Source organism: Streptomyces tagetis (assembly GCF_018069565.1).
GTDB lineage: Bacteria > Actinomycetota > Actinomycetes > Streptomycetales > Streptomycetaceae > Streptomyces > Streptomyces tagetis.
Map to the genome: position 1 here is coordinate 229,813 of NZ_JAGPNL010000001.1, position 56,271 is coordinate 286,083.

50 protein-coding genes, 2 pseudogenes and 1 riboswitch (2 of these 53 cut by a window edge) are annotated in these 56,271 nt (G+C 72.3%); of the genes and pseudogenes, 27 read left to right on the top strand and 25 right to left on the bottom strand.

The features are described from left to right. The 4 genes from J5Y05_RS00975 to sfnG form a co-directional block, all read right to left on the bottom strand. Positions 1-1,062 carry the 5' portion of an SfnB family sulfur acquisition oxidoreductase gene (locus J5Y05_RS00975; protein ID WP_210867797.1) on the bottom strand. It extends 123 nt beyond the left edge of the window, so only the first 1,062 of its 1,185 coding nucleotides appear in the window; it begins with the start codon at positions 1,060-1,062; its stop codon lies beyond the left edge, outside the window. 3 nt (positions 1,063-1,065) lie between these two features. Beyond that, complete coding sequence (gene ssuE, locus J5Y05_RS00980; protein ID WP_210867798.1) at positions 1,066-1,620, bottom strand: NADPH-dependent FMN reductase; 555 nt, start codon at positions 1,618-1,620, stop codon at positions 1,066-1,068. Positions 1,621-1,675: 55 nt separating this feature from the next. Next, positions 1,676-2,893: an acyl-CoA dehydrogenase family protein gene (locus J5Y05_RS00985; RefSeq protein ID WP_210867799.1), complete on the bottom strand. Its 1,218-nt coding sequence runs from the start codon at positions 2,891-2,893 to the stop codon at positions 1,676-1,678. Between the two features lie 163 nt (positions 2,894-3,056). Then, the gene (gene sfnG, locus J5Y05_RS00990) at positions 3,057-4,187 is read right to left on the bottom strand and encodes a dimethylsulfone monooxygenase SfnG (protein WP_210867800.1); all 1,131 of its coding nucleotides are present in this window, start codon (positions 4,185-4,187) and stop codon (positions 3,057-3,059) included. Between the two features lie 452 nt (positions 4,188-4,639). On the opposite strand from sfnG, the gene J5Y05_RS00995 reads away from it, so the two are divergent. After that, positions 4,640-5,647, top strand: a complete 1,008-nt coding sequence (locus J5Y05_RS00995; protein WP_307853628.1) for a LysR family transcriptional regulator — start codon at positions 4,640-4,642, stop codon at positions 5,645-5,647. A gap of 227 nt (positions 5,648-5,874) precedes the next feature. Here J5Y05_RS00995 and J5Y05_RS01000 read toward each other — a convergent pair whose 3' ends face one another. From J5Y05_RS01000 to J5Y05_RS01010, 3 genes are all read right to left on the bottom strand, one after another. After that, positions 5,875-7,371 carry a DEAD/DEAH box helicase gene (locus tag J5Y05_RS01000; protein ID WP_210867801.1) on the bottom strand — a complete coding sequence of 499 codons (1,497 nt, stop codon included), beginning with the start codon at positions 7,369-7,371 and terminating at the stop codon, positions 5,875-5,877. A gap of 355 nt (positions 7,372-7,726) precedes the next feature. Beyond that, positions 7,727-7,930, bottom strand: coding sequence for a cold-shock protein (locus J5Y05_RS01005; protein WP_210867802.1), 204 nt, complete (start codon positions 7,928-7,930; stop codon positions 7,727-7,729). 472 nt (positions 7,931-8,402) lie between these two features. Continuing rightward, a complete protein-coding gene (locus J5Y05_RS01010; RefSeq protein WP_210867803.1) occupies positions 8,403-9,254 on the bottom strand; it encodes an aldo/keto reductase in 852 nt (283 codons plus the stop codon). 762 nt (positions 9,255-10,016) lie between these two features. On the opposite strand from J5Y05_RS01010, the gene J5Y05_RS01015 reads away from it, so the two are divergent. Further along, positions 10,017-10,349 (top strand): MerR family transcriptional regulator, encoded by a 333-nt coding sequence (locus J5Y05_RS01015; RefSeq protein WP_210867804.1) that lies wholly within the window; start codon positions 10,017-10,019, stop codon positions 10,347-10,349. Between the two features lie 256 nt (positions 10,350-10,605). Here the strand turns inward: J5Y05_RS01015 and J5Y05_RS01020 are convergent, their stop codons facing one another. Then, on the bottom strand, positions 10,606-11,301 hold the full coding sequence (locus tag J5Y05_RS01020) for a TetR/AcrR family transcriptional regulator (RefSeq protein ID WP_210867805.1): 696 nt from the start codon (positions 11,299-11,301) through the stop codon (positions 10,606-10,608). 116 nt (positions 11,302-11,417) lie between these two features. Between J5Y05_RS01020 and J5Y05_RS01025 the strand changes: the two genes are divergently transcribed. The 3 genes from J5Y05_RS01025 (at position 11,418) to J5Y05_RS01035 (ending at position 15,499) form a co-directional block, all read left to right on the top strand. Continuing rightward, entirely contained in the window at positions 11,418-12,611 is a 1,194-nt protein-coding gene (locus tag J5Y05_RS01025; protein ID WP_210867806.1) for an FAD-dependent oxidoreductase, read from the top strand. After that, complete coding sequence (locus J5Y05_RS01030; RefSeq protein ID WP_210867807.1) at positions 12,608-12,844, top strand: VOC family protein; 237 nt, start codon at positions 12,608-12,610, stop codon at positions 12,842-12,844. The genes J5Y05_RS01025 and J5Y05_RS01030 overlap by 4 nt, the downstream gene beginning before the upstream one ends. A 294-nt stretch (positions 12,845-13,138) precedes the next feature. Further along, positions 13,139-15,499 (top strand): MMPL family transporter, encoded by a 2,361-nt coding sequence (locus J5Y05_RS01035; protein WP_210867808.1) that lies wholly within the window; start codon positions 13,139-13,141, stop codon positions 15,497-15,499. 122 nt (positions 15,500-15,621) lie between these two features. Here J5Y05_RS01035 and J5Y05_RS01040 read toward each other — a convergent pair whose 3' ends face one another. After that, positions 15,622-17,136, bottom strand: a complete 1,515-nt coding sequence (locus J5Y05_RS01040) for a glycoside hydrolase family 76 protein (RefSeq protein WP_210867809.1) — start codon at positions 17,134-17,136, stop codon at positions 15,622-15,624. 290 nt (positions 17,137-17,426) lie between these two features. Here J5Y05_RS01040 and J5Y05_RS01045 point away from each other — a divergent pair, with 290 nt between their 5' ends. Continuing rightward, the gene (locus J5Y05_RS01045) at positions 17,427-17,990 is read left to right on the top strand and encodes a dihydrofolate reductase family protein (protein ID WP_210867810.1); all 564 of its coding nucleotides are present in this window, start codon (positions 17,427-17,429) and stop codon (positions 17,988-17,990) included. A 21-nt stretch (positions 17,991-18,011) separates the two neighbouring features. Here the strand turns inward: J5Y05_RS01045 and J5Y05_RS01050 are convergent, their stop codons facing one another. The 5 genes from J5Y05_RS01050 to J5Y05_RS01070 are packed head-to-tail and all read right to left on the bottom strand — an operon-like array spanning position 18,012 to position 23,683. Next, positions 18,012-19,784 carry an acetyl/propionyl/methylcrotonyl-CoA carboxylase subunit alpha gene (locus tag J5Y05_RS01050; RefSeq protein ID WP_210869593.1) on the bottom strand — a complete coding sequence of 591 codons (1,773 nt, stop codon included), beginning with the start codon at positions 19,782-19,784 and terminating at the stop codon, positions 18,012-18,014. Then, entirely contained in the window at positions 19,781-20,209 is a 429-nt protein-coding gene (locus J5Y05_RS01055; protein ID WP_372450472.1) for a cobalamin B12-binding domain-containing protein, read from the bottom strand. The genes J5Y05_RS01050 and J5Y05_RS01055 overlap by 4 nt, the downstream gene beginning before the upstream one ends. A 56-nt stretch (positions 20,210-20,265) precedes the next feature. Next, positions 20,266-20,460 carry an acyl-CoA carboxylase subunit epsilon gene (locus J5Y05_RS01060; protein ID WP_210867812.1) on the bottom strand — a complete coding sequence of 65 codons (195 nt, stop codon included), beginning with the start codon at positions 20,458-20,460 and terminating at the stop codon, positions 20,266-20,268. Between the two features lie 27 nt (positions 20,461-20,487). Beyond that, a complete protein-coding gene (locus J5Y05_RS01065) occupies positions 20,488-22,053 on the bottom strand; it encodes an acyl-CoA carboxylase subunit beta (RefSeq protein WP_210869596.1) in 1,566 nt (521 codons plus the stop codon). A 43-nt stretch (positions 22,054-22,096) separates the two neighbouring features. Beyond that, positions 22,097-23,683 carry an acyl-CoA mutase large subunit family protein gene (locus tag J5Y05_RS01070; RefSeq protein WP_210867813.1) on the bottom strand — a complete coding sequence of 529 codons (1,587 nt, stop codon included), beginning with the start codon at positions 23,681-23,683 and terminating at the stop codon, positions 22,097-22,099. 100 nt (positions 23,684-23,783) lie between these two features. On the opposite strand from J5Y05_RS01070, the gene J5Y05_RS01075 reads away from it, so the two are divergent. Beyond that, entirely contained in the window at positions 23,784-24,458 is a 675-nt protein-coding gene (locus J5Y05_RS01075; RefSeq protein WP_210867814.1) for a TetR/AcrR family transcriptional regulator, read from the top strand. 72 nt (positions 24,459-24,530) lie between these two features. Here J5Y05_RS01075 and J5Y05_RS01080 read toward each other — a convergent pair whose 3' ends face one another. Both J5Y05_RS01080 and J5Y05_RS01085 read right to left on the bottom strand, forming a co-directional pair. Next, on the bottom strand, positions 24,531-25,562 hold the full coding sequence (locus J5Y05_RS01080; protein WP_247613987.1) for a hydroxyquinol 1,2-dioxygenase: 1,032 nt from the start codon (positions 25,560-25,562) through the stop codon (positions 24,531-24,533). 2 nt (positions 25,563-25,564) lie between these two features. Beyond that, on the bottom strand, positions 25,565-26,215 hold the full coding sequence (locus J5Y05_RS01085; RefSeq protein ID WP_210867815.1) for a GntR family transcriptional regulator: 651 nt from the start codon (positions 26,213-26,215) through the stop codon (positions 25,565-25,567). Between the two features lie 342 nt (positions 26,216-26,557). Here J5Y05_RS01085 and J5Y05_RS01090 point away from each other — a divergent pair, with 342 nt between their 5' ends. Genes J5Y05_RS01090 through J5Y05_RS01130 form a run of 9 tightly spaced genes read left to right on the top strand, consistent with a single transcriptional unit; the run spans position 26,558 to position 35,013 of the window. Continuing rightward, positions 26,558-27,541, top strand: coding sequence for an ABC transporter substrate-binding protein (locus J5Y05_RS01090; protein WP_210867816.1), 984 nt, complete (start codon positions 26,558-26,560; stop codon positions 27,539-27,541). Then, positions 27,538-28,392: an ABC transporter permease gene (locus tag J5Y05_RS01095; protein ID WP_210867817.1), complete on the top strand. Its 855-nt coding sequence runs from the start codon at positions 27,538-27,540 to the stop codon at positions 28,390-28,392. Before J5Y05_RS01090 ends, J5Y05_RS01095 begins: the two co-directional genes overlap by 4 nt. Beyond that, positions 28,389-29,153: an ABC transporter permease gene (locus J5Y05_RS01100; RefSeq protein WP_210867818.1), complete on the top strand. Its 765-nt coding sequence runs from the start codon at positions 28,389-28,391 to the stop codon at positions 29,151-29,153. The genes J5Y05_RS01095 and J5Y05_RS01100 overlap by 4 nt, the downstream gene beginning before the upstream one ends. After that, positions 29,146-29,970, top strand: a complete 825-nt coding sequence (locus J5Y05_RS01105) for an ABC transporter ATP-binding protein (protein WP_210867819.1) — start codon at positions 29,146-29,148, stop codon at positions 29,968-29,970. The genes J5Y05_RS01100 and J5Y05_RS01105 overlap by 8 nt, the downstream gene beginning before the upstream one ends. After that, on the top strand, positions 29,967-30,950 hold the full coding sequence (locus J5Y05_RS01110) for an ABC transporter substrate-binding protein (RefSeq protein ID WP_210867820.1): 984 nt from the start codon (positions 29,967-29,969) through the stop codon (positions 30,948-30,950). Before J5Y05_RS01105 ends, J5Y05_RS01110 begins: the two co-directional genes overlap by 4 nt. A gap of 18 nt (positions 30,951-30,968) precedes the next feature. Continuing rightward, positions 30,969-32,219, top strand: a complete 1,251-nt coding sequence (locus tag J5Y05_RS01115; RefSeq protein ID WP_210867821.1) for an FAD-dependent monooxygenase — start codon at positions 30,969-30,971, stop codon at positions 32,217-32,219. 8 nt (positions 32,220-32,227) lie between these two features. Continuing rightward, the gene (locus J5Y05_RS01120) at positions 32,228-33,037 is read left to right on the top strand and encodes an SDR family NAD(P)-dependent oxidoreductase (RefSeq protein ID WP_210867822.1); all 810 of its coding nucleotides are present in this window, start codon (positions 32,228-32,230) and stop codon (positions 33,035-33,037) included. A 31-nt stretch (positions 33,038-33,068) separates the two neighbouring features. After that, positions 33,069-33,962 (top strand): fumarylacetoacetate hydrolase family protein, encoded by an 894-nt coding sequence (locus tag J5Y05_RS01125; RefSeq protein ID WP_210867823.1) that lies wholly within the window; start codon positions 33,069-33,071, stop codon positions 33,960-33,962. Next, positions 33,952-35,013 carry a maleylacetate reductase gene (locus J5Y05_RS01130; RefSeq protein ID WP_210867824.1) on the top strand — a complete coding sequence of 354 codons (1,062 nt, stop codon included), beginning with the start codon at positions 33,952-33,954 and terminating at the stop codon, positions 35,011-35,013. The genes J5Y05_RS01125 and J5Y05_RS01130 overlap by 11 nt, the downstream gene beginning before the upstream one ends. Positions 35,014-35,120: 107 nt before the next feature. Here J5Y05_RS01130 and J5Y05_RS01135 read toward each other — a convergent pair whose 3' ends face one another. Next, positions 35,121-35,801, bottom strand: coding sequence for a 3-oxoacid CoA-transferase subunit B (locus J5Y05_RS01135; protein ID WP_210867825.1), 681 nt, complete (start codon positions 35,799-35,801; stop codon positions 35,121-35,123). Then, a complete protein-coding gene (locus J5Y05_RS01140; RefSeq protein ID WP_210867826.1) occupies positions 35,798-36,469 on the bottom strand; it encodes a 3-oxoacid CoA-transferase subunit A in 672 nt (223 codons plus the stop codon). Before J5Y05_RS01140 ends, J5Y05_RS01135 begins: the two co-directional genes overlap by 4 nt. 185 nt (positions 36,470-36,654) lie before the next feature. Here J5Y05_RS01140 and J5Y05_RS01145 point away from each other — a divergent pair, with 185 nt between their 5' ends. The 7 genes from J5Y05_RS01145 to J5Y05_RS01175 all read left to right on the top strand — a co-directional run bounded on the left by J5Y05_RS01145 (position 36,655) and on the right by J5Y05_RS01175 (position 45,643). Continuing rightward, entirely contained in the window at positions 36,655-37,542 is an 888-nt protein-coding gene (locus J5Y05_RS01145; protein ID WP_210867827.1) for a LysR substrate-binding domain-containing protein, read from the top strand. Positions 37,543-37,787: 245 nt separating this feature from the next. Continuing rightward, complete coding sequence (locus J5Y05_RS01150; RefSeq protein ID WP_210867828.1) at positions 37,788-38,405, top strand: hypothetical protein; 618 nt, start codon at positions 37,788-37,790, stop codon at positions 38,403-38,405. Between the two features lie 123 nt (positions 38,406-38,528). Continuing rightward, positions 38,529-42,149 carry a hydantoinase B/oxoprolinase family protein gene (locus tag J5Y05_RS01155; protein WP_210869600.1) on the top strand — a complete coding sequence of 1,207 codons (3,621 nt, stop codon included), beginning with the start codon at positions 38,529-38,531 and terminating at the stop codon, positions 42,147-42,149. 261 nt (positions 42,150-42,410) lie between these two features. Then, on the top strand, positions 42,411-43,802 hold the full coding sequence (locus tag J5Y05_RS01160; RefSeq protein ID WP_307853631.1) for a nicotinate phosphoribosyltransferase: 1,392 nt from the start codon (positions 42,411-42,413) through the stop codon (positions 43,800-43,802). Positions 43,803-43,812: 10 nt separating this feature from the next. After that, positions 43,813-44,097, top strand: a complete 285-nt coding sequence (locus tag J5Y05_RS01165; protein ID WP_210867830.1) for a DUF1876 domain-containing protein — start codon at positions 43,813-43,815, stop codon at positions 44,095-44,097. 88 nt (positions 44,098-44,185) lie between these two features. Continuing rightward, positions 44,186-44,656 carry an Hsp20/alpha crystallin family protein gene (locus J5Y05_RS01170; RefSeq protein ID WP_210867831.1) on the top strand — a complete coding sequence of 157 codons (471 nt, stop codon included), beginning with the start codon at positions 44,186-44,188 and terminating at the stop codon, positions 44,654-44,656. A gap of 378 nt (positions 44,657-45,034) precedes the next feature. Next, positions 45,035-45,643 carry a YdcF family protein gene (locus tag J5Y05_RS01175; protein WP_210867832.1) on the top strand — a complete coding sequence of 203 codons (609 nt, stop codon included), beginning with the start codon at positions 45,035-45,037 and terminating at the stop codon, positions 45,641-45,643. Between the two features lie 54 nt (positions 45,644-45,697). Here the strand turns inward: J5Y05_RS01175 and J5Y05_RS01180 are convergent, their stop codons facing one another. From J5Y05_RS01180 to J5Y05_RS01200, 5 genes are read right to left on the bottom strand one after another with little or no spacing between them, the layout of a single operon-like run. Beyond that, complete coding sequence (locus J5Y05_RS01180) at positions 45,698-46,447, bottom strand: class I SAM-dependent methyltransferase (RefSeq protein WP_210867833.1); 750 nt, start codon at positions 46,445-46,447, stop codon at positions 45,698-45,700. Continuing rightward, positions 46,416-47,690 carry an MFS transporter gene (locus J5Y05_RS01185; RefSeq protein ID WP_210867834.1) on the bottom strand — a complete coding sequence of 425 codons (1,275 nt, stop codon included), beginning with the start codon at positions 47,688-47,690 and terminating at the stop codon, positions 46,416-46,418. The genes J5Y05_RS01180 and J5Y05_RS01185 overlap by 32 nt, the downstream gene beginning before the upstream one ends. Further along, the gene (locus J5Y05_RS01190; RefSeq protein ID WP_210867835.1) at positions 47,683-48,996 is read right to left on the bottom strand and encodes an ATP-grasp domain-containing protein; all 1,314 of its coding nucleotides are present in this window, start codon (positions 48,994-48,996) and stop codon (positions 47,683-47,685) included. Before J5Y05_RS01190 ends, J5Y05_RS01185 begins: the two co-directional genes overlap by 8 nt. Further along, positions 48,993-50,015 carry a cysteine synthase family protein gene (locus tag J5Y05_RS01195; RefSeq protein WP_210867836.1) on the bottom strand — a complete coding sequence of 341 codons (1,023 nt, stop codon included), beginning with the start codon at positions 50,013-50,015 and terminating at the stop codon, positions 48,993-48,995. The genes J5Y05_RS01190 and J5Y05_RS01195 overlap by 4 nt, the downstream gene beginning before the upstream one ends. Continuing rightward, positions 50,012-50,914 carry a GHMP family kinase ATP-binding protein gene (locus J5Y05_RS01200; protein ID WP_307853632.1) on the bottom strand — a complete coding sequence of 301 codons (903 nt, stop codon included), beginning with the start codon at positions 50,912-50,914 and terminating at the stop codon, positions 50,012-50,014. Before J5Y05_RS01200 ends, J5Y05_RS01195 begins: the two co-directional genes overlap by 4 nt. A 185-nt stretch (positions 50,915-51,099) precedes the next feature. Beyond that, a riboswitch (cobalamin riboswitch) is annotated at positions 51,100-51,324 on the bottom strand. Between the two features lie 217 nt (positions 51,325-51,541). Here J5Y05_RS01200 and J5Y05_RS01205 point away from each other — a divergent pair. The 4 genes and pseudogenes from J5Y05_RS01205 to J5Y05_RS31470 all read left to right on the top strand — a co-directional run. Then, complete coding sequence (locus J5Y05_RS01205) at positions 51,542-52,528, top strand: ferric reductase-like transmembrane domain-containing protein (RefSeq protein ID WP_210867837.1); 987 nt, start codon at positions 51,542-51,544, stop codon at positions 52,526-52,528. Between the two features lie 121 nt (positions 52,529-52,649). Beyond that, on the top strand, positions 52,650-53,354 hold the full coding sequence (locus tag J5Y05_RS01210; RefSeq protein ID WP_210867838.1) for a GNAT family N-acetyltransferase: 705 nt from the start codon (positions 52,650-52,652) through the stop codon (positions 53,352-53,354). 158 nt (positions 53,355-53,512) lie between these two features. Continuing rightward, positions 53,513-54,889 (top strand): annotated as a pseudogene (locus tag J5Y05_RS01215) (Clp protease N-terminal domain-containing protein); the annotation flags it as partial. 165 nt (positions 54,890-55,054) lie between these two features. Beyond that, positions 55,055-55,492 (top strand): annotated as a pseudogene (locus tag J5Y05_RS31470) (GreA/GreB family elongation factor); the annotation flags it as partial. A gap of 32 nt (positions 55,493-55,524) precedes the next feature. Here J5Y05_RS31470 and J5Y05_RS01220 read toward each other — a convergent pair. Next, the gene (locus J5Y05_RS01220; protein ID WP_210867840.1) at positions 55,525-56,133 is read right to left on the bottom strand and encodes a CE1759 family FMN reductase; all 609 of its coding nucleotides are present in this window, start codon (positions 56,131-56,133) and stop codon (positions 55,525-55,527) included. Between the two features lie 7 nt (positions 56,134-56,140). Further along, positions 56,141-56,271, bottom strand: the 3' end of a protein-coding gene (locus tag J5Y05_RS01225) for an LLM class flavin-dependent oxidoreductase (RefSeq protein WP_210869603.1). The gene runs 988 nt beyond the window's last position; 131 of the gene's 1,119 nt are visible here — the last part of the coding sequence; its start codon lies beyond the right edge, outside the window; it ends in the stop codon at positions 56,141-56,143.

Consider the following 56,271-nt stretch of genomic DNA (forward strand, 5'->3'; position numbering starts at 1 on the left):
GTTGAGGGAGGCGAGCGCCGAGCGGGTGCCCGAGACCTCGAAGAGGGCGTTCGCGACCTCCACCGCGCTCTGCGCGGCCTGTACCTTGGCGGCGGCCACGGCGATCGACGCGTCCGCCGCCGTGTCGTCGGTCAGGTCGGCGCGGGCGGTGTCCACGGTGCGCGCTGCCTCCCGCAGCAGCGCCTCGGACGCCCGTACCCGGATGGCGAGTTCACCGAAGCGCTGGATCAGCAGGGGGTCCTCGGCGGCCGTCTCCAGACCGCTCTCGAACCAGGGGCGGCTCTTCGTACGGACGAAGCCCACCGCCTCGGCGAGCGCTCCCCGGGCGATGCCGGTGTCGATCGCCGCGTGCAGCAACTGGGCGACAGCGCCGTGCAGTTGTGGTCCGGTGAAGGTGAGATGGTGGGGCAGGACCCGGTCGGCCGGCACGATGACGTCATCCAGCCGTACGGTGCCGCCGGCGGTCGTCCGCTGGCCGAGGCCGTCCCAGTCGTCCACCACCGTGACACCCGGCGCGTCGCTCGGCACGTAGGCCACGTGCAGCCGGTCGTCCTCGGCGAGGGCCAGGACGGGAATCCAGTGGGCGAACAGGGCGCCGGTGCAGTAGTTCTTGACCCCGTTCAGGAGGAAGGAGCCGTCCGGCCGGGGGGTCAGGCGGGTACGGAAGTCCTGGACGTGCCGGGTGCCCGCCTCCGACTGGGCGTTGCCCAGCCGCCGCCCGGCGAGGAGTTCGGCGAAGAAGAACGCCCGCTGTTCCGGGGTGCCTTGGCGGCGGATGACGTTGACGTAGGCGAAGTGGCTCTGCGGTATCTGCGCGATGCTGGCGTCGGCGGTGGCCAGCAGCCGGAAGATCTCGGCGCAGGTGGCGGCGGAGACGTCGGCGCCGCCGTGCTCGGCGGGGACGGTGACGGCGAGCAGACCCGAGCGGGACAGCCTGTCGAGTTCGGCGTGCGGCAGCCGGCGCTCGGCGTCGCGCTCGGCGGCGCCCGACCGGAACTCCTCGGCCAGTGCGGCGGCGGTTTCGAGGGCCTCGGCGTCGTCGGCGATGACGTGTGCGGTCACTGCTCAGCCCGCCGGGGCGAGCAGGGGTGTGCGGCGCAGGGCCGCGGAGAACTGGTCGACGACGCGGGTCAGCGCCGCCGCGCCGGCCGGGGCCACGGTCACGGAGCCGTCCTCGTCCACGGTGATGTCCGTGTCGAGGGTGAACCAGCCCTGCACGACGTGCGCGGCGCCCATCGAACTGAGCACCGGCCGCAGCGCGTAGTCGACGGCGAGGACGTGCGCGGTGGAACCGCCGGTGGCCAGCGGCAGCACGGTCTTGCCGGTCAGCGCGTACTGCGGGAGCAGGTCCAGGAGCGCCTTGAGCACCCCGGAGTAGGAGGCTTTGTAGACGGGGGTGGCGACGACCACCCCGTCCGCCGCGGCGAACAGCTCGGTGGCCTCGACGATCGCGGGATGCCGGAAGTCCGCGCCGAGCAGGGCCTCGCCGGGGATCGTACGGACGTCGAGCGGGATCACCTCGTGGCCCTGGGCGGTCAGCCGCTCATCGAGGTGGCGCAGCAGGCGGTTGGTGCGGGAGGAGGCGGAGGGGCTGCCGGAGACGGACACGACGGTGGCCATGGGTTTCTCGATTCGGGAGGGGGGCGCCGCACTTGGGTGCGGCGCCCCGCGGCGGTCAGGAGTACCAGGTGGGTTCGGGCAGCGTGCCTTCGAGGACCCAACGGCCGACCTCGCGCCGCTTGTAGGCGACGGGGTCGTGCAGGGTGTGGGTGCGGACGTTGCGCCAGAACCGGTCCAGGCCCTCGGCGGTGGTCGTGGCGCGGGCACCGGTGACCTCGAAGATCCGGCTGGAGATCTCCAGGGCGACATCGGTGGCGCGGGCCTTGACCGCGGCCACCCGGACCTCGAACTCGCCGCGCGCCTGCTCGGTGACCGCGTCGGGGTCGTCGTGCAGACGCCGGCCCTCGGCGGCGACGGCGTCGGCGAGGGCTTCCACGGCCCACAGTTTCGAGGTGAGGTCGCCGTAGGTGTCGATGACGTACGGCTCGTCGACGGCGCGGTCGTAGCCGCCGTGCAGCCAGGACCGGGACTTCTCCCGGGTGTAGGTGGCCGCGGTCTCCAGGGCGCCGCCCGCGATGCCGAGGTAGAAGCTGACGAAGACGAGCTGGATGGTGGGGACGTTGAGGGTGTTGTAGACGCGGGGTGTGAACTCGCCGTCGACGTAGCCGGCCGCCGACGACCAGGGGGTACGGACCCCGTCGAGGGTGACCCCGCCGCTCTCGGTGAGCCGCTGGCCGATGTTGTCCCAGTCGTCGTGGAAGGTCAGGCCCGGAGTGTCGGAGGGCACGATCGTGAAGACGTGCCGGTCGGTGCCCTCGAAGACGCCTTCCAGGACGGTGACGTCGGAGACCTTGCCGCCCGTGGAGAACGTCTTGCGGCCGGTGAAGACCAGCTCGTCGCCGTCCTCGGTGACGACGACGTCCGTGTCCCGCGGGTTGACGGCCCCGCCGAAGAACCAGCGGTTGCGGGCGGCCTCGGCCTCGACGTGCTCCCACTGCTCACGTGTGCCGACCAACCGGGCCGCCCAGTTCCACAGGTAGTGGTAGCCGAGGAGCTGACCGATGGAGCCGTCGGCCTTGGAGACCTCGCGGACCACCCGGTAGGCGGTGACCCAGTTCTCACCCGCGCCTCCGTGCTCGACCGGGCCCAGCAGGGTCACCAGACCGGAGTCCTTCAACAACCGGACCTCGGCGTAGGGCGTGGCACCGGCCCGGTCGCGGGCGGCGGCGTCGGTGGCGAGGACCGAGGCGACCTCTGCGGCGCGGAGGGTCCACTCCTCGGCGGTCCGCGGCTGCGGGCGGGTCTGCCAGTCGGGGAGGGCGGTGGTGCTCATGAGGGTGACCTCTTTCGTGGTGCGGGTGGATGGGGTGGGTGGAGGGGGTGGGTGGAGGCAGCGGGTGGCTGCGAGCCGGTGGAGGTGGCGGGCGGCCGGTGGAGGTGGCCGGCGGCGGTGGCCGGTGCGGGTGGTCGACGGACGTGGCCCGGGTACGGGGCGGTCAGGCGGGTACGCTCGCGGGCTCCGGCTCGGGCTCCGGCTCGTCGTCGCCGAGCTGTGCCTCCAGCTCGCGCACGAGCGGCAGCACCCGCTTGCCGAAGTAGGCGACCTCCTCGTGGTAGTGGAGGAAGCCGAGCAGCAGCAGGTCGACGCCGAGCCGGCGGTAGGCGACGATCCGCTCGGCGACCTGCTCGGGGGTGCCGATCAGACCGGTGCGGAAACCGTCGTTGTACTGGACGAGGTCCTCGAAGGTGGAGTTCTCCCACATGCCCTTGCCGTCGGCCGTGGACCGCCCGGCCTGCCTGACCGCGGCACCGAAGCCGTCCACGGCCTCCCGGTCCGCCTTGGCGACGATCTCGCGCAGCGTCTCGCGGGCCTCGGCCTCGGTGTCCCGGGCGATGAGGAAGCCGTTGAGGCCGAACTTCGGTGTGGTGCGCCCGGCCTGGCGGGCGGCGGCGCGGACATCGGTGAGCTGCTCGACGACGCCGTCGAAGTCCCTGCCGTTGGAGAAGTACCAGTCGGAGACCCGCCCGGCCATGGCCCGAGCCGCGGTGGAGTTGCCGCCCTGGAAGATCTCGGGGTGGGGACGCTCGGGGGTGTTGAGCGGCTTGGGCTTGAGGGAGAAGTCGCGCAGCCGGTAGAAGTCGCCGGCCAGTTCGGTGTGGTCCTCCGTCCAGATCTGGCGCAGGGCCCGGATGAACTCCTCGGCACGCCGGTAGCGTTCGTCGTGCTCCAGCCAGGGTTCACCGAGCGCCGTGAACTCCCCCTTGAACCAGCCGCTGACGACGTTGACGGCGAAGCGGCCCCGGGAGAGGTGGTCGGCGGTGGCGCCGAGCTTGGCGAGGACGCCGGGGTGCCACAGACCGGGGTGCACGGCGGCGATGACCTTCAGCCGCTCGGTGGCGAGCAGCAGGGCCAGGCTGAAGCTGGTCGACTCGTGCTGGTACTCGGCTCCGTAACTGGCCATGTACCGGACCTGGCTGAGGGCGTACTCGAAGCCGTTGTTCTCGGCGAGAACGGCGAGTTCGCGATTGTATTCGTATCCCCAGTCGGTGCGCTGTTCAATGGTGCTGGTGACCAGGCCGCCGCTGACATTGGGGACCCAGTAGGCGAATTTCACGGGCGCGGGCATGCGGAACTCCTGTTGCGGAAAACGAGAATGCGGGGGTGCAATGCGTGGGCTCGGGGCAGAACGCGAGGCAGAGCGAGGCAGGGCTCGGGCCGGGTTGTCGCGCGGGCTTGCCGCGGGGCGGCCTGGCCGGCCCGTGAGGGCACGCCGCACCGGGGCCGGGCCGGTCGCTCAGCGGGTGTGTGAGCCGGTCAGGCGGTGCGAACGTGGGGAAAGGGGGCGGCGGATCGCAGATCAGGCCGCGGCGCGACAGGAGGTGCTGGAGACGCGTGCGAGGTCGACATGGCGTCGCCGCGTGAGTTCCAGTCGCTTCTTCATGCCGTCGATGGTGGCAGCCTGCCGTGTGAGCCGTCAAGGGAAACCCAACGTATTCCACGCCGCTGACCATGGGATTTCACGAACCTGTGACAGGGAAACCCTTGAACGGCTCGTCAATTCGGACGCACGATGCCGGAGTGCGGACCGAACAGCTCGAATACATAGCCGCGGTGACCCGGCTCGGCTCACTGCGCCGGGCGGCGGAGGAATTGCGCCTTTCGCAGCCCGCGCTGAGCGAGACCGTCCGGAACCTGGAACGGGAGCTGGGCGTCGATCTCCTGGACCGCAAGCGGTCCGGGGCGACGATGAGCGCGCAGGGCCGGGAACTGCTGCCGCACATCGTGCGGGTGCTGGAGGCGGTGGACCGGCTGCGCGCCGCGGCCGGGGAGCAGCACCGGATCAGCCGCATGGTGCGGGTCGGCACGGTGAACGCGGCGACCGTGCCGCTGCTCGTGCCGGTGGTGCGGACGTTCCGGGCGGAGCACCCGTCTACCCAGGTCGAGGTGGTGGGGGCGCAGCAGACGGACATCCAACGGGCCCTGTTCGAGGGCGCCTTCGACCTCGGCCTCGTCAACCACCTCGAAGGCGACGACATACCCGTCGGCATGGACTGCACCCGCCTGCTGCGGGGCCGGCCCGTGGTGTGCATGCGTCCCGACAGCCCGCTCGCGTCCCGTTCCGTCGTGACCGTGCCGGACCTGCTGACCGAGCCGCTGGTCGCGATGCGCTCCGGCTACGTCATGCACCGGCTGGTGCACCGGCTCCTGGACGGCGACGTCCCCGCCTTCTCGTACTCGACGGACGGCGCGGAGATGGGCAAGCTGATGGTGGCCGAAGGGCTGGGAGTGACCGTCCTGCCGGACTTCAGCGTGGTCGGCGACCCCTTGCAGCGGCTCGGCACCCTCACCTGCCGGCCGCTCGCCGGTGACGTGCCCGGGGTCCTGCTCATGCTCCAGCGCCGCAAGGCGGACTCCGTGCCGCGGGCCGCGCAGGACCTGTACGAGGTGTTCGTCCGCCGGGCCCGGGAACTGGGCGGGGCCGGCGGACGCTCGGAACACCCGAACGCGGAGGGAACGGGCCGGGAACGGGGCCGGCGGCCGGGGAACGGGGCCGACCGCCGTCCCGCGGGTTCAGCGGGAGAGTAGGGAGGGAAGGAGAGCGCGAGGACGCCCAAAACACCCGGGACGCGGCCGTGTCCGGGCACGCCGCCCTCGGCGATCTCACCCAGGCGGATCGGGCCGGCGTATCCGGCGCTGTCCCGGACGGCGGTGAGCCGGGACAGCGCGGCCCGGCACTGCGCGGCCCTGCACTGCGCGGCCCGGCACAGCGTGACCCTGCACAGCGCGGCCCGGCCGACGTGCCCGCGACGGTTCTACGCGGCCGCACCGGCCGTGGGCTGGGGCGCGGCGGCACGCCGGGTGGCCGAGGCGGGGCGGCGCCGGCCTCGGGAGCCCGCACCGCGGGGCTTCTTGGGGCGTTCGGTCACCGGTGCGGTGATGACGACCGGGATGCCGGTCGGGGCCTGGGCTCCGGTGATCCGGCTGAGGGCCTCGTCGCCCGAGCGGACCTGGGTGGTCTGCGGCCTGATCCCGGCGTCCGACAGGAGACGGACCATGCCGCGGCGCTGGCTCGGAGTGACGAGCGTGACGACGCTGCCGGACCCACCGGCGCGGGCCGTACGTCCGCCGCGGTGGAGGTAGTCCTTGTGGTCGGTCGGCGGGTCGACGTTGACGACGAGGTCGAGGTCGTCGACGTGGATGCCGCGCGCGGCGACGTTGGTCGCCACCAGCACCGTGACGTGTCCGGTTTTGAACTGCGCCAGGGTGCGCGTGCGCTGCGGCTGGGACTTGCCGCCGTGCAGCGCGGCGGCGCGCACCCCGCTGGTGAGCAGGTCCTGAGTCAGCCGGTCGACGGCGTGCTTGGTGTCCAGGAACATGATCACGCGGCCGTCGCGGGCGGCGATCTCCGTGGTGGCCGCCTGCTTGTCGGCGCCGTGGACGTGGAGCACGTGGTGCTCCATCGTGGTGACGGCGCCGGCGGAGGGGTCGACGGAGTGCACGACGGGGTCGCTCAGGTAGCGCCGTACGAGCAGGTCGACGTTGCGGTCGAGCGTGGCGGAGAACAGCATGCGCTGGCCGTCGGGGCGCACCTGGTCGAGCAGCGCGGTGACCTGCGGCATGAAGCCCATGTCGGTCATCTGGTCCGCCTCGTCCAGGACGGTGACGGAGACCCGGTCCAGCCGGCAGTCGCCGCGCTCGATGAGGTCCTTGAGCCGTCCGGGGGTGGCGACGACGACCTCGACACCGCCGCGCAGCGCGCTCGCCTGCCGGCGGATGGGCATGCCGCCCACGACCGTGGCGAGCCGCAGCCTCACGGAGCGGGCGTACGGGGCGAGCGCGTCGGTGACCTGCTGCGCCAGCTCCCGCGTCGGTACGAGGATCAGGGCCAGCGGCTGCCGGGGCTCGGCGCGCTGTCCGGCCGTACGCGCCAGCAGGGCCAGCCCGAAGGCGAGGGTCTTGCCGGAGCCGGTGCGCCCCCGGCCCAGGACGTCGCGGCCCGCGAGGGAGTTCGGCAGCGTCGCGGCCTGGATCGGGAACGGAGTGGTGATCCCGGCCGAACCGAGCGCGGCCAGCAGTTCTCCGGGCATGCCGAGATCGGAGAAGCTTTCCACGGCGGGAAGCGCGGGGGTGATCGTCCGGGGGAGGGCGAACTCCCCCTGGACTCCTGCGGGCCGGCGGCCCTGGCCGGAACTGCTCGGACCGGCCGACCGGCTCGGGGCCGACCCGCCGAATCGGCTGCCACCCCGTCCGGAGCCGGCACTGCCGTTACGGGTACGGGAGAAGCGGTCGTTCGTGCCTGTGCGGTTCATGCGGAACCTTCCTCGATGCGGCGCATATCAAGGAATTCCCGCGGCGATGAGCGGCACGGAGAATCGCGAGAATGGGCCGGTGGGACGCGACAGCGAATCCGGCCGACGGAAAGAACCGTGCGGGCGCGAGCGCTGAAATGAGTGACGCGGTGGGGACTCGATATTCGGAGCGTCCGCTGTGATGTGGCCGTGCCCATGAAGGGAGGCGTCTGCACCCTGAAGGACGGTCCGTGCGCGGTGAAGCCACGGATTTCCTGGTCGTCGTCGACCGGGACATCACTGCCGGAAACGCATGTAGCTGGGGCCCGCACCCCGAGGGATGCGGGCCCCAGCTACAAGTAAGCGACAGTCGGCGTCAGGCGAGAACGATGTTCTCGGCCGTCGGGCCCTTCTGGCCCTGCGCGATGTCGAAGGTCACCTTCTGGCCCTCCTGGAGCTCGCGGAAGCCCTGGGCGGCGATGTTCGAGTAGTGGGCGAAGACGTCGGCGCCGCCGCCGTCCTGCTCGATGAAGCCGAAGCCCTTTTCCGCGTTGAACCACTTCACGGTACCAGCAGCCATGTCATTTCTCCTTCGGGGCAGTGCACCGGAGCCCGCACCGTGCGGACGCCGTGTCGCGCGATGATCACCCCGCCCGGAAAAGACCGGAAAAAATAAAAGTGCTTCCAGCGGCGCGATGGCCGGCCGGAGAGCACTTGAAGTTTCGGGAACCACAACTGCAACTGAGATCGACAGTAGCACGCCGCAGTGGTCTGTGTGCGGTGAAGAACCCCGCGCTGGTCATTTCCGCAAGGAATCTGTCTGCAACTTCCGTCGAAATCTCAGGTTGCGGCAATAGATATTTACCCACCCGTGCAACGCCATGTTCACCTTCCCGGTGACCTTATTCTGGCGTGCCCGCCCTTGCGTTATCCGGTCCGCGAGCACGTCCCACCGCGGCTGCTCTCGCCCATGGCTTGGTGGGCCGATTCCTCCGTCGAGGTGGCCGGCTTCCTGCGCAGGTCCCTTTCCGCCGCCCGTCCCTTCGGATGGTTCAGGAGTCGAGGGTGGTGTTGCCGAGCCGGCTGACGATGGCCGGGTCTCGGTGGTCGAAGAACAGCGAGGCGCCGGTGTCCAGGGCGGCGATGGCCGCCATCTGGTCGCCGGTGAGCCGGAAATCGAAGACGTCCAGGTTCTCCGCCATGCGCTCGGGGCGTACCGACTTCGGGATCACCACGACGCCGCGCTGGACGAGCCAGCGCAGCACGACCTGCGCCACGGACTTGCCGTGGGCGGCGGCGATCCCGCTCAATACCGGGTCGGTGAAGAGGTTGTTGCGGCCCTCGGCGAACGGCCCCCACGACTCGATCTGCACTCCGCGCTCGCGCATCAGCTCTTGGTCGGCGGTGCGCTGGAAGAAGGGGTGGGTCTCGATCTGGTTGACCGCCGGCACGACCTCGTTGTGGTCGATGAGGTCCACGAGCCGGTCCGGGTGGAAGTTCGACACCCCGATCGCCCGCACCAGGCCGTCGCCGTTGTACAGGTTCTCCATGGCCCGCCAGGAGCCGTAGACGTCTCCGTAGGGCTGGTGGATCAGGTACAGGTCGACGTGGTCGAGGCCGAGCTTGCGCAGCGAGGTCTCGAAGGCCCGCCTCGCCCGGTCCTCGCCGGCGTCGGAGATCCAGAGCTTGGTCGTGACGAACAGCTCCGCGCGGGGGATGTCGCCGGCCTTGATCGCGCGGCCGACGGCCTCCTCGTTCCCGTACCCGGCGGCGGTGTCCAGGGACCGGTAGCCGGCGGCGAGGGCGTCGCTGACGGCCCGCTCGGTCTCCGCGGGCGGGATCTGGTACACGCCGAAGCCGAGGACGGGCATCTCGACGCCGTTGTTCAGGGTGACGGTCTGCATGGGCGGTTCCTTTCGGTGCGTACGGGCATCCCCCGCGTGGGCGTGGGGGCGGCGATCCGTGTCCGGGTGCCTGCGGGGGTCCCTCGGGGTGGGTATCCCCGGCGGCCGGGGACAGGCTCGAAAGCCTGTCCGAGGGGGCTCCGGGTTGCCCGTGCTTGATGTGCTGCGCCGACCGTCACCTCTCGTCCGGCACAGGCCGTGCCGGGCGCTGCTCCGTGCGGACGGGGAGGCGGCCGGCGGGGAAGGCAAGCGGGCGTAGGGGCGGCAGGGTCCTCGCATCAGCGCCTGGAGTAAATCTGTAGCCGCTGATGTAGACATTGGGGCCGTCGGGGATTAGTGTTGTCCTTGTAGCCAGAGTCGACAGGCGCGGCAGAGACGAACTGCCGTGCAAGCAGACGAAGTAAGCACGGACCGGCAGTGGAGGGGAGGAGCCAGAGGTGATGGGTTCCTCCACTGGCTGCCGGGCCGAGCGGCCCCAGGGGTCGCACAGCAGTACCGCGCAACCCAGCAGTACAAGGAGGTAAGGAGCAGAACGCCATCAGGATCGCCCGGGTGAGCAGCACGGCCCGGGTACCGCAGGCCCCGGATTGGAAGGTGGTCCCCGGTCACGCAACCGCGATCCCCGCAGTCCCCTCGCCCTCCCGGGCGGGATCTGCGGACACAGAGAGCCGGCGCAGTCAGCCGGCGGATGGTGTGAAAGCTCGGGGCCCGGACGCCAGACGGCGTCCGGGCCCCTCGACGCGTCCCCGGAAGAAGAGGTCTATGCCCCCTCGCAGTACCCGCCCCGCCGTCCCCCTCGACGATGACGACTATCCCGCCTACACCATGGGACGGGCCGCCGCCATGCTCGGCACCACCCCCGCCTTTCTCCGATCCCTGGGCGAACATCGCCTGATCACGCCCCTGCGCTCGGAGGGCGGCCACCGCCGCTACTCCCGCTACCAGTTGCGCATCGCCACCCGTGCCCGCGAACTCGTCGACGCCGGCACCTCCATCGAGGCCGCCTGCCGCATCATCATCCTCGAAGACCAGCTCGAAGAGGCCCAGCGCATCAACGAGGAACTCCGCGCCGGCCACCCGGACCCCTCGGCGTGACCCGGACCCGGACCCGTGGAGCGGGGCCGGACCACCCGGACGCGTACCGGCACGTACCGCGCACGTCGACGAGGAGGGCGCGTCCGCCGCACGGACGTCGATGACCTGGAATCCCACCGGTGGCAAGAGGGCCCCGGCAGCCAGCGAGCCCCGGACCGCATCGTGCACCGGTCCGGGGCTCGCTCGCGTCTCCGCGGGGGCCGGACGTCGGTCGCGCGATGCCGTGCGTGACGCGGTCAGGACGGTGGCGAGCCGCTCACCGCGACTGGGAGCGCGCGAGGATGCCGCGGACGAGGATGTCGATCCCCCAGAGGAACCGCTCCTCGCCGGTGCCGGAGAGGATGTCGTCCCGGGCGGCGTGGACGCGCGGGTACTGACCGGCTGACGTCCGGGCGAGTGCCTGTTCGATCGGACCGCCGGGTTCGGCGGCTCCCGTGTCCTGGGCGTGTTCCGCCACGGTGGCGGTCACGAACAGGGACAGCAGGTCGATGGCCCAGGCCGCGTCCGCCTGGTCGACGCCGGCTTCGGCGAGGAGTCCGAGAAGGGCGTCGTTGATGCGCAGGGCGTGGGGGCCGACCGCGGTGGTCTGGAACGCCATCCGGGCCAGGGCGGGGCTGCGGGCCAGCACCGTCGCGTAGGAGAGCAGGAGCGCTTCGAGCCGGTCGCGCCAGAAACCGTCACCCGCGGTCTCGACCGCCCCCAGGGCGTGGTCGAGGACGAGGGCCTGCAACTCGTTCATGCCGTCGACGTAGGCGTACAGCGAGGCCGGTCCCGTGTCGAGCGCCTTCGCGATCTTGCGGAGGCTCAGAGGGGCGCCGCCCTCCGCTCCGCCCTCCGCGCTGATCTGGCGCAGCGCCTCGTCGACGATCGCGTCCCGGCTCAGCGGTGGTTTCGCCGGCCGGTTGCGGCGACTCTCCACACGGGATTCACGGAAGGGGTCTCTCTCGGCCACGGACGAACGCTATTCGTCACGAACGCGCACCGTCAACAGCTTGACGAACGGTGTTCGTGACGAATAGCGTTCGGCGCCTCGGAAGTCCGCCGTCGTCGGAAAGGGGTGAGGAACGCATGTCGGTACGGAGCGTGGCCGTCGTCGGTGCCGGTCTGGGCGGCCTGGTCTGTGCGCGGGTCCTCCAGCGCCATGGCATCGCCGTCACCGTGTACGAGTCGGACGCCGTGCCGGACGCGCGCCCCCAGGGCGGCTCGCTGGACATCCACGAGGACACCGGCCAGATCGCGCTGAAGGAGGCGGGCCTGTACGAGCGTTTCCTCGCCCGTACGCACACCGGAGGTGAGGACCTGCGCCTGCTCGACAAGAGCGGACGGGTGCGCATCGACCGGCGCGAGCCGCCGGGCGGCCGGGGCCGTCCCGAGATCGGCCGCGCGGATCTGCGGCGGCTGCTGATCGACTCGCTGGAGCCCGGCACGATCGCGTGGGGGCGCAAGGTGGCCGATGCGCGGCCGGCAGCCGGTGGGCACCTCCTCGCGTTCACCGACGGTGCGGTCGAGCGCGCCGGTCTCGTGGTCGGCGCGGACGGCGCCTGGTCCAGGATTCGGCCGCGGTTGACGCCCGTCAGGCCCGCCTACACCGGGATCACGCTGGTGGAGATCCGGTTGTCCGACGCGGCGGCCAGGCACCCCGAGGCGCTGGCACTGGTCGGGCGGGGCAACTTCTTCGCGCTCTCGGACCACAGGTACATCGGCGGGCACGGCGGGGACACCATCGCGCTCGGGTGCGGCCTGCGCGTGGCCGAGGGATGGGCGGAGACCAGCGGCATCGACTGGGACGATCCGGCATCCGCCCGCGCGGGGCTGCTGCGGGAGTACCCGGACTGGGCCGGTGAACTGACCGATCTGATCCGTGGGTGCGACGACGACACGTTCCGGCCCCGGCCGGTCCACGCCCTGCCGACGGGTCTGACGTGGGAGCGGGTGCCCGGTGTGACGCTCGTGGGGGACGCCGCGCACCTGATGTCGCCGTTCGCGGGAGAGGGCGCCAACCTGGCGCTCATCGACGGCGCCGACCTCGCCCGCGAGATCGTTTCCGGCCCCGACACGGAGGCGGCGCTGTCCCGTTACGAGAAGGCGATGTTCTCGCGCGGGGCGAAGTCGGCCGCGGCGTCGCAGCGGGGCCTGGACATGATGTTCGTCAAGGGCCCGCCGCGGAAGCTGACGCTGTTCTTCACCCTCACGGGGGTCGTGGCGAAGGCCGTCAGGCCGTTCGCACGCGTCCTGGCTCCCGGAGGGGAGAAGCGACCATGACCCGCTCCGATCCGGCCGGGCGGATGGGCGCTCGACTGGCGCCCGACGCCGTCGAGGCGACCGTCGCGGACCTCGGGCGCAGCCTGGACTACTCCACGCGCTCCCTCGGCCTTCGGATGCTCGACCACGACGCGGACGGCGCGGCGGTGCGCGTACCCGGGCGGGTGCTCGCACGACTGAGGGAGCGCCCGGGGGTCTCTCCCGCGCCCACGTCCTGGCCGGAGCCGCGCTGAAGGTGCGCGAACCGTCGGGAGACCTGCCGCGCTTCGCCGCCCGCACGGCCTGACCGACGCCTGGCACGTCCCTCGTCGCGTCCCCGTCCCCGTCGTGTCCCCCGTCCCGCCCCCCCCGTCCCATCCCCGTCCCGACCCGCAGCGCGATGTCCGCTCACAGCCTTGTCGGCGCCGTTCCCCGGTGACGACCGACGGCCGGCCGTGCTGCCTCTTCGCCCGAGGAACCCTTCGGCCTGCCCGGCTCACCGGGCGGACCGCTTCCCGCCCTGAGCGGCCGACCATGTGGAGACACCGATGAAGGCTCTGTCGAGGTTCGCGATCAGGCACCGATGGTGGGTGATCGCCGGCTGGATCACGGCGATCGTCCTGATCCAGGTGCTGTCCTCCTCGGCCGGCGGCGCCCGGTACAAGGACGACTTCAAGCTGCCGGGCACCGACTCCCAGGCGGCGGCCGACCTGCTGGCCAAGGCGCACCTGGCCCAGCAGAACAACCCGACCGGCACCCTGGTCCTGCACGCCAGGACCGGCACGCTGACGAGCGAGCCCGACGGCTTCGTCCAGCGGGCCGACAAGGCGGTCTGCGGCGTGGCCGACGCCCACATCGCCACCATCACGACCCCCTGGGGACACGTCGCCTGCACCCCGGCCGACGGCACGAGCGATGCCACACCGCGGCCCGACCTGATCAGCCCGGACAAGAGGACGGCCATCGTCGAGGTCGCGTACGACGAGCCGAAACCGGCCGACAGCACCCCCAAGGTGGTCTACGACCATCTGAAAACCCTGCGTTCGCCCACCCTGCAGGTCGAGTTCACCGGTGACACCTTCGACGGCGTCGACGCGCCCACCCGTCTGCTCACCCCCCAAGTCCTGGGCTTCCTCGCGGCGTTCGTCATCCTCGCCCTCGTCTTCCGTACCTTCGGAGCGACCCTCCTGCCGATGATCAGCGCCGCCGCGGCCCTGGGCAGCGGACTGGGACTGATCGCCCTGCTGACCCACGTCATGGCGGTGACCGACTTCACCTCGGCCCTGGCCGAACTCATGGTGATCGGCGTGGGCGTCGACTACGCCCTGTTCATCGTCACCCGCCATCGGCGCAACCTGCGCAGGGGCCTGAGCGTCGAGGAGTCGATCACCGCCGCCCTGAGCACCGCGGGCCGGGCGGTGCTGTTCGCGGGCGTCACCGTCTGCATCGCCATACTCGGTCTCTGCGCCCTCGGCGCCGGCTTCCTGTACGGCGTGGCGATCGGCACCGCGGTCGCCGTCAGCCTCACCATGCTGGCGTCACTGACCCTGCTGCCGGCCATGCTGTCGCTGCTCGGCCGGCGGGCCCTGCCGCGCTCCCAGCGCGAAGAACTCCCCTCCGACAAGCGGGTCAAGCTCCTGCTGTGCGTGATCCCGCCGCTGTGCGTCCTGTTCTGGGTGCTCTACCTGCTGCAAGGGGCGCTGCGGCCGATCACGGCCCGGCTGACCGCACGCCGCGCGGCCTCGACTCGCCCTCCGCTGTGGACCCGTTGGGCCACCCTCGTCCAGAGGCGGTCCGTGATCGCCGGTGTCGCCGCCGCCGTCCTTCTGACCGTCATGGCCCTTCCGTTCCTCTCCATGCGCATCGGCCACCCCGACCAGAGCAACACCCCCGCCTCCTCCACCAGTCGCAAGGGCTACGAACTGATCCAGCAGGCGTACGGACAGGGCTACAACTCCAACCTGCAACTGGTCGTCGCGGGACCCGGCGCCGCCGACGAGCCCTACATGAACAAGGTCACCGACACACTGGCCGCCGTCCCCAACGTCAACAGGAGCAGCATCACCGCACTGCCCATCGGCAAGGACATCGCGCTGGTCGCGTTCAAGTCGATCAGCAGCCCGCAGGACGCGAAGACCGTGGACCTGGTCGACCATCTGCGTGACACGGCCCTCGCGCCCCTGCACCCGGACGGCGACACCCAGATCTACGTCTACGGAGAGACCGCGATGTTCGTGGACTTCTCCGCCTCCCTCGCCGACAAGATGATCTACTTCATCCTCGCCGTGGTCGGCCTGTCCTTCCTGCTCCTCATGGTCGCCTTCCGCAGCGTCCTCGTCGCCCTCACCGCTGCCGCCATGAACCTGCTGGCCGCCGGGGCCTCGTTCGGCGCCATCGTCGCCGTCTTCCAGTGGGGATGGCTCAGCGAACCCCTCGGTCTGGGAGGCGGCGGCCCCATCGAAGCCTTCCTGCCCGTCCTGTTCTTCGCCATCCTCTTCGGGCTCTCCATGGACTACCAGGTGTTCCTCGTCAGCCGCATCCACGAGGAATGGCTCCTCAGCCGCGACAGCCACCGCGCCGTCACCGTCGGCCTGTCCGATACGGGCGCCGTCATCACCGCGGCCGGCCTCATCATGATCCTCGTGTTCGGCGGGTTCCTGCTCGGCAACGGACTGACCATCAAGCTCCTCGGCCTCGGTCTCGCCCTCGCCGTCCTCCTCGACGCCTTCATCGTCCGCCCCATGCTCGTCCCCGCCATCATGCAATGGCTCGGCAACGCCAACTGGTGGTACCCGGCCTGGCTGGACAGGATCACCCCCCACGTCACCATCGAGGCCCACGAAGAACCCGCCCACCCCCTCCCCGCCCCAGACCTCCACGCCGCCCCCGGCAAGACCGGCGAAGCCTGACCACCGAAGGCCGGTGCCCACCACACACCCGGGTGGGCACCGTCCGGTGCGGCGGGCGTCGGCCCGGACCCCGGCTGGAGCCACCTCCGCCGGGGTCGGTGACCAGGGGTCCCCTCCATGGCCTACGGCGCCGCGTTGAGGAGGTCGAGGGCGCTTTGCTGGCGGGCCGCGTCCAGTGTGTCGACCGGGCCCGACCAGCGCAGTCCGTACTGGTCGAGGGGGTTCCGGTCGCTCGCGTGGGCGCGGTCCGCCTGGCGTCGCAGATAGCCGGTGTACGGATGGTCCGGCAGCGCCGCGTCGAGCTTGCCCAGTCCGCGCACGTGGGCGCCCTTGAAGGAGGGGCCGTCGGCGCCGCAGTCCCCGTTCTCGCACGGGTCCCGCAGGATGCCGTCGGGGGTGTGCAGGGAGGGCGCCGTGGTCGCGGCGTCGGCGATCTGCCGGGCGCGGGTGAGCAACGCCCCGTCGCCCGTGGCCCGGTTCAGTTCGGTGAGCGCCCCGAGCAGCACGCCCTGGTTGTACGACCAGACGGGCTGGCCGTTGTTGCGGCAAGTGGTCAGGTCGATGCCGTCGTTGACCAGGTTCGAGCCGTTGATCATGCCGGTGCCCTGGAACCAGGACCAGCCGGCGCGGGCCCGGCCGAGGTACGTGGTGTCACCCGGGATGCGGTTGTGCAGGGCGGCGTTGAGCTGGATGTAGAGGGAGTTGGGGATGGCGTTCTTGTACGTCCTGGCCGTGCTCCACCACACGCCGCCGCCGCAGGTGCCGTCCCAGTAGGCGGCCATGTGATCGGCGTCCGCGCGGGCGGTGTCCAGGTAGCGGCGGTCACCGGTCAGGTCGTACGCGGCGATCCACGCGAGCCCCCACCAGCCGGTGTCGTCGATGTACTCGTTGCGGAACTGCCCGTCCCGCGCGTTCAGGTTCAGCTCGTACGTGCGGGGGATCGCGTACGAGTAACTGCCCATCCCCGACACGCGGATGTTGTCGATGACGGCGGTCAGGGCGTTCGCGGAGTTCCACCAGCCGGTGGTGTCGAACAGGCCGGTCGCGTTGTTGTAGAAGGTCATCAGGCCGGTGGCCGCCGCGGTTCGCCGGTCGCCGGCGTTCCAGGTGGCGCGGGCCCAGGGGGTGCACGCGATCTCGGTACGGTCGCCGGCCTTGCCGCAGGCGCGCAGTGCGCCGACGCCCCGGTTGTTCCAGTCGTCGACGTTGTACATGAGCGTGCGCCAGCCCCGTTGCCCGGAAGGGACGGTGGTGTCGCCCAGCTTGCTCCCGGAACTCCAGGTGCGTCCGCCGTCGAAGGAGCGGTCGAGCCAGACCTCGTCGCCCGGATTGCCGTTGTCGATCGACCCCCAGCCCATCGCGGAAGTGTCGTCGAGGTGGAGGGCGATCGACCGCCCGTGGACGGCCGCCGTGACGGGCATGCGGTCGCCGAAGGAGAGGGCGGGGTCACGGGCGTCGCAGAATCTGTTGCAGACGGTCGCGGTGGCGGTGGTGTCAGCGGTACCGGTGGTGTCAGCGGTGCCTGCCGCGGACGCCGGGCGCGGGGCGAGTACCGCGAGAAGCGCGAGGGTGAACGCGGTGGCCGAGTGCCTGACGGTGAGAGGTGTCGCCCTTCGGGACCTTCGTGCTGGAGTCATGGGGCCTCCCCGGCAACGCGACGCGCCCCGCCCTCGCCGTGGACCTGTAGACCTCGCTTCGCCGGCCGTACAGGTGACGGCGGGACCCGGGGACGTGCCGCGGATGAATGGTGAGAGCGCTCTGCGGAAGGTAGTGACGGGGGGAGGGGGCGTCAATGAGTGCGGTAGGCAGAGGAGTTGCCGGGTCGGCGGGGAGGGGCGGGGGCCCCACGGTCCAGAATCTCCCGGCCTGCCGTGCCTTCGACGGAGGCTGGTCGTACGGTTCAATTCGTTACCAAGGAGGAATTCTGGTGCGAAGTGTGACGTATTCGATGGGTGTCTCACTCGACGGTTACATCGTCGGGCCGGGGGGTGACTTCGACTGGACGGGGCCCGATGAGGAGGTCTTTCGGTTCGTCACCGAGGAGGAACGAGGGGTTGGCGTGCATCTGTTGGGGCGGCGGTTGTACGAGACGATGCTGTACTGGGAGACCGCCGGCCAGGACCCTTCGCTGGATGCCTCCATGCTCGCGTGGGCCGCGCTCTGGACGTCGCTGCCCAAGGTGGTGTTCTCCACCACCCTGTCGGAGGTGCGGGGCAATGCCCGGCTGGCCTCTGGTGGCCTGGCGGAGGAGATCGAGCGGTGGCGGGCGGCGCCGGGGGAGGGCGACATCGCCATCGGCGGCGCGACTCTCGCCGTCGAGGCGGCGGAGTGCGGGCTGATCGACGAGTACCGGGCCAGGGTCTACCCGGTGCTGGTCGGCGGTGGCACTCCGTTCTTTCCCCGGCGCGAGCGCCGGGTGAATCTGGAACTCGTCGAGAACCGCGCCTTCGGTTCGGGGGTGGTCTACCTCCGCTACCGCGTGGTGCGGTAGCGGAGCCGCCGGAGCCAGGTCTCAGTCCTTGATCTCGCAGATGACGGCGCCGGAGGTGAGGGAGGTTCCGACTTCGGCGCTGAGGCCCTTGATGGTGCCGGATTTGTGGGCGTTGAGGGGTTGTTCCATCTTCATGGCTTCGAGGACGACGATGAGGTCGCCTTCCTTGACGTCCTGGCCGTCTTCCACGGCGATTTTGACGATGGTGCCCTGCATGGGGGAGGCGAGGGTGTCGCCGGAGGCGGCGGGGCCGGACTTCTTCGCGGCGCGGCGTTTGGGTTTGGCGCCGGCGGCGAGGCCGGTGCGGGCCAGGGACATGCCCAGGGAGACGGGCAGGGAGACTTCCAGGCGTTTGCCGCCGACTTCGACGACGACGGTCTCGCGGCCGGATTCGTCGTCGGTGTCGGTGTCGGCGGGGGTGGTGAAGGGCGGGATCGTGTTGGTGAACTCGGTCTCGATCCACCGGGTGTGGACGGTGAAGGGGCTGGTGGTGCCGGTGAGTTCGGGGGCGAAGGCGGGGTCGCGGACGACGGCGCGGTGGAAGGGGATGGCGGTGGCCATGCCTTCGATGTGGAATTCGTCCAGGGCGCGGGCGGCGCGTTGGAGGGCTTCTTCGCGGGTGCGGCCGGTGACGATGAGTTTGGCGAGGAGGGAGTCCCAGGCGGGGCCGATGACGGAGCCGGATTCGACGCCGGCGTCGAGGCGGACGCCGGGGCCGGTGGGCGGGGCGAAGCGGGTGACGGTGCCGGGGGCGGGCAGGAAGCCGCGGCCGGGGTCCTCGCCGTTGATGCGGAACTCGAAGGAGTGTCCGCGCAGGGCGGGGTCGCTGTAGCCGAGGGGTTCGCCGTCGGCGATGCGGAACATCTCGCGCACCAGGTCGATGCCGGCGACTTCCTCGGTGACGGGGTGTTCGACCTGGAGGCGGGTGTTGACTTCCAGGAAGGAGATGGTGCCGTCGGCTCCGACGAGGAATTCGACGGTGCCGGCGCCGACGTAGCCGGCTTCCTTGAGGATCGCCTTGGACGCCGAGTACAACTGCTCCACCTGCGCGTCGGAGAGGAACGGCGCGGGGGCTTCCTCGACGAGTTTCTGGTGGCGGCGCTGGAGGGAGCAGTCGCGGGTGGAGACGACGACCACGTTGCCGTGGGTGTCGGCCAGGCACTGGGTCTCGACGTGGCGGGGCTTGTCGAGGTAGCGCTCGACGAAGCATTCACCGCGGCCGAAGGCGGCCACCGCCTCGCGCACCGCCGAGTCGTACAGTTCGGGGACCTCTTCGAGGGTGCGGGCGACCTTCAGGCCACGCCCGCCGCCGCCGAACGCGGCCTTGATGGCGATGGGCAGGCCGTGTTCCCGGGCGAAGGCGACGACCTCGTCGGCGCCGGAGACCGGGTCGGGGGTGCCGGCGACGAGGGGGGCGCCGGCCCGCTGGGCGATGTGCCGGGCGGCGACTTTGTCGCCCAGGTCCCGGATCGCCTGCGGCGGCGGACCGATCCAGATCAGCCCCGCATCCAGCACGGCCTGCGCGAAATCAGCGTTCTCGGAGAGAAAACCGTAACCGGGATGGACCGCGTCCGCACCGGACTCCGACGCCGCCCGCAACACCTTCCCCATATCCAGATAACTCGTCGCGGGCGTGTCACCACCCAAAGCGAACGCCTCATCAGCAGCACGAACATGCAGAGCATCCCGATCCGGGTCCGCATACACCGCGACACTCGCGATGCCGGCATCCCGACACGCCCGAGCCACGCGGACAGCGATTTCGCCACGGTTGGCGATGAGCACCTTGGTCAGCATGCCGCCCCCTGGGCGTCCGCCAGTTCGGCCCGGAACCGGTCGACCGTCTCGACGATGCCGCTGATGTCCGCGCCCGGGGTGAACACCGCGTCGACACCCATCGCTTCGAGCAGGCGGACATCGGCGTCCGGGATGATGCCGCCGACCAGGATGCGGACGTCGCTCGCGTCCTCCCGCGCCAGCAGTTCGCGTACGCGCTCCACGATCGTCAGATGGGCGCCCGAGAGTACGGAGAGGCCCAGGACGGGCGCGTCCTCGGCGATGACCGTGGCGACGATCTGCTCCGGGGTCTGGTGCAGACCGGTGTAGATCACCTCGTGGCCGGCGTCGCGCAGCGCGCGGGCGATGACCTTGGCGCCGCGGTCGTGACCGTCGAGTCCCGGCTTGGCGATCACCACGCGCAGCCGGGACGACGCTGCCACGCCGCCGAGATCGGCGCGCTGTCGCAGGGCGTTCATCGATTTCTCCGATCGGAAGTTCACTGGGGGAGGGCCGAGGCGAGCCAGCCGCCGGGGCCGTGGCCGGGCGGCGTGCGCAGGAGGCGGCGGGGTGACGCCCAGGAGGTGGTGGGGCGGGGCGCCGGTCCGGGGCCCGGGGTGGTGGCGGCGGACAACAGCGCTACCACCGCGGCGAGTTCTTCGGGGGTGGGGTTGCCCCGTACGACTTTGATCACGGTGGCTCCTGGGGGGTGGAGGTGTGGTCAGAGGGGGATGTTGCCGTGTTTTTTCGGGGGGAGGGTTTCGCGTTTGGTGCGGAGTTGGCGGAGTCCTTGGGTGATGTGGCGGCGGGTGTCGCTGGGCATGATGACGGCGTCGATGTAGCCGCGTTCGGCGGCGGTGTAGGGGTTGAGGAGGGCGTCTTCGTATTCGCGCATCAGGCGGGTGCGGGTGGCTTCGATGTCGTCGGCCGCGGTTTCGGTGAGGGTGCGGCGGTGGAGGATGTTGACGGCTCCCTGGGCGCCCATGACGGCGATCTGGGCGGTGGGCCAGGCGAGGTTGAGGTCGGCGCCGAGGTGTTTGGAGCCCATCACGTCGTAGGCGCCGCCGAATGCCTTGCGGGTGATGACGGTGATGAGGGGGACGGTGGCTTCGGCGTAGGCGAAGATCAGTTTGGCGCCGCGGCGGATGATGCCGTCGTGTTCCTGGCCGACTCCGGGCAGGAAGCCGGGGACGTCGACGAAGGTGAGGACGGGGACGTTGAACGCGTCGCAGGTCCGTACGAAGCGTGCCGCTTTTTCGGAGGCGGTGATGTCGAGGCAGCCGGCGAACTGCAGGGGCTGGTTGGCGACCACGCCGACGGGGCGGCCTTCGACGCGGCCGAAGCCGGTGAGGATGTTCGGGGCGAACAGGGCCTGGGTTTCCAGGAACTCGGCGTCGTCCAGGACGTGTTCGATGACGGTGTGCATGTCGTAGGGCTGGTTGGCGCTGTCGGGGACGATGACGTCGAGTTCGCGGTCCTCGTCGCTGACGGTGAGGTCGGCTTCCTCGGGGAAGGCGGGCGGTTCGGACAGGTTGTTCGACGGCAGGTAGGACAGGAGCTGTTTGACGTAGTCGATGGCGTCCTTCTCGTCGCCGGCCATGTGGTGGGCGACGCCGGAGGCGGTGTTGTGGGTGCGGGCGCCGCCCAGTTCCTCGAAGCCGACGTCCTCGCCGGTGACGGTCTTGATGACGTCGGGGCCGGTGATGAACATGTGGGAGGTCCGGTCGACCATGACGGTGAAGTCGGTGATCGCCGGCGAGTAGACGGCGCCTCCGGCACACGGGCCCACCACCAGGCTGATCTGCGGGATCACCCCCGAGGCGTGCGTGTTGCGGCGGAAGATCTCCCCGTAGGCCCCCAGCGAGGCGACGCCTTCCTGGATACGGGCACCGCCGGAGTCGTTGATCCCGATGACGGGGCAGCCCGTCTTCAGCGCGAAGTCCATCACCTTGACGATCTTCTGCCCGTAGACCTCGCCCAGCGCGCCCCCGAACACGGTGAAGTCCTGCGAGAACACCGCCACCGGCCGCCCGTCCACCGTGCCGTACCCGGTCACGACACCGTCCCCGTAGGGCCGGTTGTGCTCCAGGCCGAAGCTGGTGGAACGGTGCCGGGCGAACTCGTCCAGCTCCACGAACGAGCCCTCGTCCACCAGCAACGCGATCCGCTCCCGCGCCGTCAGCTTCCCCTTCGCGTGCTGCTTCTCCACCGCACGAGCGGACCCCGCATGCGTCGCCTCCCCGATACGACGCCTCAAATCCGCGAGCTTGCCCGCGGTCGTACGCATGTCGATCTCGTTCACTGACTGCTCCACCCCAGGGCTTGTTCGGTCAGAAGGTGTCGTGCGGGACGTACGTGCCCCAGACGTCGCGCAGCGCGTGCGCGACCTCGCCGGCCGTGGCGCGCAGCCGCAGGGCCTCGCGCATCGGGGGCAGGACGTTGTCCGTGCCCCGGGCGGCGGCGCGCAGGGCGTCGAGGGCGCGGAGGACGGCGTCGCCGTCGCGTTCCTCGCGCAGGGCGGCGAGGCGTTCGCGCTGGTCCAGCTCGATCTGCGGGTCGACGCGCAGCGGCTCGTACGGCTCCTCCTCGTCGAGGACGTACTTGTTGACCCCGACCACGGTCCGCTCCTGGTGGTCGATCTCCAGCGCGGTCCGGTACGCGGACTTCTCGATCTCCGACTTCTGGAAGCCCTGCTCGATCGCGGCCACGGCGCCGCCGCGGTCCTCGACCGCCCGCATCAGCTCCAGGACCGCCCCCTCCAGGTCGTCGGTCATCGACTCCATGACGTAGGAGCCGGCGAAGGGGTCGACGGTCGCGGTCACGTCGGTCTCGTAGGCGATGACCTGCTGGGTGCGCAGGGCCAGACGCGCCGCCTTCTGGGTGGGCAGGGCGATGGCCTCGTCGTAGGAGTTGGTGTGCAGCGACTGGGTGCCGCCGAGGACCGCGCCGAGGCCCTGGAGGGCGACGCGGACGAGGTTGACCTCGGGCTGCTGCGCGGTGAGCTGCACGCCGGCGGTCTGGGTGTGGAAGCGCAGCATCTGCGACTTGGGGTTACGGGCGCCGAACTCGTCGCGCATGACGCGGGCCCAGATCCGGCGCGCGGCACGGAACTTGGCGATCTCCTCCAGGAGCGTGGTCCGGGCGACGAAGAAGAAGGAGAGCCGCGGCGCGAAGTCGTCCACGTCGAGTCCGGCGGCGATCGCGGTGCGTACGTACTCCTTGGCGTTGGCCAGCGTGAACGCGATCTCCTGCGCGGGCGTCGCCCCCGCCTCGGCCATGTGGTAGCCGGAGATGGAGATGGTGTTCCAGCGCGGCAGCTCCCGGTGGCAGTAGGCGAAGATGTCGCTGATCAGCCGGAGGGACTGCTGCGGCGGGAAGATGTAGGTGCCGCGGGCGATGTACTCCTTGAGGACGTCGTTCTGGATGGTGCCGGTCAACCGGTCGCCGGGGACGCCCTGTTCGGCCGCGACCAACTGGTACAGCAGGAGCAGGGAGGCCGCGGGCGCGTTGATCGTCATGGACGTCGAGACCTTGTCCAGGGGCAGTCCCTGGAAGAGCGTTCGCATGTCGTCGAGGGAGTCGACGGCCACGCCGACCTTGCCCACCTCGCCGCGGGCGATGGCCTCGTCGGAGTCGTACCCCATCTGGGTGGGCAGGTCGAAGGCGACGCTCAGGCCACCGGTGCCCGCCCCGACCAGCTCGTGGTACCGCTCGTTCGACTCCTTGGCCGTGCCGAACCCGGCGTACTGCCGCATCGTCCAGGGCCGGCCCGTGTACATCGTCGGATACACGCCCCGGGTGTACGGGAACCGCCCCGGGGAGCCCAGCTTGGCGTCGGCGTCGAACCCCGCCACCGACGTGCCGTCGTAGACGGGCTGGATGGGCAGTCCGGACTCGCTCTGCGCAGGGGAACCCATGCCCGACCTCCTCTGGTACCGAATCTCCCTCGAACGGTACTCAGTACCATGGTCGTGGGCAAGTGGTCTCCGCCACCGCGACAGGGGAGGATGGGCGGTCATGAGCAAGTCACCCGCGCGCATCCGGCTGGCGGATGCCGCCTTCGCGCTCTTCGACGAGCGCGGATACGAGCAGACGACCGTGGACGACATCGCCGAGAGGGCCGGCGTAGGACGGACGACGTTCTTCCGGAACTACCGGTCCAAGGAAGCCGTGATCTTCCCCGACCACGACCGGCTGCTCGACCTGATCAGGGACCGGCTGGCCACCTCCAGCCACAGCACCGCCCTCGTCGCCGTCTCGGACGCGGTCCGCCTGGTCCTGCTGCACTACATCGACGAGGGCGACCTCGCCCGTCGGCGCTACGGGCTCACCAGCAAGGTGCCCGCCCTGCGGGACCGCGAGATCGCCAGCGTGGCGCGCTACCAGCGGCTGTTCCGCGAGTTCATCGCGGAGTGGATGGGAGACCCGACCGCGTCGGCCTCGCTGCGGGCCGAGTTGATGGCCGCGGCCGTGGTGGCGGCCCACAACCACGTCCTGCGCCGCTGGCTGCGGGGCGAGTCCCGCGACCCGGTGGCGGAGGTGGACGAGGCGATGCGCGAGGTCCTCGCGCTCTTCCCGGTGCGCTCGCCGGGGGACGGGTCCGCGGAGGCCGGGACGACGATCGTCGCCTTCCGCAGCGCGCGGGACCTCGACGCGCTCCTGCCCGAGCTGCGGCGACTCGTCGAGCCGTAGGGGGGTACGGGGGGCCGCCCTCGCATCCTGCCCGGTGCATCCTGTCCGGCACGGCCCCCGCGTCCCCGCCCGTCACTCCCGGGACGCGCCCTGAGGGGCCAGCACGATGTCGAAGCGGGCGCGGCTCCACGCCTGGTCGCCCAGGTCGCGGCCGTCCGGCGCCGGGGTGCCGGGGGCCTGCGGGGCGAAGCGGCGGATCAGGGAGTCCTTGACGCCGAAGACCGAGTCGCCCGCCTCCAGTTGGGGGTCGCCCTCGACGAAGATGTGGGTGACCAGCGTGCGGTGGCCCGGGGCGCTCACCATGAAGTGCAGGTGCGCCGCGCGCATGGGTGACCGTCCGACGGCGTCCAGCAGCGCGCCGACCGGACCGTCGTGCGGGATGGGGTACGGCGTCGGGGTCAGGCCCCAGAAGCGGTACGCGCCCTCGTCGTCGCTGAAGAGGTGGGCCCGCCCGGCCACCCGGCCGTCGGTGTACTGCACGTCGTAGTAGCCGTCGGCGTCCGCCTCCCAGACCTCGATGCGGGCGCCGGGCAGGGGCACGCCGTCGGTGTCGGTGACCGTGCCCTCGATCCAGCACGGCTCCCCGGCCGCGCCGCCGGCGATGTCGCCGCCGAGCGCGATCCGCGGGGCGTCCTCGACGAAGAACGGGCCGAAGACGGTGGCCTCGGTGGCGTTGCCGTACGCCTCGTTGTTGACGGCGATGGTCTGCATCGAGGCGCCGAGCACGTCGGAGAGGAGGATGAACTCCTGGCGCCGGTCGTCGGTGATGTGGCCGGCCTCGGTGAGGAAGCGGATCGCGGCCTCCCACTCCGCCTCGGTCAGCCGGACGTCCCGGATGAAGGCGTGCAGATGCCGGACGAGCGAGCACATCAGCTCGGCGAGCCGGGGATCGGGGCACGGGTCGAAGGCGGCGACGACCCGGTCGACCAGCTCCTGTTCGCGGGCGGCCTGCAAGGCGGGCTGCCGTACTGGCTGCCGTACCGGCTCCTGTGCTGACTGCCGTACGGAGTGCCGTCCCGGCTGCGGGGCGGGCTGCCGCGCGGGGTCCCCGGCGGGGACCGGCGCCGGCATGGCGCGGGCGGACGGTGCGGGGGCGTCGGTCATGGCTACTCCGGACGTGAGTCGGCGGTGGCCCGGTGCTGCGCTTCGAGCAGCACCTCGGTGGTCCTGGTGATGTGGTCGGCGAGTGCCTGCCGGGCGCCCTCGACGTCCCGCTCGACCGAGAGCCTGGCGATCTCCGCGTGCTCGGCGTCGCGCATCCGCAGTTGCTCCGTGCTCCGCACGGACCAGCACCGGTAGACCTCGCTGACGTCGCGCAGCCGGTCGGCGACCTCGCGCAGCCGCGCGTTCGGGCAGCCGTCGAGCAGTACGCGGTGGAAACGGCGGTGCGCCTCCATCCAGTCGGCGTTCATCGCGCCGTCGGCGTGCAGCGTGGAGAGCTGGGTCAGCCGGTAGTGCGCGGCGACCACCGACGCCTCCCAGTCCAGGTCGGCGGCCCTGATCGACTGGGCCAGCACCTGGGTCTCGATCGCCACCCGGGCCTCCGTGAGGTGTTCGAGGTCGGTGACGCTGACCTCGACGACCCGGTAGCCGAGCTGCGGCTGCGCCGTGGCCAGGCCCTGCTCCACGAGGCGGGGCAGCGCCTCGCGGAGCACGCCGGTACTGGCGTCGTAGCGGGCGGACAGCTCGGCGAAGCCCAGGGTCGAGCCCGGCGCCAAGCGTCCGTTGAGGATGTCCTCGCGTAGTGCGGTCAGCACCACCTGGCCCCTCGTGGGGCGTCTGTCTTCGGCTCGTCGTGACACCCGGACAGCGTAACCCAAGGATCGCTCAGCTTTCGGACTTTCTTGCAGAATGACGATGACCCTTGACGTTTTCGAAAATTGGGGCTGTGCTTGGAGCCGCTCCCCCCGGGGTCGGATGAGCTGAGAGCGCAGTGGCTCCCACGACACGCCCGTGCACCGCACTCGTGTCCCGCTGCGGCATTGAGGTCCCGGAAGCGCGAGGTGGCGCCGTCCCGTTCCGGGCGCCCTCACCGCGCACGCCGGGAAGCCACGAGTGGGCCCCGCATCGGGGGTCCGCGACATCAATGAGGAGGCGGCGTGTTCGCTGTGACGTTCCGGAGACACCGTGTGGCCGCGCTGTTCGCGGCGGTGCTGGCCGGTGGGCTGCTGGCCGGGTGCGGGGACTCCGACGGCGGCGGTGGCGGTGCCGCGGCCGAGGAATCGGGCGGCGTGGTGAAGCTGAAGGTCGGCGTCACCCCGGTCGGCGACTTCGCGCCGCTCTACTACGCGAAGGACAAGGGGATCTTCACCAAGAACGGCCTGGACGTCACCATCGACCCCAAGGGCGCCTCCGAGGTTCCCCCGCTGGTGTCCAACAGCTACCAGGCCGTGTCGATGTCCTGGACCACCTTCATCCAGGCCACCGCCCAGGGCGTCGGGCTGCGCGGCGTCTTCCCCGGCATCGACGGGGCCCCCGACACCCAGACCGGCATCTACGCGATGCCGTCGAGCGGGATCGGCTCCGCGAAGGACCTGGAGGGCAAGACCGTCGCCGTCAACCAGCCGAAGGCCACCTTCGAGCTGAACTCCCGGGTCGCCCTCAAGGAAGCCGGCGTCGACGTCGACAAGGTCAAGTTCCAGGTGCTGCCGCTCTCCGTCATGGGCGACGCCCTGGTCTCCGGCAAGGTCGACGCGGCCTACCTGGTCCCGCCCTTCTCCACCCAGGTCCAGGACAAGGACGCCAAGCTGCTGGTCGATCCGTACGAGAAGACGCTCAAGGGCATGCCGGTCGCCGGGTACGTCATGACCGACACCTTCGTGAAGGAGAACCCGAAGGCGGCCAAGGCGTTCGTGGCCGCGCTGACCGAGGCCGCCGACGAACTCAACAAGAACGACTCCTACCGGGACTTCGTCACCACCTACACCAAGCTCACCCCCGAGCTGGCGCAGCAGGTCCCGAACTACACCTTCCCGACCGCCATCGACGTCGCCAAGCTCCAGGAGGAGGCGGATCTGATGGCGCAGGAAGGTTTCGCCACCAAGAAGGTCGACATCGCCTCACTGCTCCTGGACGCCCGGTGACCGCCGAGACCACCGGCAGAGCGCTCCCCGCCTCGCCCCCGGCCGAGGCCGGCGCGCGCGGCGGGGGGACCGCCCGGAAGACCCGGAGACGGACGCTTCCCTGGTGGCGGCAGATCCTCTCCGTCACCGTGACCCTGCTGGTCATCCAGCTCCTGGGCGTGACCGGCGTGCTCAGCCGCAGCAGTTTCCCGCTGGTCTCCTCGGTCCTCGCCCGGCTGGGCCGCATGACGGCCGACGGCGCGTTCTGGTCCAGCGTGGGCAGCAGCGTCACCCAGGCCCTGCTCGGGCTGGCGATCGGCACCGCCGTCGCCGTCCCGCTCGGCATCCTGCTCGGCCGGCTGCCCCTGGCCGAACAGGCGCTGCGGCCGGTCATCGAGTTCCTGCGGCCCATCCCCTCGGTCGCGCTGCTGCCGCTGGTGATCCTCACCGCCGGCATCGGACTGGGCGGCGCGGTGATCCTCACCGCCCTGTCCAGCCTGTGGCTGGTCCTGGTGCTCACCATCCGCGGTGCCCGCGCCGTCGACCCGGTCGCCGAGCAGACGCTGATCTCCTTCGGGGTCCCGAGGTCCGCCCGCGTCCACCGGCTGGTGCTGCCGAGCGCGCTGCCGTTCATCGTGACCGGCGTGCGCGTCGCCGCCTCGGTCTCCCTGATCGTGGCGATCACCGCCGAACTGCTCGGCGGGATGCCGGGCCTGGGCAAGGACGTCCAGGTCTCCTTGCAGAGCAGCGACAACGTCGGTGTCTACGCCAGCACGTTCGCGGCCGGCGTGCTCGGTCTGCTGGTGAACCTGCTGATCAAGCCGGCCGAGGACAGGCTGCTGTCCTGGCACGCGTCGAGGAGGTCCGTATGAACCGGCGCCTGTGGGCGATCGCGCTGCCGGTCCTGACCACCGCCGCGGCCGTCGCGCTCTGGTGGACGGCCAGTGCCTCGTCGACCTCGCTCTACTTCCCCCCGCTGAGCGACATCCTGGAGGCGTTCCGCGCCAACTGGCTCTCCCGGCAACTGACCGACATCGTCGTGCCGAGCCTGTGGCGCGTCGGCCTCGGAATGGCCCTCGGCACCGCGCTGGGCGTGGCGATCGGCACCCTGATCGGCGCCATCCGCCGCATCGAGTCGTATGTACAGCCGCAGTTGGAGTTCATGCGGGCGCTTCCGCCGATCCTGGTGATCCCGCCGATGATCCTCGTCCTGGGCACCGGCGACACCATGAAGATCGGGGTCATCGCGGCCTCGGCGCTCTGGCCGGTGCTGCTGGCCGCCGTCGACGGGGCGCGCTCGGTCGAGCCGGTCCGCGACGACATGGCCCGGGTCTTCGGGCTCGGCCGGTGGGCCCGGTTCCGCTGGGTCGTCCTGCCCACCGCCGTACCGCACATCTGGGGCGGTGTGCAGGCCGCGATGCCCATCGCCTTCGTCGTCATGATCGCCTCGGAGTACTACTCCAGCACCAACGGCCTGGGCTACTTCCTCTCGCAGACCTCGACCAGCTTCCGGCTGGCCGACATGTGGTCGGCGATCGTGCTGCTCGGCGTGATCGGCGTCGCCGTGAACTCGCTGGTGGCCTACGCGGGCCGTCGGCTCGACAGGAGATTCGGAGAGTACACAGATGGCTGAGACCGCACCGCCGCCCGCCGTCGCGCCCGCCGCGGCGCCGGCCGGCCGCACACCGATCCTGGAGGTCGACGGGCTCCGCAAGGGCTACGGCGGCGACCCCGTCCTGGACGGCATCAGCCTCCAGGTCTTCGAAGGCGAATTCGTCTCCGTCGTCGGCCCCTCGGGCTGCGGCAAGACCACCATGCTGCGCTGCCTGGCCGGCCTGCTGCCCTTCGAGTCGGGCACCGTCCGCATCGACGGCGCCGCCGTCACCGGCCCGCCCGCCACCCTCGGCATCGTCTTCCAGGACTACAGCCGCTCCCTGCTGCCCTGGCTGAGCGTCCGGGACAACGTCCGCCTGCCGCTGCGCTACCAGGCGATCTCCAAGAAGCAGGCCGCCGCGCAGGCCGACGAGGCCCTGGAGTCGGTGGGGCTCGCGGCCGACGGGCACAAGCGGCCCTGGCAGCTCTCCGGCGGCATGCAGCAGCGCGTCGCCATCGCCCGCGCCCTCGCCTACCGCCCCCGCCTGCTGCTGATGGACGAGCCCTTCGCCTCCGTCGACGCGCAGACCCGGGTCGAGCTGGAGGACCTCATGCTCCGGCTCTGGAGCGAGCGCGCCATGACCATCGCCTTCGTCACGCACGACATCGACGAGGCCATCTACCTCGGCGACCGCATCGTCGCCCTGACCCGCCGGCCCACCGGCATCCGGGAGACCATGACCGTCGACCTGCCCCGGCCCCGCGACCAGATCGCCACCAAGGCCACCGAGCGGTTCGCCGAACTGCGCGCCTCGGTCTTCACCGCGCTCGGCCACCACGAGGAGGCCGCCGGATGAGCCGCCCGGTGCTGTCGCTCGGATGCGGCGACTACGAGATCATGCGCGGCCTGGTGGACGGCACCGTCCGCCCCGACGGCTTCGACCTCAACGCGCTGACCCAGGACAAGGAACGGATCTTCCGGCTCGACCGGCGCGACGAGGTCGACATCTGCGAACTCAACGTCGTGCAGTACCTCCGCGCCCGCGAGCGGGGCGAACCGCTCACCGCCCTCCCCGTCTTCCCGCACCGCCGCTTCCGGCACGGCTCGGTCTTCGTCAGGGCCGGCAGCGGCATCGAGACCGTCGCCGACCTGGAGGGCAGGGCCGTCGGCATCGGCGGGTTCGAACCGGCCGCGGCTGTGTGGCTCCGGGGCATCCTCCAGGACGAACACGGGCTGCGGCTCGACCGGGTCGACTGGCAGGACGTGTTCGGGAGCTTCGGGCGGCTGCCCGACGGCCAGGACGCGCCGCTCGACCCCGCCGACAGCGCCGCGCGCCACCGCATCGACGCGCTGCTGGACACCGGGGCCGTCAGCGCCACCGTCTCCGCCTACAACCCGCCGTCGTTCCTCGCCGGGGACCCCTCGATCGTCCGGCTCTTCCCCGACTTCCCGGCGGTGGAGCGGGCGTACCACGCCAGGACCGGGGTCTTCCCGGTCATGCACGTACTGACGATCCGTCAGGAGATCGTCGACCGCCACCCCTGGGTCCCGGCCAGCCTGATGGCCGCCTGCACGGCGGCCCGGCGCCAGGCCATGCGGCGGCTGCGCAACCCGCGCGCCCTGCCCCTCGCCTTCGTCCAGGACGTCTGGCGCGAGCAGGACGCGCTGCTCGGCGACGACCCCTGGCAGTACGGCCTCACCCCCGGCAACGTCCGGGCGATGGAACTGATCGTCCGCTACGCCCGGGAACAGGGCATCACCACCGGCAGCCCGTCGGTGGACTCCCTCTTCACCCCCGTCGACGCCGAGCCGAGCGGCGACACCACGATCATCTAGCCGAACGGAGGCTTGACCATGAAGGTGGTCATCATCGGCGCGGGCATCGGCGGCCTCGCCGCGGCGGTCGCGCTGCGCCGGGCCGGGCAGCACGTCACCGTGCTGGAGCAGGCCCATCGGATCAGCGAGGTCGGCGCCGGCATCGGCCTGGGCCCCAACGCCGTCGGCGCGCTCACCGCCCTCGGGATCGCGCCCCGCCTGTCCGCCGACGTGTCCCTGCCCACCTGGACCACCCGCCGCCGCTGGCAGAACGGGGCGGAACTCTTCAAGGCCCCGCTCGGCACGACCGTGCGGACGTACGGCCACCCCTTCTGGTTCGCGCACCGCGGCGACCTGCAACGCGCCCTGCTGGAGGCCGCGACCGCCCCCGAGGGACCGGACGACGCCGGACCGCCGGCGGAGGTCCGCCTCGACAAGTGCGTCACCGACGTCGACCCCGCCACCGGACGCGTCACCACCCGCGGCGGCGAGGTCTTCGCACCCGACGCCACCGTGGGCGCCGACGGCATCCGCTCGGTCGTACGGCGCGAGCTGTTCGACGGCAGGGAGGCCACCTACTCCGGGCACAGCGGCTTCCGCACCCAGGTCCCGGCGGAACGCGTCGCCGGCGAGCCGGGACTCGGCGAGTTCGTCGAGCGCAACAGCTTCGAATCGTGGCTCGGCCCCGGCGCGCACGTGGTGCACAGCCCCTTCCGGCGCGGCTCGGTCATCAACATCACCGCCTGCATCGAGACCCCCGCCATCCCCTCCGGAGCGACCTCGGCACCGGTCGGCGTCGACGAGACCCTGGACCACCTGGACGGCTGGCACGAACCGCTGCGGCGCCTGGTCGCCGCCGGCAACGGCGTCGTCCGCTACGACATCCACACCCAACCGCCCCTGGAGAACTGGATCGCCGGGCGCGTCTGCCTGCTCGGGGACGCCTGCCACCCCATGCTGCCCTACCTCGGGCAGGGCGCGGCCCAGGCCATCGAGGACGGACAGGCGCTCGGCGCGGCCTTCGCGGCGGCCCCGGACCCGGACACCGCCTTCCGCCTCTTCCAGGACCTGCGGCTGGAACGCGCCAACCGGGTGCAGGCGCTCTCCGGCGCCAACGCGACCACCTTCCACCTGCCCGACGGCCCGGCCCAGCGCGACCGCGACCGGGGCGTGGCCCAGGGTCACATCGACGCCGAGGTCAGCGCCTGGCTGTGGCAGTACCAGGACCCGGCGGGAGCCGTGGCCAGGACCGGGCCCGCCACGGCGGGACGGCACCGAGACAAGGAATGAGAGCCCCCATGGACATCACCCGAGCCTTCGACTTCACCGGCCACAAGGCCGTGCTCATCGGCACCGGCATCGGCATCAACGGCCCCGAGGACCTGGCGAGTTCCGCCGCCGTGCAGTTCGCCCGGTGCGGCGCCGAGGTCGCGGTCGTACAGGCCACGAGGGAGGCGGCGGACGCCGCCGAGGCCGCCGTGCGCGAGGCGGGCGGCACGCCCCTCGTCTTCGTCAACGACCCCCGCGACCCCGCGGCCGTCGCGCGGATCGCCGAGCGGCTGCCGGCCGGCTGGGAGAGCGTCGACACGCTGGTGACCCACCACTTCGCCAACGACTTCGGCCGCTTCCCCGACCTGAGCGTCGAGCAGTTCGAGGAGACCGTACGGATCAACCTGACCGGCGTGTACGCCGCGTCCCAGGCGTTCCTGCCGCACCTGAAGGCGTCCTCGCGGGCGTCCATGGTGCACGCCGGCTCGATCGACGGCACCCACGGCAACCCCAACGTCGTCAGCTACTCCGCCTCCAAGGGCGGCGTGCACAGCCTCATCCACGTCCTGGCCGCCGAGTTGGCGCCGCTGGGCATCCGCGTCAACGGCATCGCGCGGGCGGGCTCGTCGGCGATGCCGCTCAACGACGCGGTGGTCGCCGAACTCGGCCGCGCGACCCCCCTGCGTCCCGTGGCCCACCCCGACGAGTACGCCGCCGCCGTCCTCTACCTCGCCTCGCCGGCGGCCGGTTACGTCACCGGGGCGGTGCTGCCCGTCGACGGCGGACGGACCGCCGCCACGCCCGGCTGCTCCCCGGGCTACACCGGCTACCGGCACTGACATTCGGCACTTTCCAAGGAGGGAGAGATCGTTGCGTATCGCCAACGTGGCCGGACGGGTCGCGGTGCTCGGCCCCGAGTCGGCCGTGTTCGACGTCGCCGAGTGCTCCGGCGGCCGGTTCGGGCCCGACCCGCGGGCACTGCTGGAGGAGTGGGACGCGTTCCTGCGCTGGTACGAGGGGGCCGGCCCGTTCGGCGGTGGCACCGGCACCCCGCTGGACCCGGCGCTGCTGCGGGCCCCGGTGGACACGCCCCGGCAGGTCTTCGCGGTCGGCCTCAACTACGTCGACCACGCCGCGGAGATCGGCATCCCCCTCCCGGCGGAGCCCAGCGTCTTCACCAAGTACCCGTCCTGTCTCACCGGCCCCTACAACGACATCCGGCTGGTGGACGGTCCCTGCGACTGGGAGGTCGAACTCGTCGCCGTTGTCGGACGGCCCGCGTACCGGGTCTCGCCCGAGGCGGGGTGGGACCATGTCGCCGGGCTGACCATCGGGCAGGACGTCTCGCAGCGCGCCCTCCAAGTGGCCGGGCCCTCACCGCAGTTCAGCCTCGCCAAGTCCTTCCCCACCTTCGGCCCGCTCGGCCCGTGGATGGTCACGCCCGACGAGCTGGGCGACCGCGACGACCTCGGGCTGGGCTGCTCGGTCAACGGGGAGACGGTGCAGGACGGGCGCACCGCGGAGCTGGTCTTCCCCATCCCCGAACTGGTCTCCCGGCTCTCCCACATCGTGCCGCTGCTCCCGGGCGACCTCATCTTCACCGGCACCCCCTCGGGGGTCGGCGCGGCCCGCCGGCCGCAGCGCTTCCTCGCCCCCGGCGACGTGGTGGAGTCCTGGGTGGAGGGCATCGGCCGGCTGCGCAACACCTGCGCCCCGGCGGAGCACCCCGCCCTGACCGGGACGGCGGCCGGTCATGTGGAGTGACTTCTCCTACGAGGCCCTGCCGATGCGCGTCACCTTCGGACCCGGGCGGCTCGCGGCCCTCCCCGAGGAGGCCGGCCGGCTCGGCCTGCGCAGGCTGCTGGTGCTGTCCGGCCCGGTGCAGGAGGAACTGGCGCACCGGGTCGCCGGCCTCCTCGGGGCGCGGGCGGCGGGGGTGTTCGCCGGCGCCCGGATGCACGTCCCCGCCGCCACGGCCCGCGCCGCGCGGGAGCGGGCCGCCGAGCTGGGTGCCGACGGCTGCGTGGCGGTGGGCGGCGGCTCCGCGATCGGGCTCGGCAAGGCCGTGGCCCGCGACACCGGCCTGCCGGTCATCGCCGTGCCGACGACGTACTCCGGCTCGGAGATGACGCCGGTGTGGGGTCTGACCGAGGACGGCGTCAAGCGCACCGGCCGCGACCCGGCCGTCCTGCCGCGCAGCGTCGTCTACGACCCGGAGCTGACGCTCGGCCTGCCGGTGCCGATGTCGGTCGGCAGCGGCATCAACGCGCTGGCCCACGCCGTCGAGGGCCTCTACGCCCCCGACTGCTCGCCGGTCGTCGCCTTGATGGCGGAGGAGGGGGTGCGCCTCATGGCCGGGGCGCTCCCGCGCGTCGCCGCCGACCCCGCCGGGCCCGAGGGGCGCGGCCGGGCGCTGCGGGCCGCGTGGCTGTGCGGTGCCGTCCTGGGCGCCACCACCATGTCGCTGCACCACAAGCTCTGCCATGTGCTCGGCGGCACCTTCGACCTGCCCCACGCCGAGGTGCACACGGTGGTCCTGCCGCACGTCCTCGCCTACAACGCCCCGGCCGCCCCCACGGCGGCCGGGGCCCTGGCGCGGGCGCTCGGATCGGACTCCGCGGCCACCGCGCTGTGGGAGCTGGGGCGCACGCTGGGCGCACCGTCCTCGCTGGCCGCGCTCGGCATGGACGCCGGGCGGCTGCCGGAGGTGGTGGACCAGGTGCTGGCCGTGCCGTACGCGAACCCGCGGGTGCCGACCCGTGAGGAGCTGACGGGGCTGCTGGGGCGGGCGCAGCGGGGGGACCGGCCGGAGTGAGCGGAGCCGGAGGCTCCGGTGCGACGGGCCGGGGGAGGCGGGGCAGCGCGAGGCGGGGCCGGGGGAGGCGGGCGTCGTGCGCCGCGCCGCCGCCCGGCCCCGGCGCGTCAGGCCGCCGGGCCCGCCACGAGGGGGACGTCGAGGCGGGCGGCGAGGTCGGCGAAGGAGATGCCGAAGGTCTCGGTGACGACCGCGCCCTCCGGGCCCACGAGGAAGGTGGCGCGGTCCGTGTAAACACGGTTGACGCACGCCTTGCCTGTGAGCGGATAGGTGCACTCCGGCACGAGCTTGGGCGTCCCGTCCTTGGCGAAGAGCGTCATCATCACGAAGATCTGCCGGGCGCCGACCGCGAGGTCCATCGCGCCGCCGACCGCCGGGATGGCATCGGCCGCACCGGTGTGCCAGTTGGCCAGGTCGCCGGCGGCCGAGACCTGGAACGCCCCGAGCACGCAGACGTCGAGGTGGCCGCCGCGCATCATGGCGAACGAGTCGGCCTGGTGGAAGTAGGCGGCTCCGGGAAGCTCGGTGACGGCGGTCTTCCCGGCGTTGATCAGCTCGGGGTCGATCTGCTCGCCCCGGGCGGCGGGGCCCATGTGGAGCATGCCGTTCTCGGTGTGCAGGACCACGCCCGAGGCCCCGGGGAGGTGGTCGGCGACCAGGGTCGGCTGCCCGATGCCCAGGTTGACGTAGGAGCCCCGCGGGATGTCGCGGGCCACCCGCGCGGCCAGTTCGTCCCGGGTCAGGGGGCCGCGGTCGAGGTGCTCGGCCGGTGCGGTTGCGGTGCTCATGGGGTCGGTACCACCTTCACGACGCGGTCCACGTAGATGCCGGGGGTCACGATCGCCTCCGGGTCCAGGCCGCCGGTCTCGACGACGTCCCGCACCTGCGCCACGACGGTGGTCGCGGCGGTGGCCATGACCGGCCCGAAGTTCCGTGCGGTCTTGCGGTAGACGAGGTTGCCCATCCGGTCGGCCCGGTGGGCGCCGATCAGCGCGAGGTCGCCCTTGATCGGGTACTCCAGGACGTGGGCGCGGCCCGCGATCTCGCGGGTCTCCTTGCCCTCGGCCAGCAGCGTGCCGGCGCCGGTGGTCGCGTAGAAGGCGCCGATGCCCGCTCCGGCGGCCCGCAGCCGCTCGGCGAGGGTGCCCTGCGGGACCACCTCCAGCTCGATCCGTCCCTCGCGGTAGAGCCGGTCGAAGACCCAGGAGTCGCTCTGCCGGGGGAAGGAGCAGATCATCTTGCGGACCCGGCCCGCGGCCAGGAGCGCCGCCAGGCCGGTGTCGCCGTTGCCCGCGTTGTTGGAGACCACGGTCAGTCCGGACGCGCCCTGCCGGATGAGCGCCTCGACCAGTTCCACCGGCATCCCGGCCATGCCGAAGCCGCCGATGAGCACGGTCGCCCCGTCCTCGACGCCGGAGACCGCCGCGTCGACGTCGTCGCAGATCCGTACGGTCACAGCGGCCTCGCACAGAGGTCGGGGGCTCCGTCGCGCGACGGTGGGGCGCAGGGTATGCGCGGGAACACGCAGAGGTGATTGTCGGCCATGACCTCACGCTAGGAGGCCAGGGTTTATCGTGTCCAATACTGGATGAGGCGGCTTTTATCGGCGCTGCTTATAAGTAATGCCCAGCGAGGAGCGATATGGAGATCCGGCAGGTCCGCTACTTCCTCGCCCTGGCCGAGGAACGCCACTTCGGCCGCGCGGCGGCCCGCGTGAACGTGGCCCAGCCCGCCTTGTCCCAGCAGATCAAGCAGTTGGAACGCCAGGTCGGCAGCACGCTCTTCGACCGCTCCACCCGCCACGTCGCCCTCACCGAGGCCGGCCGCCACCTGCTGACCCACGCGCGGTCGATCCTCGGCGAGGTGGAGCGCGCCGAGGCCCACATGGCGGCGCTCGCCTCCGGCCAGGCCGGCCGGGTCTCGGTCGGCTTCGTCGGCACCGCCACCTACGACGTCCTGCCGCGCGTCGCCCGCACGGTGCGCTCCCGGCTCCCCGGCGTCTCGCTGGAACTCCGCGGGGAGCTGCTCGTACCGGAGTTGGTGCAGGGCCTCGCGGACGGCACGTACGACCTCGCGGTGCTGCGGACCGACGACCACCTCGACGCCGCCGTCGAGGTCACCCCCCTGAGGACCGAGCGGCTGGTGGCGGTCCTGCCCACCCGGCACCCCCTGGCCCGGCATCCCCGGGTCCCCCTCGCCGCACTCGCCGACGAGCCCTTCGTCGTCCACCCCTCCCAGGCCCGGTCGACCATGTACGCCTGGGTCCTCGGCGCCTGCGCGCGGGCCGGTTTCCGCCCCGCCACCCTGGTCGAGGTCGGCGAGACGGCGACGCTGGTCGTCTTCGTCGCCGCGGGCCACGGCGTCGCCCTGGTCCCGGAATCGGTGCAGAGCCTCAGACTCGACGGCGTCACCTACGTGCCCCTGGCCGAACACGAACCCGTCACCCTCGCCCTCGCCCGCCGCTCGCACCCCGACCCCCCGGTGGTCGACCGCGTCGCCGACGTCATCGAGACCTCCGTACGGCGCTGAACACCGGCGGAGAGCCGGGCCGGGCCGGCACGGGTCCCGGTGCCGGTGCTCGGGCCGTGGGGTGGGGGTGCGTGGGGGGCGTCGACACGCCACCGGGTGGAGGCCGACGGGAGAAGGCCGGGCTCGGGCGGGAGAATGCCGGGTGGGGCCACCGAGCGGGCGCAGGGGCGAGGCGGGTCCGCCGGCGGAGTCCGCCGCCCGCCCGATCCGCCCTTCCCGAGGAGTGCGACCCCGAGGAGTGCGACGTGCAGCGTGATGCGGGGTACGGCGGCCGTGTGCCGGGTCTGCTGCTGCGGACGCACACGGCGCTGCGTATGGCGACCGACCTGGTCACGGAGGGCGGAGAGGCACGGCGCGAAGGCCGACTGACCTCCCTGGCAAAGTCCCTGGGCGGGCTGCGCGGTGACGTCGAGGACCTGACGTCGGCGGCGCTCGGCGCCCCGCCGCCGGAGGGGGAGCGGCAGGCGGTCCTGGCCGCGCTGTCCGTGCGGGGCGACGTGGACCGTATCGCCGTGTTGATCGGGGAAGCGGGCGACATCGCGCGGCAGCGCGGGCCCGCACCGGTCGCCAAAGCCGTCCGGGCTCCCCTGCGGGAACTCGGCGAGGCGTGCCTGCACGTGGTGGCGCAGGCCCACGACGTCGTCGAACTGTCCGGCCCCGCAGGTGTGTTGGACCGGGACATGGCGGATGTCGCCGCGCGGCGGCGGAGCCTCACCCGCCTGCTCCTGGCACGCGACACGGAGTGCCCCGTGCGCGACGCCGCCCACGCCATGGTGCTGGGCCGCTGCCTGGAGGAGTGCGCCTGGCGGGCCACGGCGCTCGCCGGTGTCGTCGTACGCCTGCGCGAAGCCGCCGTCCGCTGAGGCGGCCACAGCGTTCCCGGACACCGCGACGACCGCCGGAGCGAACCTCTCCTTCGGGGCTTACCGTGGCAAAGGGCCTCACCTCGGAGGAGTAGGGAGGGCATGGGCATGTCCAGCGGTTCCCTGTCCGGCTGCCGGTTCTGGATCGACCGGGGCGGGACCTTCACGGACGTGGTGGTCCGCCTGCCCGACGGCCGGCTACGGGCCCGCAAGCTGCTCTCCGAGAACCCCGGCCGCTACCGGGACGCGGCCGTCGAGGGCATCCGCGCCCTGCTCGGCCTGGCCCCGGGCGAGCCGATCCCCCGGGGAGCCGTGCACAGCGTCCGCATGGGGACCACCGTGGCGACCAACGCCCTGCTGGAGCGCGCCGGTGAACGCACGGCCCTGGTGATCACCCGTGGCTTCGGCGACGCCCTGCGCATCGGCTACCAGAACCGCCCCCACCTCTTCGCCCGCCGGATCGACCTCCCCGAACCGCTCTACGAACGCGTCATCGAGGTGGACGAACGCGTCACCGTCGAGGGAGAGGTCCTGCGCCCGCCCGACCTCGCCGCCCTCGCCACCGAGCTGAGGCGCGCGTACGACGACGGCATCCGCGCCGTGGCGGTGGTCTGCCTGCACAGCGCCCTGCACCCCGCGCACGAGCGGATCATCGGCGAGAGGGCCGCCGCCACCGGGTTCACCCAGATCTCCCTGTCCAGTGACGTCGGACCGCTCACCCGGCTCGTGCCGCGCGGTGACACCGCAGTGGTCGACGCCCACCTCTCCCCGGTCCTGCACCGCTACGTGCGCGATGTCGCGCGTGAACTGCCCGGCGTACGGCTGGCGTTCATGCAGTCCAACGGAGGACTGGCCGCCGCGGACCACTTCCGGGGGACCAACGCCGTGCTCTCCGGCCCGGCCGGGGGCATCGTCGGCATGGCCCGCCTGTCGCGGCAGGCCGGACACGACCACGTCGTGGGCTTCGACATGGGCGGCACCTCCACCGATGTCTCGCACTACGCGGGCGAGTTGGAACGGACCCCCGTCACCCGCATCGCCGGGGTCCGCCTCCAGGTGCCGATGCTGGACATCCACACCGTCGCCGCGGGCGGGGGCTCCGTCCTGCGCTTCGGCCACGGGCGGTACCAGGTCGGCCCCGACTCCGCCGGAGCCGCCCCGGGCCCCGCCAGTTACCGAGGGGGCGGGCCGCTGACGGTCACCGACGCCAACGTGATGCTCGGCCGCGTCCCGCCCGCCCACTTCCCGCACGTCTTCGGACCCGGAGGCGACCAGCCGCTCGACGAGGCGGTGGTGCGCCGGGAGTTCACCGCGCTCGCGGCCCGCATCCGCGCGGAGACCGGCGACACGAGGACACCCGAGGAGGTCGCCGAGGGCTTCCTCCGGGTGGCCGTCGCCAACGTGGCCGCAGCCGTCAAACGGATCTCCGTCCACCGCGGCCACGACATCCGTACGTACGCCCTGACGTCGTTCGGCGGGGCCGGTGGTCAGCACGCGTGCGCCGTCGCCGACTCGCTCGGCATCCGCACCGTCCTCGTACCCCCGTTCGCCGGGGTGCTCTCCGCGCTCGGCATCGGGCTCGCCGACCTCACCACCCTGCACGAGCAGGCGATGGAAGTCCCCCTGGACGAGGCCCACATGAGCGACGTCCGGGCCGTCGCCGACCGGCTCGAACGCGCCGCCCGCACCGCGCTCGCCGACCAGGAGGTCCCCGACGACAGCGTCCGCGTCACCCGCACGGCCCGCCTGCGCTACGACGGGACGGACACCCCCGTGACCGTCGCGCTCGCCCACGCCGACGCCATGACACGGGAGTTCGCCGACCGCCACCGCGGGCTCTACTCCTTCCTGCTGGACCGGCCGGTCGTGGTCGACTCCCTCTCCGTCGAGGCCCGGGGGGTGACCCCGCAGCCCGACCCGCGCCGCCTCACCGCCGAGACACCTCCGTACGACGACGAGGACACCGCGCCCACCACCCGCCTCCACGTCGACGGCGCCTGGCGGACCGTCCCGCTGCGCGAGCGTGAACGGCTGTGCCCCGGAACGGTGTTGCGGGGGCCCGCCGTGATCACCGAGGCGCACGCGACCACCGTCGTCGACCCCGGCTGGCAGGCCGGCGTCACGGACGGCGGCCATCTGCGCCTGACCCGCTTCGCCACCGTGCCCCGGGAGGAGACGGGGACCGAGGCCGACCCGGTCATGCTGGAGATCTTCAACAGCCAGTTCGTCTCCGTCGCCGAACAGATGGGGGCCCGCCTCGCGGCCACCGCCCAGTCCGTCAACATCAAGGAACGGCAGGACTTCTCCTGCGCCCTCTTCGACCCCGACGGCCGCCTCGTCGCCAACGCGCCCCACATCCCCGTCCACCTGGGCTCCATGGGAACCGCCGTCCGGGAGATCGTCCGCCGGCGGGCCGGGACCATGCGGCCCGGAGACGCCTACGCCGTCAACGACCCCTACCACGGGGGGACCCACCTGCCCGACATCACCGTGATCACCCCCGTCTTCGGGGAACCGGGCACCCCGCACGCCGGCGACATCCTCTTCCACGTCGCCTCCCGCGGCCACCACGCGGAGATCGGCGGCCTCACCCCCGGCTCGATGCCCGCCGACAGCCGCCGCATCGAGGACGAGGGCGTCCTCTTCGACAACTGGCTGCTCGTCCAGGACGGCCGGCTGCGGGAGGCCGAGACCCTGGACCTGCTCACCGGCGCCGCGCACCCCTCCCGCGACCCCGCGACCAACCTCGCCGACCTGCGCGCCCAGATCGCCGCCAACGCCAAGGGCGTCGACGAGGTGGCCCGCATGATCCGCCACTTCGGCCTCGACGTCGTCCAGGCGTACATGCGGCACGTCCAGGACAACGCCGAGGAGGCGGTCCGCCAGGCCCTCGACACCCTCACCGGCGGCGCGTACCGGTACGAGACCGACTCCGGGGCCGTGATCGCCGCCCGGATCACCCTGGACCGCGCCGAACGGAGCGCGACCGTCGACTTCACCGGGACCTCGCCGCAGCTCGGCACCAACTTCAACGCGCCGTCCTCGGTCGTCACGGCCGCCGTGCTCTACGTCTTCCGCACGCTCATCGCCCAGGACATCCCGCTCAACGACGGCTGCCTGCGCCCGCTGCGCGTCATCACGCCGGAGGGCTCCCTGCTCGCCCCCGCCGCGCCCGCCGCCATCGTCGCCGGCAACGTCGAGACCTCCCAGGCCGTCACCGGAGCCCTCTACGCGGCCCTCGGCGCCCAGGCGGAGGGCAGCGGCACGATGAACAACGTCACCTTCGGCAACGAGCGTCACCAGTACTACGAGACGGTCGCCTCGGGCGCCGGGGCCGGGCCCGGCTTCCACGGCGCCTCGGCGGTCCAGACCCACATGACCAACTCCCACCTGACCGACCCCGAAGTGCTGGAGCTGCGCCTGCCCGTGCTGGTCGAGGAGTTCTCCGTACGGAAGGGCAGCGGCGGCGCGGGACGGTGGCACGGCGGTGACGGTGTGGTGCGCCGGATTCGCTTCCGGGAGGCGATGACCGTCAGCGTGCTCTCCGGACACCGCCGGGTCCCGCCGTACGGCATGGCCGGCGGGGAACCGGGCTCCCTCGGCGCGCACCGCGTGGAGCGGGCCGACGGGACCGTCGTCCCCCTGGCCGGCTGCGACCGCGCGCAGGTGGGGCCGGGGGACGTGTTCGTCCTGCTCAGCCCTGGCGGCGGTGGCTATGGGAGCCCGGTACCGCGGGCTCCGTAGGCGGAGGGGGCACCCAGGACCGGGGCCTGCCTACTCCGCCGCACGCGTTGCCGCGCCGCGCATGCTGTCCGATGGTGGTGGTGGGGTGGTGGTTCCCCGGAGGCGACGGCGGGCGGCGCGGCCCGGCGCCTGGGCGGAAGAGCCCCTTCCAGGGACCTTCGGCCCAGTGACCAGGGCCCCCGCCGGTTCCACGGTGGGAGGTGGAGGGGCCGGACGAACCCGCCGGTGACGCGCCCACGCGACGGGACGGAAAGCGAGAAGGTGGCGCAGATGTCCGACGCGACGACCACCGACCTCTACGAAGTGACGATGGCCATGGCCTACCTGCGGGAGGGCATGACCGGCGAGGCGACGTTCAGCCTCTTCGTCCGCGACCTGCCCGCCCGGCGGGGTTTCCTGGTCGCCGCGGGGCTGGAGTCCGCCCTCGACCACCTCGGCAGTCTACGGATCGGGCCCGAGGACGTCCGCGCCTTCGCCTCCGCGCTGCACCGGCCGCCGCAGGACCTGGAGCCCCTGCTCGGCCTGCGGTTCACCGGCCGGGTGCGGGCGGTGCCGGAAGGGCGCGTCGTCCTCGCCGGGGAACCCCTCCTGGAGGTGACGGCACCGCTGCCGGAGGCCCAGTTGGCCGAGACGTACGTGCTCAACCAGCTCAGCCACCAGACGGCGATCGCCTCGAAGGCCGCGCGGTGTGTGCTCGCGGCCTCCGGCCGGCCGGTCGTGGACTTCTCGCTGCGCCGCACCCACGGCCCGCAGGCCGGCTTCCAGACCGCCCGCCTCGGGGCGATGACCGGGTTCGCCGGGACGAGCAACGTGGCCGCGGCCACCGCCCTGGACGTCCCCGCCGTCGGCACGATGGCCCACTCGTTCGTGGAGGCGTTCCCGGGCGAGGAGGAGGCGTTCCGCGCGTTCGCCCGCGCCCACCCCGGCCCCCTGACCCTCCTCGTGGACACCTACGACACCGAGGAGGGCGTCCGCGTCGCGGCACGCGTGCTGCGGGACCTGGACCGGGGGCCCGGCTGCGCCGTACGGCTGGACAGCGGCGACCTCGGGGCGCTGGCGGTGCGGGCTCGCGCCCTCCTCGACGAGGCGGGCCTGCCCGATGTGCGGATCACCGTCAGCGGGGGCCTGGACGAGTTCGCCGTGGACGACCTGGTCCGCTCCGGGGCGCCCATCGACGTCTACGCGGTCGGCACGCGCGTCGGGGTCTCGGCCGACGCGCCGTACCTGGACTCCGCGTACAAGATGGTGGAGTACGACGGCCGGCCGGTCATGAAGCTCTCGTCGGCGAAGGTGACGGCCCCCGGCCGGAAACAGGTGTTCCGGCGCCCCGGCGGCGCCGACGTGATCGCCCTCGCCGACGAACTGCCGCCGGACGACGGCGAACCCCTGCTGGAGACGGTGATGAGCGCCGGACGCCGTACGCGTCCGAGGCCCGCCCTCGGCGAGTCCCGGGAGCGGCTGGCCGCGGATCTCGCCGCGCTGCCACCGGCCGCCCGCCGGATACGGAACCCTCTCGCCCCGCGTGCGGCGTCCTCCGCGGCGCTGAACGCCCTGACCGTCCGTGTCCGGCGCCGCCTGGAGCGACGGACGGCGGCGCGGCCCCGCCCACCGGAGCCGGCCTCGTCCGGACTCCACCGGTCGCCCCCGAGCTGAGGAGGACAGCATGTCGCACACCGTCGAATGGAAGGTCCACCTCCACCTCTTCGAGGAAGAGGGCATGACGAAGGCCCGCGCGGTGGTCGACACCGGGACCAGGGTGGTCACCGGCCACGGGGCCGCCCACCGCAATCCGGTCGACCCGGACGTGCCCGAGATCGGCGACGAACTCGCGGCGGGCCGGGCCCTGTACGACCTCGGCCGACAGCTCACGAACCTCGCCGAGCGCGACCTCGACGGCGTACACGCGCCCCGGCCGGAACCCCGGCCGACCGTCGGCTGGCCGATGTGACCGGGGCCCACGGGGGACCCGGCCCCGGCGGCCCACCCACCCGTCCCGGGCGGGCGTTCCCGACCGGGCGAGCCAAGGAGGATGACCGATGACGCACCCCGCACACCGTGGCCGGGGTCCGCTCTTCCCACGGGACCCCTTCCACGAGCTGGAGGAACTCCGCGCGCGGATGGACCAGCTCACGCGCTCGACCTTCCCCTTTCCCGGCGGCGGTTTTCCCGGGGGCGGCGAGGAGGACGCCTGGGCCCCACCGGCCGACGTCGAGGACACCGAGGACGCCTACGTACTGGAGCTGGAACTTCCCGGCGTGGAGAAGGAACAGATCACCGTGGAGGTCGACGGCGGCGAACTCGGCGTCCACGGCGAGATCAAGGAAAGGGCACGCACCGGCGTGGTCCGCCGCCGCACCCGGCACGTCGGCCGCTTCGACTACCGCACCACCCTGCCACCGAACGCCGACACCGACCACATCACCGCAGACCTCGCCGACGGCATCCTCACCGTACGCGTCCCGAAGGCCGCAGGAACCAGCCCCCAGCGCATCGAAATCACCGACTGAGCCGGCTGAAACCTCCTACCGGTTGGTGGCCACGCCCCCGGTCGTCGCCGCGTCGCGGGGGTCTGAGCATCCGGCACATGGGTCGCGCCGCCTGAAGATCTTCAGCCGGACAGGACCCGTCAGTGAACCGCGAACGGGGAACTACGCTGGACGTAGATCACTTCAGTTCCCGTTAGGTGGCTACTTGGATGATCGTGCGGCTCGGCGGAGCGGATATCCGCTGACGATCCCTGACGCGCTCCTCGACAGCGATGCCACATGTTTCCCGAGATTCTAGGTGAGCTGATCGATCACTACGCATTGACGATTCGTACCTGGAAGTGACAAGCAAATTGACCGGACATGAAATCTAGCCATTCACCCACTCGGAAGGCTCCAATGGGCGGCGAGGAGCTCAGCGCAGAACAGGTCCGTGAGATTGTTGGTTTCGTTGATGTCGAGGCACCGCCGCCTCGGGGTGAACCGACCGCTCACTTCATCTTTGGAACGAACCAGAGTCGGCCGGCCGAAATCGCGGCAGAGCGATACCACAAGGGGCTGGCGCCGCTGATCATCGTAAGCGGCGGGATCAATCGGCATACCGGAATTGTGGAAGCGGACGAGTTTCGCAAGCTTCTTGTTGGGCGCGGAGTTCCTGATTCTGTTGTCCGATGCGAGGATCAGGCTGCCAACACGTGGCAGAACGTGGAGTTCTCTCTTCCCTATGTGCGGGAAGCTGTGGAATCCGGTTTGAAGGTCACGGCCATCAGTAAGTGGTACCACCGTCGCACTGTTCACTGTCTGGCGACTCTGGTTCCGGAACTCGACTCCTTCTACGCCCTCTCTTGGGAGCCTGTCTATGCGGGCAAGGTGGTCAGTCGTGTCGCTTGGCCCTCTATTCCGGACGGCAGGCGTCGAGTGATCCGGGAATGGGAGGAAGTGTCCCGGCGTGTCACGGAGGGGAGCTTCAAAAGCGTGAACCTTGTCGATGGTATTTGGCGAACCTGATGTAAGCCGCGACCACTTGTCGGAGGAAGGAGCGCCGCCTCGGGGTGCCGGCCCCTATCGGCCCCGCCGTGCTCGCAGGATCAGGCGGTCGGCGTTCTCGTCGTAGGGGCGGGCGTCGAAGCCGCCGTGGATCTCCACCTGCTCGAAGCCCGTCTCCTCGGCCATCGCGCGCAGTTCCACCGCGCTGTACACGAACCAGACCAGCGTGGCCCGCGTGACGTGGTCGCCGCGGACCAGGACCCAGTCGCTGCGCAGCCGGGCCCAGTCGTCCAGGACGGTGTCGGTCTGCACCATGAGGTCGTCGCCGCGCCGCACCACCTTGGGCGGGGTGACCTTGCGGGCCAGGAGTTCCTTGCCGGCGAGGTCGAGGACGAGGGTGCCGCCGGGGGCGAGGCAGTCGTACATGGTGCGCAGGACTTGGGCGTTGTCGGCGGGGTCCTCGAAGTAGCCGAAGGACGTGAACAGGTTGAGGACGACGTCGAAGCGGCCCGGCGCCGTGTACTCCCGGGCGTCGGCCCGTACGTAGGTGACCGGGGCGCCCGCGTCGGCCGACCGTTTCCGGGCCCGCTCCAGCATCGCCGGGCTCAGGTCCACGCCCGTGACCGTGTGGCCCCGGCGGGCCAGCGGCACGGTGAAGAGCCCCGGGCCGCAGCACAGGTCGAGGACGCGGGAGCCGGGGGCGAAGGCCAGCAGCGGTGAGCTGTCCAGGAGTTCGTCGGCGTGCCGCTCGCGCTCCCCGGAGAACAGGAAGTCGTGGAACGCTGTCCAGAAGTCATCGTCCTGGAACCCGCCCGTCCGTGTCATGAGTACTCGACGCTCCTTCGCTGGTCGTGGGCTGTGGCTTGAGTGTGGGCCGGGGCGTGCCGCGGTCGCGGAACGCCAGTAGTACGGGCGGCAGCAGCAGGCACTGGGCGGCGGCGAGCAGCCAGAACCACTCGGTGTGGCCGACGCGTTCGCCGAGGCCGTAGAGCTGTCCGCCCAACAAGCCGCTCGCGCAGGCGCCGAGCCCGGCGGCGAGCCGCTGCTGCCCGAAGACGACCGCGTCGGAGCGGGTGCTGCGGCGCAGCGCCTCCAGATCGTTCTTGAGGAAGAGGAGGATGTCGCCGAGGGTGATCAGCGCCCCGCCGGCCGGCAGGGCCGCCCGGGTGCCGACGGCCAGGACGGCCAGTCCGGCCCCGAGCAGGAGGAAACCGGCGGTGAGGGCCGTCCCGTACGGCATGCGGCGGATGCGGTCGGCCGCGAGCGGCTGGACGACGATGACCAGGGTGAAGCAGAGCAGCAGCACGAGGCTGTAGAACTCGCTGGAGGCCCGCTCGACGGCGTACACCGCCAGGTAGTGCTGGAAGTGGAAGTAGAGGTAGAAGGCGAGCGCGTTGGCGGCGAAGGGCAGGACCGTCACTCCGGCGAGCAGGCCCCGGCCGGTCTCCGCGGGGGCGGGCCGGGAGTCGCCGGACGTCTCGGGGAGCCGGGTGTGGCCCGCGGTGACCAGGACGAACAGCGCGGTGACGGCGAGGAAGAGCCAGCCGGGCCGGGACAGGACGAAGGGACCGGCGATCAACGGCCCCACGGCCATGCCCGCGTTGAGCGCGGCGTTGCCCGCCGAGAGGAAGGCCGGGCGGCGCGCGTCGTCGACGCCGTGCACCAGGTACGCCTTGTTGGCGGGCAGGTAGAGCGCGGCGCCGCAGCAGGTGAGGAGCAGCGCGGCGACGGCGAGCGGCGGCCAGAGCAGGGTCAGCAGCAGGCCGACGAACCCGGCCGTGCGGATGACCAGCGCCCACAGCATCGTCCGGCGCAGCCCGATCCGCTCGGCGACGGCTCCGCCGACGATGCCGCCGGAGAACTGGACGAGGGAGGCGAGGGCGAGTACGACGCCGACCGCGCCGAGCCCCATGCCGAGCCGTTCGTGCAGGAACACCGACATGAACGGCAGCACCATGAAGCTGCCGAGCGGGATCAGGAACGAGCTGAGCAGCAGGAAGCGCAGCGGCCCGTCGAGGGTGCCGAGCGCCGACCGCAACCGCACGCCGTCCGCGCCGGGTTCAGCCACCGGACGCCTGCCGGGGGACCGGACCGGGATCGGGGCCGGGATCGGGGGCGGGGAAGGAGTCGGGGCCGGGGCCGGGGGCGGAGTCCGGGAACGGGTCGGTGAGCACGCGGACCGCGTTGGCGGCGGCCACCGCGTGATGGGTGGCGAGTTCGGCGGTCTCGGCCTCCGCGTAGACGATGCCGGCGTAGCCGCGGCTGTCGTCGAGGTGCTCGATCCGGTCCCCGGCGGACTTGACCGGGTACCAGGCGGGGGAGCCCGGCATGTCCGCCAGCCGTTCCGTGCCGGCGACCCCGGCGAAGACGCCGGGCGCGGCCGGGTAGCCGAGGACGAAGGCGACGGCGGGGCCGCCTGGCGGGTCGGTGTCCATCAGGCGGGGGCGGCGGCCGAGGGCGGCCTCGACCATCGCCTCGTACACGTTGACGCCGAGGGAGCGGCACAGGCCCTCGCCGACCAGGGCGCCCCCGATGCGGGGGTTGACCTCCACCACCTCGGGGCCGGCGGTGGTCAGGACGAACTCCACGTGGGCGAAGCGGTCGGTGTACCCGAGGACGGCGAGCACCCGGCCGAGCCATTCCTCCAGCGCGGCCCGCCGGGGCTCCGGGAAGGCCACGGGGAAGGCGGTGATCTCCTCCCGGAAGCGCGGTTCGGGGGACATCAGGCGGCTGGAGACGCCCAGCAGGCGGGTGGTCCCGGCCCAGGTGAGGGTCTCGGCGCTGTAGACGGGGCCGCTGAAGTAGGGCTCGGCGAAGAGCCGTCCCTTCAGCGGCCGTCCGGCCGACTGGTCGAGCGCGGCGTCGAGTTCGGCCTCGTCGCGGACCAGCCAGACGTTCTGGCTGCCGGTGCCGGCCGTGTCCTTGAGGATCGCGGGCAGGCCGGTCTCCTTGAGCAGCAGCTCGCGCAACCCGGCGCCGTCGCCGGGGGGTTCGACGGCCCGGCCGCGGGTGAGCCCGGCCCGGTGCAGCAGGGTGCGCACGGCCGCCTTGTCCCGGGCCAGCCGCAGGACGGCGGGGTCGAGTCCGGGCAGGCCCAGGCGGGCGGTGAGTTCGGCGCCGACCAGCGTCCAGGTGTCGGTGGAGCTGATCAGCCCGCGCAGGTCCGGCACACCGCGCAGCGCTCGCGTCACCCGCTCCACGTCGAAGGTGTCGGTCTCGACGACGTCCAGGGCGCCCGCGTCCAGCCGGTCCAACTCGTAGGCGTAGTAGGCCGGGTCGCGGGTGAGCAGGACCAGCCGTTCGCCGAGGGCACCGGCGGCGCGGACCAGGTGGCCGAGTCCGAAGGTGAGGGATTCCAGGCAGACGACGCTCACGCGGCCGGCTCCTTCCGGTGGTCCGGGCAGGCGGCCCGCTGCCAGGCCATCGTGGACCAGGGCATGGTCATCTCCTCGGGTGCGGTGACCTCGGCGGGTTTGAGGGCCGCCGGGTCGAGGGCCTCGGCGTGCCGGGCGAAGACCCGGTCCACGTAGCGGTGTCCGGTGTCGGCGCCGATCACCACATGCAGCCGGTCGGGGTGGCGGCGGGCCTCGTGGGTGGCGGCCAGGTACCCGGCGCCGGTGGACAGCCCGGCGAAGACGGCGTGCCGGCGCAGCAGGGCGACCGTGCCGGACATGGCGTGGGTGAAGTCGAGCCAGTGCAGGGTGTCGTAGAGGTGGTGGCGGACGTTGTCGAAGACGATCGACGAGCCGATGCCGGCGATGATCGCCTCGGGGTCGTGGTGGTCCTGGCTGCCGAAGGTGATGCTGCCGAAGGGCTGCACGCCGACCAGCCTGACCGAGGGGTCGGTGTCCCGGAGGCGTTCGACGAGGCCGCCGGTCGAGGCGCCGGAGCCGACGCCGCCGACGACGGTGAGGGCGCGGCCGGGGAAGGCGGCGGCGATCCGGTCGGCGACCTCGTGGTAGCCGAGGCAGTGGACGTCGTCGTGGTACTGCCGCATCCAGTGCCAGTCGGGGTGTTCGGCGAGGATCTCCTTCACCCGCCGCACGCGCAGCTCCTGGTCGAGTTTGAGGTTCCGGGACGGCGTGACCCGGTCGACGGTGGCGCCGAGGATCTCCAACTGGGCCCGGGTGGTGGCGTCGACGGTGGTGGAGGCCACGATGTGGCAGCGCGTGCCGTACCGGTGGCAGGCGAGGGCCAGGGCGTACGCGTAGATGCCGCTGGAGCTGTCGATCAGGGTCTGTCCCGGGCGGACGGTGCCCCGCTCCAGCAGCCGGCGGACGGCGGCGAGGGCCGAGTAGACCTTCATGGACTCGAACCGGAGCAGGACCAGGCCGTCGGTGAGCCGGACCAGGTCGGGGACCTTCAGGGCGTCGGCGATGTGGGGGTGGATCACCCGTAGCCTCCTTGGGCGAATGAGCACTGGTGGCCGAGCGAGTGGAAGAACGCGCGCAGGTCGGACGCGAGGGCGGCGTCGGGGCGCCGGCGGAAGAGGTAGCCGATGAGGGAACCGGTGTGGGCGACGAAGACGCCGTCGGCGCCGAACCGCTCGCGCCGCTCCAGCACCTGGCCGAACGTGGCCTTGGGCAGGACGCGTTGGGAGAGTACGGCGCTGGTGGTGGCGGCGCGGGCGACGACGGTGGGGTCGCCCGAGGCGAAGCCCTTCAGCAGCTCGGCCAGGCACTGTTCGTACTCCGGGCCGTGCCGCCGGTAGTGGGCGAGGAGCAGGCCGGTGACGGCGGCGGTGTCCACCGTGCCGGGTTCGGTGACGTAGGCGGTGTGGAAGCCGATGCCGGTGCCCAGACGCCGCACCACCCGGTGGCGGCCACTGAGGTGGAGCGCGAACTCGTCGAGGAACACGCTGTCGGACCGCTCGATCCGCGCGAGGACGCCCAGCACCACGTCGTTGTCGTACGGCAGGGCGAAGAGCCGGAACAGGCAGCGCAGCGTCGCCACGATGTCGGCGGTCGAGCTGGCCATGCCCACCCCGACCCGCAGCTCGGAGCGGGTGCTCCAGCGGCCGGGCGGCAGGGTGAGGCCGAAGTGCTCCAGGAAGAGCCGGACCGCGGTCGCCGAGCGCTCCCCGAGGGGCGGCGGCCCCGGGGCCCCGGCGCCGGGGGCGAAGGAGACCCACGTGCGCAGGCCGACGGGGAAGGACACCAGTGCGATGTCCGGGTCGGGGCCCGCGCGCAGGGGGCCCTGGTACAGCTCGCCGAGGGTGCCGTGGCAGACGCCGAAGACGCCGGTCTCCGGCGGCGGGGCCGGTGCCGGGCCGTGCCCGGCGGGCGTCAGCACGGCCCGGCCCGCTCGCCCCGCGCGGGGGGCGCCCCGCCGCGCCCGGCGCGGACTCGCGTGATCACGGACGGCTCCTCCTGTCGGTTCCTGACCCCGCGCCGACCGGGAGGAGACGCGGCCGTGCCGAGGCGCCGCCGTCCGTACCGCCAACCCAGTCCACGAGGTCGCCGCACCCACCCGTGCCGGTGGCACGGGCGCAGTGGCAGGTCTTCGGACTCGTGGGCGGGTCCGCCGGACCGTGAGCACACCGCGCGCCGGTGCTCGTGACCGGCGGGCCCGGTGCGCCTGGACGGCGTCCGTTCCCACTCACCGCTGCGGGACAGTCCCGGACTCGCACCGGGTTCCCTCTTGCGTCGCGCCGTTGCACGCCTGGCGGGCGGGCGGCGCGAACCGACTGCGTCACTCAGGGTAGGAGGCGCGGTGACGCTGCGACAGGGGGTGCTCGCGAGTTGTCCTGATGTGACGGGTACGGGAGGTGGCGGGAGGGGGCCGGGGGGACGTACGACCAGATCAGGCACCCCCTCTGGCTGGAAGAGGTCTCAACGGGATCGTTGCCCTGGGCCACACTGGTGCACCGGATTCTCGTCCGTACCAACCCATCGGTGACCAGTGCCGGGAGGCCACGGCATGCTTCCAGACGCGACACCCGAAGCGGGCGGTACGACCGCGCCGCCCACCCGCGGCCGGGGGTCCGCCGAGCGCGTCACGCTCCGCGCCGACCTGCGGGCCGCGGTGCCCGACGCGAGCGCGGCGGTGGTGGTCACCGCTGCGGTCTTCGCGTTCTTCTGGGCGCGGATGGAGTCGGGCACCTCGTCGACGGTCGCGGTCATGCCGTTCATGGACGACGCCCGCACCTACTGGATGTACCTGCTCAGCCAGGCGTTCGGCTGGTCGGGGCTGCTGTGGGCGTGGGGCACGGTCATGCTCGGGCTGCTGCTGTCGGGGCCGCGCCCCGCCCGTCTCCCGGTCTCGCGGCAGGTCCTGGAGCGCTGGCACCGCACCACCAGCCTGACCACGATGGCCCTGATGTTCGCGCACGCCCTGATGTTCGCGGCCGAACTGGTCCGCTACGAGGTCGAGTTGGGGTGGGCCGCGCGGCTGTGGGCCGGCTTCGCGGACAGCTTCGTACCCGGCTGGTACGACTCCGGCACCGGCCGGACGGCCATCCCCATCGGCCAGGGCGCCCTCTACCTGGCGATACCCCTCGGCCTGCTCTTCTACGTCCGGCACCGCATCGGCGCCAACACCTGGCGCAGGCTGCACCGTTTCGTCATCGTCGTCTACGTGCTCAGCGTGTGGCACACCCTCCTGTACGGCACCAACGTCTGGTACGGCGAATGGCCGCGCACCGTGCTGTGGCTGCTGCAACTCCCGGTCGCCGTCCTGCTGTTGGTGCGGCTGCTGCGGCCGGCCCGCCGAGGCGAGCGGCTCGGGGCCCCGGGCCGGCGCGGGGGTGGGTCCCTGCCGGGCTGGGCGCTGCGGGCCACCGGCCGGGCCGCCGCCGCGGCGGTCGTGATCGGGCTCCTCGCCGTGGTCGTCTCCGGTCACGACGGCGGCCGGGACCGCCCGGCCGACGCCCCGGCGAGCAGCCCGCACCCCCGCGAGACGGAGTGACCTCCCGTCCCGGTGGGGGACGGGGAACTGCGAGACTCGGGAGCCCTCGCCGCCCGGGGCGGGGGAAGACCGAGGCGCCCGGAGGGCGGGCCGCCGCGCACGACAGAAGAGGTACGGCAGCATGACGGACCTGGTGGACCGCGACGTCCTGGCACTGGACGACCCCGTGAGTGGGTCGCTCGACGGTGAGCACGCGCACCTCGCCCGGCGGCGCGGCCGGGCCGCGGCGTACGCGCAGGGGGTGGCGACCTTCGCCACGGTGCCCCCCGACGCGGGCCCGGCGGACTGGGCGGGCCTGGCCGAGCTGCTCGGGCCGGGCGAACTCGCCGACCTGTTCGCCTGCGCGGCCGTCCCGCCGCCGGACTGGGAGCCCGCCTTCCGGCTCGAAGGCCGCCAGATGGTCTGGTCCGGCGCCGCTCCCTCCCCGGGGGAGGCCGGGGCGGACGTCGTGGAACTCGGCGCGGACGACGTGGACGAGATGCTCGGCCTGATCGCGCGGACCCGGCCGGGACCCTTCTGGCCGCGCACCCGGGAACTCGGCACCTACCTCGGCATCCGCGAGCACGGCACGCTGGTGGCGATGGCGGGGGAGCGGCTGCGGCCCCCGGGCTGGACCGAGATCAGCGCGGTCTGCACCGCCCCCGAGGCACGCGGACGGGGGCACGCCGCGCGTCTGGTCCGCGCCCTCGTCGCCCGGATCACCGCGCGCGGCGCCCACCCCTTCCTGCACGTGGCCGAGGAGAACGCCGGCGCGATCGCCCTGTACGAACGGCTCGGCTTCACCACCCGCAAGCGGGTGACCTTCCGCGGCTTCCGCGTGCCGTGACGCGGCCGTCGCGGAGCGGGCCGGCCCGCGTGCGGTGACCGGCTCCCGGCCGCACGCTTTCCCGCTCCACGGGCCCCCGGCTCCGCCTCCCCCCGCTTGCGCCGCCCGGAATACCGGGTTTCGGTGGAGTGGTTCCGTCGGTGGCCAGGGGAGCTGCGATGTCGCTGTCCTCCATGGGGTTCGGTGCGTCCGACCCGTTCGGTGAGTTGCTGGGCCGGTTCTTCGGCATGTCGCCGGGGTCCTCCCCGCCGGCGGTCCAGCGGGTGCCGGTGGGGCGGCTGCTGTCGCAGTCCTCGCGGGAGCTGCTGCGGCCGGCGGCGGAGCGCGCGGCCGGGGACGGGGCCACCGACCTGGACACCGAGCACCTGCTCTGGGCGGCGACCCGGGTGGAGCCCTCCCGGGGGCTGCCGGCGCGGGCGGGGGTGGACCCGGACACGCTGGCGACGCGGGTGGCCGAGGTGCTGCCCCGGGAGGCGGCCGAACCGTCGGCCGAGCCGGGACTGACCCCGGCGGCGAAGCGGACCCTGGCGGAGGCGTACGCGCGCTCCCAGGCCGCCGGGGCCTCGTACATCGGGCCGGAACACCTGCTGGGCGCCCTGGTGGAGGACGGGCAGACCGGGGCGGCGCGGCTGCTCACGGCGCAGGGCGAGGACGTGGACCGGCTGGAGGGGCTGACCGGCGCCGCCCGGCGGGGGCCCGGCCGCGACCAGGCGGGGAAGCGGGGCGAACCGGCGACGACGCTGGAGGAGTTCGGCCGGGACCTGACGGCCGAGGCGCAAGCCGGGAAGCTCGACCCGGTGGTCGGACGGGCCGAGGAGATCGAGCAGACGGTCGAGATCCTCTCCCGGCGCTCCAAGAACAACCCGGTCCTGATCGGGGAGCCGGGCGTGGGCAAGACGGCGATCGTGGAGGGGCTGGCGCAGCGCATCGTCGCCGGCGAGGTCCCGGACACCCTCAAGGACCGCCGGGTGATCGCCCTGGACCTGTCGGGGATGGTGGCCGGCGCGCAGTACCGGGGCCAGTTCGAGGAGCGGCTGAAGAAGGTCATCGAGGAGGTGCGGCGGGCCCGCGGCGAGATCATGCTCTTCATCGACGAACTGCACACCGTCGTCGGCGCCGGGGCCACCGGCGAGGGCTCGACGGACGCCGGCAACATGCTCAAACCCGCCCTCTCCCGGGGCGAGTTGCGCGTCGTCGGCGCGACCACCATCGACGAGTACCGCAGGTACGTCGAGAAGGACGCGGCCCTGGAGCGGCGGTTCCAGCCGGTGATGGTGCCGGAGCCGTCGGTAGAGGAGACGGTGCAGATCCTGGAGGGGCTGCGGGACGCCTACGAGGCCCACCACCAGGTGCGGTTCGCGGACGGGGCGCTGGCCGCGGCGGCGGAGCTGTCCGACCGGTACGTCAGCGACCGCTTCCTGCCCGACAAGGCGATCGACGTGATGGACCAGGCGGGCGCGCGGGTGCGGCTGCGCAGCGCCGGCCGGTCCACCGAGGTCGTCGGCCGCGAGGACCGGATCGCCCGGCTGCGGCGACACCATCGTGGCCGACGTCCTCGGCGACTCCCTCCACTGCACCGTCAGCAAGGGCACGGCCCCGGACGACGACGCCCCCGCGGCGTAGCGCACCGGGCCGCCCCGCATCCGACCAACCCGCCACGAACCCTCCCGGGAGCGACCATGACCGGTGATCCGGAACCGATCGGCGCCGAGGCCCGCCGGGCGCTCGAAAAGGAGCTGGCCCGCCTCAGGACCGAACGCGACACGGTGGCGGCGACCCTCGCCGGTGCCGACAACACGGGTGACGCGGCCGACCAGGCCGACGAACTCCAGCGCGCCGACACGCTGCAACAGCTCGACAACCGCATCCGGAACCTCGACGTGCGCCTGCGCCAGGCCGCCGACGCGGGGCCGCCGTCCGAGACGGTGATCGGCGTCGGCACGACCGTCACGGTGCGGTTCGGCGACGGCGTCGAACAGACCGTCCACATCGGCGAGGTCGCCGACGCGCTCGACCAGAACCTCGTCACCGCCGACAGCCCCCTCGGCCGCGCCCTCCTCGGCCACCACGCCGGGGACGAGGTCGCCTACGACGCCCCGGACGGCCATACGACGGCCAGGATCGTGTCGTTGGGCTGACAACCGGCCCGGGACACCCGCGGGCCCGGCGGTCAGGAGCCCAGGAGGGCGCGCATGCCCGCCAGTTCCTCGTCGTCGGTGTCGCGGCGGACGCGCTGCCCGCACGAGGTCACCAGCCGGGCGAAGTCGAAGGCCGCGGCGGTGACGCGGTCGCCCAGCGCGGAGCCCGCCGAGGCCGTGCCGAAGTCCTCGGTGGCGGCGTACACACCGCGCGGGGAGACGATGGCGTGCAGGTGGGAGAACATGGGCCGCAGCGCGTGCTCCAGGACCAGGGAGTGCCGTTCGGTGCCGCCGGTGGCGGCGATGAGGACGGGCATGTCCGACAGGGTCTCCTCGGGCAGCACGTCGAAGAAGGACTTGAACAGTCCGCTGAAGGACGCGTTGAAGGCCGGGGTCACGGCGATGACCGCGTCCGCCTCGCCGAGCCTTGCGAAGGCTTCCTCCAGGGGCTCGGAGGGGAAGCCCGCGAGCATCGCGTCCATGATGTCGTGCCCCAGGGGCCGCAGTTCCAGCACCGCAGACTCCACCGCGACGCCGCCCGACTCCAACTCGGCGCGTACGGCCGCCTCCAGCCGGTCGGCGAGCAGACGGGTCGAGGACGGCCGGCGCAGACCGCCGCTGATGGTGACCAGGTTCGTCATGGCAAGGTCAGTCCTTCGCGTCGGAGTCCGGTCCTGCCGCGGCGCCCGCCCCGGGGGTGCTCCGCTCCCGCAGCAGCGCGTGCGTCGGCGCGGGCGGTACGTCGGCGGGCCGGCCGACCGCGAACTCCTCGCGGAGCA

What these genes read in the sequence shown, in the direction of transcription:
- ssuE (WP_210867798.1), bottom strand. Translation starts at nt 1,620, where the DNA reads ATGGCCACCGTCGTGTCCGTCTCCGGCAGCCCCTCCGCCTCCTCCCGC.
- J5Y05_RS00985 (WP_210867799.1), bottom strand. Translation starts at nt 2,893, where the DNA reads ATGAGCACCACCGCCCTCCCCGACTGGCAGACCCGCCCGCAGCCGCGG.
- sfnG (WP_210867800.1), bottom strand. Translation starts at nt 4,187, where the DNA reads ATGCCCGCGCCCGTGAAATTCGCCTACTGGGTCCCCAATGTCAGCGGC.
- J5Y05_RS01000 (WP_210867801.1), bottom strand. Translation starts at nt 7,371, where the DNA reads ATGAACCGCACAGGCACGAACGACCGCTTCTCCCGTACCCGTAACGGC.
- J5Y05_RS01005 (WP_210867802.1), bottom strand. Translation starts at nt 7,930, where the DNA reads ATGGCTGCTGGTACCGTGAAGTGGTTCAACGCGGAAAAGGGCTTCGGC.
- J5Y05_RS01010 (WP_210867803.1), bottom strand. Translation starts at nt 9,254, where the DNA reads ATGCAGACCGTCACCCTGAACAACGGCGTCGAGATGCCCGTCCTCGGC.
- J5Y05_RS01015 (WP_210867804.1), top strand. Translation starts at nt 10,017, where the DNA reads ATGCCCCCTCGCAGTACCCGCCCCGCCGTCCCCCTCGACGATGACGAC.
- J5Y05_RS01025 (WP_210867806.1), top strand. Translation starts at nt 11,418, where the DNA reads ATGTCGGTACGGAGCGTGGCCGTCGTCGGTGCCGGTCTGGGCGGCCTG.
- J5Y05_RS01030 (WP_210867807.1), top strand. Translation starts at nt 12,608, where the DNA reads ATGACCCGCTCCGATCCGGCCGGGCGGATGGGCGCTCGACTGGCGCCC.
- J5Y05_RS01035 (WP_210867808.1), top strand. Translation starts at nt 13,139, where the DNA reads ATGAAGGCTCTGTCGAGGTTCGCGATCAGGCACCGATGGTGGGTGATC.
- J5Y05_RS01040 (WP_210867809.1), bottom strand. Translation starts at nt 17,136, where the DNA reads ATGACTCCAGCACGAAGGTCCCGAAGGGCGACACCTCTCACCGTCAGG.
- J5Y05_RS01065 (WP_210869596.1), bottom strand. Translation starts at nt 22,053, where the DNA reads ATGCGTACGACCGCGGGCAAGCTCGCGGATTTGAGGCGTCGTATCGGG.
- J5Y05_RS01070 (WP_210867813.1), bottom strand. Translation starts at nt 23,683, where the DNA reads ATGGGTTCCCCTGCGCAGAGCGAGTCCGGACTGCCCATCCAGCCCGTC.
- J5Y05_RS01075 (WP_210867814.1), top strand. Translation starts at nt 23,784, where the DNA reads ATGAGCAAGTCACCCGCGCGCATCCGGCTGGCGGATGCCGCCTTCGCG.
- J5Y05_RS01080 (WP_247613987.1), bottom strand. Translation starts at nt 25,562, where the DNA reads ATGACCGACGCCCCCGCACCGTCCGCCCGCGCCATGCCGGCGCCGGTC.
- J5Y05_RS01100 (WP_210867818.1), top strand. Translation starts at nt 28,389, where the DNA reads ATGAACCGGCGCCTGTGGGCGATCGCGCTGCCGGTCCTGACCACCGCC.
- J5Y05_RS01105 (WP_210867819.1), top strand. Translation starts at nt 29,146, where the DNA reads ATGGCTGAGACCGCACCGCCGCCCGCCGTCGCGCCCGCCGCGGCGCCG.
- J5Y05_RS01110 (WP_210867820.1), top strand. Translation starts at nt 29,967, where the DNA reads ATGAGCCGCCCGGTGCTGTCGCTCGGATGCGGCGACTACGAGATCATG.
- J5Y05_RS01115 (WP_210867821.1), top strand. Translation starts at nt 30,969, where the DNA reads ATGAAGGTGGTCATCATCGGCGCGGGCATCGGCGGCCTCGCCGCGGCG.
- J5Y05_RS01120 (WP_210867822.1), top strand. Translation starts at nt 32,228, where the DNA reads ATGGACATCACCCGAGCCTTCGACTTCACCGGCCACAAGGCCGTGCTC.
- J5Y05_RS01130 (WP_210867824.1), top strand. Translation starts at nt 33,952, where the DNA reads ATGTGGAGTGACTTCTCCTACGAGGCCCTGCCGATGCGCGTCACCTTC.
- J5Y05_RS01135 (WP_210867825.1), bottom strand. Translation starts at nt 35,801, where the DNA reads ATGAGCACCGCAACCGCACCGGCCGAGCACCTCGACCGCGGCCCCCTG.
- J5Y05_RS01145 (WP_210867827.1), top strand. Translation starts at nt 36,655, where the DNA reads ATGGAGATCCGGCAGGTCCGCTACTTCCTCGCCCTGGCCGAGGAACGC.
- J5Y05_RS01165 (WP_210867830.1), top strand. Translation starts at nt 43,813, where the DNA reads ATGTCGCACACCGTCGAATGGAAGGTCCACCTCCACCTCTTCGAGGAA.
- J5Y05_RS01170 (WP_210867831.1), top strand. Translation starts at nt 44,186, where the DNA reads ATGACGCACCCCGCACACCGTGGCCGGGGTCCGCTCTTCCCACGGGAC.
- J5Y05_RS01175 (WP_210867832.1), top strand. Translation starts at nt 45,035, where the DNA reads ATGGGCGGCGAGGAGCTCAGCGCAGAACAGGTCCGTGAGATTGTTGGT.
- J5Y05_RS01180 (WP_210867833.1), bottom strand. Translation starts at nt 46,447, where the DNA reads ATGACACGGACGGGCGGGTTCCAGGACGATGACTTCTGGACAGCGTTC.
- J5Y05_RS01205 (WP_210867837.1), top strand. Translation starts at nt 51,542, where the DNA reads ATGCTTCCAGACGCGACACCCGAAGCGGGCGGTACGACCGCGCCGCCC.
- J5Y05_RS01210 (WP_210867838.1), top strand. Translation starts at nt 52,650, where the DNA reads ATGACGGACCTGGTGGACCGCGACGTCCTGGCACTGGACGACCCCGTG.
- J5Y05_RS01220 (WP_210867840.1), bottom strand. Translation starts at nt 56,133, where the DNA reads ATGACGAACCTGGTCACCATCAGCGGCGGTCTGCGCCGGCCGTCCTCG.